Source organism: Candidatus Poriferisodalis sp. (assembly GCF_965204195.1).
Taxonomy (GTDB): Bacteria; Actinomycetota; Acidimicrobiia; order Acidimicrobiales; family Poriferisodalaceae; genus Poriferisodalis.
The window spans coordinates 1,263,514-1,321,184 of the sequence record NZ_OZ241975.1 but is presented as its reverse complement, the minus strand read 5'-3'; the positions used below and the strand labels follow the sequence as shown (position 1 = coordinate 1,321,184).

Sequence of the window (57,671 nt, the reverse complement as noted above, 5' to 3'; positions counted from 1 at the left end):
TCATCGCACTGCCCGTGGCGGCGGAATGGGCCGCCGCCTTCGAAGAACGGTTCGGCGTGCGGATCATGCAGGGCTACGGGATGACCGAAGTCAACATGGTCTCCTACACCAGCTTCGACGACCCGGTCATGTCGGGCTGCGCTGGGCGGCCGCTGGCCGACTTCTTCGACGTCATCGTGGCCGACCCCGAGACCGACCGACCCGTCACGTCGACTGAAACCGGCGAGATCTTGGTGCGTCCCAAGGTGCCGTACTGCTTCAACGTGGGCTATCACCGCATGCCCGAACGCACCGTGGCGGCGTGGCGGAACCTGTGGTTCCACACCGGCGATGCGGGAAGGTTCGACGAGACCGGACGGCTGCACTTTATGGACCGGCTGAACGACCGCATCCGCCGACGCGGCGAGAACATCTCCAGCTACGAGGTGGAGACGGTGATCAACGGACACGACGGCGTGATCGAGTGCGCGGTCGTCGGCTTGCGCGTCGAGGGTGCCGGTGGAGAAGATGAAGTGCTTGCCGTAGTCGCCATGAGCGGACCGGCACCCGATCCGGTCCGTTTTCTGGATTGGTGCGTGCCCCGCATGCCCCGCCACAGCGTGCCGCGCTACCTGCACTTCGTGCGCGAGCTCGACAAGACCGCCTCGGGCAAGATCCGCAAGCAGGCCATCCGCGACGCCGGCGTCACCGCGGACCTGTGGGACCGCGAGTCAGTCGGGTACACAGTGGCCCGCGGCTGAGCGGGCACCAACAGCCACAGTGGCCCGCGGCTGAGCGGGCACCAACAGCCACAGTGGCCCGCGGCTGAGCGGGCGTGTCAGGTTCGTCTACAGGTCGGGGCGGAGCAGGACCCGGCCAGTGGTCTTGCGCTGGTGCAACGCCTGCAGGCCGTCGATCAGGCCTTCGAGCGGCAGCTCCTGGCTGACGAGCGGGTCGAGCCTGCCGTCGGCCACCTGCGGCCAGATCTCGGCGTAGCACTCGTCGAGCACCTCGTCTTTGCGTCCCCGGTAGCCGCCCATGTGCACGCCGACCACCGAATAGTTCTTGACCAGCAAGTGGTTCGCCGGGGCCTGCGGGATCGTGCCGCTGGCGAAACCGACCACCAGCAGGCGGCCTTCCCATGCCACCAGCCGCCGGGCAACATCGAAGTACTTGCCGCCGACGGGGTCGTAGATGATGTCGCAACCCCGGCCGCCGGTGGCATCCATCACCGACTGGTACAGGTCGTCGTTGTCGTAGTCGATGACGATGTCGGCGCCGAGCTGACGGCAGGTCTCCACCTTGGCGGGCCCGCCAGCGGCAGCGAGCACAGTGCAGCCCGCAACCTTGGCCATCTGCACCGCAGCCGAGCCGACGCCGCCCGCCGCAGCCAGCACCAGCACCGTCTCGCCGGCCTGCATCTGCCCCCGCCGATACAGCGAGAACCACGCCGTGCCGTAAATCACGTTGGCGGCACACGCATCTGGGATCGACACATCGTCGGGCACGTGCCGTGCCGTGGCACCCCTGATGAGCGCTTCGCTGGCATAGCCGCCCCAGCTGCCGACACCCGAGCCGATGACCCGGTCACCGACCGTCAAGTCGCAGTCGGGGCCGACCGCGGTCACGGTGCCGGACGCTCCCATCCCGGGCGTGAAGGGCGGATCCCACCGCTCCTGGTAGGTGCCCTGGCAGTGCAGGATGTCCGCGAAGTTGAGATCGGTGGCCTCCACGGTGATGCGTGCCTGGCCCGGACCGGGTTCGGGCGAGTCGTACTCGCCCAGCTGCAACACATCCCACGGGTAACCCAGCTCGTTCAGTCGCCACGCTCTCATCAGTTCCCCTTGAAGTCGCTCGTATCGCAGATCGGGCAGGCTCGATGCAGCCGATCCGATCCGGCAGAACCGTACCAACGGCCCGCCACGCGTTCAGGGGCTCAGCGCCCCCGACACACGAGCCGTCGCACGCGTACGCTCGGGAGAGCGCAAGGAGGCACCGTGGCGCTCACGACGCAGGACCGCAGCACCTCACCGCCGCCGGAGCGGCAACCGGGCGAGAACGCGGACAGCAGTTCCGACGTCATTCCGGTCTTGGACTTGGCGCCGCTCAATGAGCCGGTACCCGATCCAGCGGCTCAAGCTGCCCTCGCCGCCGAGCTGCGCGACGCCCTCACCGAAGTTGGCTTCTTCTTCATCGTGAACCACGGTGTGCCAGCCGAGACCATCGAGCACATGTTCGACGAGGCCCGCCGCCTGCATGCGCTCCCCCAGCCGGTGAAGGACTCGATCCCGATGGGCAAGCTGGCAGGCGGCTACCTCGGCATGGGCGGTGGAACGTCGTACGCCTCCGACATTGCCGGGCCCGTGCGCAAGCCGAACCAGAACGAGGCGTTCTTCTGCCACCGGCACGGCTACCACACCGAGAACCAGTTCCCGCCGCTCGAGGACTTCGCACAGAGCTGCGAGAGCTACATCGACCAGCTGATCGCTCTGGGCTCACGGATGCTGCCGATCCTGGCGCTGTCGCTCGACCTGTCCCCCGACTACTTCGACCCGCACTTCGACAAACCCAGCGTGACCCTGCGCATGTCGCACTACCCGCCGATGGACTACGACGACAACGAGTGGGGCCTCGCACCGCACACAGACAGCTCGGTGTTCACGTTCCTGCCGGCCAACGACGTGCCGGGGCTGGAGATCCGCCCGGCCGGCTACGACTGGATCAAGCCGCCGCAGATGGCGGGCTCCTATCTCGTCAACAGCGGAGACATGCTGAAGCGCTGGACGAACAACGTGTATCTGTCAACGGCGCACCGGGCACGCAACCTCTCGGCCGGCGACCGCTACGCCGTGCCGTTCTTCTACGGAGCCCGCGACGACGCACTAGTCGACCCCGTGCCCACCACGGTCAGCGACGATCGCCCGGCTCGCCACGAGCCGATCACCTACGGCGACTACCAGCGCTGGTTCCTGAATCGGAACTACGAGAACGTCACCGGCGAGAAGGTCGGCACGTTCGAGAGCTGAGCCCGCGGCTCGGGGGCAGTCCCACCCGACCGTCGGCTATTCGAGCACTCCGGCCACCGCCAGCTCGGCGATCTGATCCGAGTCGTAGCCGAGCAGTCGCTCCAGCACCTCGAAGGTGTGCTCGCCGTAGGTCGGCCCGCCGTGGTGGATGCCATCGGAACTGCGTGACATGGCAAACCGAGCGCCTTCCACCCACATGGTGCCGTTCGTGGCATGGGTGACATTGCGGAAGTGATTGCGATGCACGAGTTGACCGTCGATCGGCATCGTCACCGAGGTCGGGATCGCATGAGCAGGTATGCCCGCACTCTGCAAGAGCGCGTCGGTTTCGCTGCCTTCCCGGCACGATGTCCACGCCGTGATCGCTGCGTCGATGTCGTCGGCTCGCTCCCGCCGCTCAGCCAGACCCAGCTCGCCGAACTCGCCCAGCGACTCCCCGACAATCCAGCACAGTGCCTTCCATTGGTCGTCGTTCTCGCAGGCGATAGCGATCCAGCGGTTCTCGCCCGCGCTCGCGTAGACGCCGTGGGGCGACATCTGCGGATGGGCGTTGCCCAGCTTGGCGGGCATCTGGCCGTTGAGCGTGTAGTCGAGCACCGCTGGCGCCAGGAACGACATGGACGCCTCGGCCTGGGAGAGGTCGATGTACTGGCCCTCGCCGGTTCGGTCTCGATGGTCCAGCGCCGCCAGGATCGCCGTGCTCAAGAATCGTGGGGACACGTAGTCGGTGTAGGCGCCAAAGACGCCGGCGGGGTCACGGTCGGGCCAGCCGGTCATCTCATAGAAGCCCGACATCGATGCCCCCATGGTGCCGAAGCCTGCGAGCGACGACAGCGGCCCGAACTGCCCGAAGAGGCAGCTCGACGCCATGATGATGTCGGGATTCACCTCGCACAGGTCGTCGTATGACAGGCCCCACTCGCGCATCGCCCTCGGCGAGAACGACTCGCAGACCACGTCTGCCCAGCGCACCAGGTCGAGCACCAATTCCCGGCAGGCCGGCTGGTCCAACTTCGCCATGTCGATGGTGATGCCGAGCTTTCCTGCGTTCATGTTCTGATAGAGACCGCCGTTGTCAGGGCCGCCTTCATCGTTGAGGAACGGTTGGATGGTGCGGGCCGCCTCGACCTTGTTCGACGATTCGACACGCACCACGGTGGCGCCCCAGTCGGCCAGCACCCTCGTGGCCGCCGGCCCGGCCATCACCCACATGAAGTCGAGGATCTTGACGTCGGCGAGCGGCTGGGCGGGGTCGCGGTGACCGGCGGGCACCGCTGCGGTCAGGCGCTTCGACACATCCTCGGCAACCAGCGCAGGGGTGCGCGGCGCTGCGGCGGAGTCGGCCAGCACCGCATCGGTGTGCTCGCCCACTGTCGGCGGCGGCCCCGCGAGTTCGACCGGCGTGCGGCTCATGAGCGCGAACGGACCCGGGAAGCGCACGGCCTGCTGGTCGCCGACATCGATGTCGCGCCAGAAACCCCGCTCGGCGTAGTGCGGCGCCTCCACCACGTCTTGCACCGTGGTGATGGGCACCATCAGCAGCCGCTGCTCGAGTGCTGCCTCGAGCAGTTCCGCTTTGGTGCGCCCTGCGGTGAAATCGGCGGCGACCTGCTGGATGCGGTCGTACTCGCCGAAGCCGATGCGACCCGTCATCACGCCTTCGACGAAGTTGATCCAGTCGATCTCGAGGTCGGCGTCGGAGCAGCCGCCCTGGGCGTGCATCCATTCGAACAGCCGCTGGCCGAACGGGCCGATGGACTCGCCGAACAGGATCGTGGTGGAGACGTACCCGTCCGCGGCCGGGGAGCGCAGGCGGACCGTGAACGGGCCCAGTTTGACGCCGCCGCTGAAGCGTGTGGCCTCGGGCGAGTTGTACAGATGGCACAGCGACATCGACTGCAGCGCCTGGCCGGCGGCCTGCTGGGCGCTCACGTCGACGTGCTGGCCCCGGCCCGAGCGGCTGCGCTCGCGCAATGCGATCATCGTGGCGGCCGCTGCTTCGGCAGATGCGTGCAGGAAGCACTGGTCGAGCGGGATGCGCAGCGGCGGCCGGTCTTCGTCGCCGATGATGTTGGACAGCATCGAGGCCGCCGAGACCACGAGGTCGGTCGCGGCCCAGTGCGCCTTGGGTCCGCTCTGGCCGAACGGCGTGATCGACGTGTAGACGAGAGCAGGATTCGCCGCAGCCAAGTCGTCGGCGCCCAAACCTCGAGCGGCCATCGCACCGGGCACGTCGGACTCGATCACCACGTCAGCGCCGGCTGCGAGCTCGAGAAGCCGGTCACGGCCCTCATCGGTGTCAAGGTCCAGCACGATGCTGCGCTTGCCCCGGTTGTACGACCAGAACCACAGGGAAGCCTCGGGGTCGTCCTCGCGGCCTGCCACGAAGGGGCCGACCGTGCGCGCCGCCGACCCGTCCGGCGGCTCCACCAAGATCACATCGGCACCGAGGTCGGCCAGCACTGCCCCGGCCAATTGACCTCGATGATCCGACAGGTCCAGTACTCGACAGCCCAGCACGACGACGCCCTTCCGTTGGTTGCGCGCAGAACCTAGTTCGGCTGCGGGACGCCTCTGATCAGCGCCCCAGCACCGGCTGTGCCTCCACCACTCGCAACGACACAGGCGTCGGCACGATGACTGGCCCAGCGATCCCGCTCAGTCCGGTGTTTGAGGTCCAGCGCACCGTCCAGACCGTCTGCACCGTGCCGCGGAAACGACCCGTGAGCCCTGCAGTGGAGGCACGCTGGAAGACGTGACTGCACAGCGAGCGAGTCCCGGGCACGAGCCAGGGCAGGCCAGGACCCGGGCACGACACCAGCGGTGAACCGTCACCGGGGACCAGCTGCAAGGTCACCGGCGTAGCGACGAGGGTGACCACGACCTTCCCGGCGGCGACGACGCGCACGATGGGCCGCCAGCTCGCAGCCGACACCCAGAACCACGTATCGATGCCGACCAATGTGCGCACCCTCTGCGCCGGCGGCGCGAACAGCGGCACCGGGCGCGGGAACGACAGCGACGACAGGCCCAAGTTGGCGGCCTTGCCGACGCGCTCGGCCTTGTGGGCAGGATCCCGGCTGTCCACCTCGATGCGCAGGTCTCCCAGCACGGGATCGCGTGCTGGTGGCCGCTCAGGTAGCGCCGCACTGCCGCCCCGCAGTGACAGGGCGGGCCCCGCCGACGCCGCTGACGCCATCGGAAGGCTCAGCAGGCCCAGGCTCGCGCTCAGCACAATGAATTTCGTGATATTTCGCATCTGCCTACCGTCGTGCCGCTGCACGCCGCAGACAAGCGATTTTCGGCATGCTGGCGCAGGCAGGCAGCAGGCGGATGCGGCGAACTAGGTTGCCTGCACCGTTCAACACGAACGTGGCCAGGACGATCCCGGCCACCACCGACTTGTCAGTGCAGGAGGTCCGGCACATGGCCGCGGATGATTTCGCCTACGCCACGACTCTGGAGACTGCGGCCGCCATCGCCGCTGGGGATGTCTCCTCCAGGGAACTGCTCGAAGCGGCGCTCGCACGGGTGGACCGTCTCGACGGTCCCATCAACGCCGTAGTGGCACTCGATGCCGAGCGCGCACGGACCGCTGCCGATGCGGCAGACGCAGCAGTGGCCCGCGGAGACGAGCTGGGGCCGCTGCACGGCGTTCCCGTCACCATCAAGGACTCGTTCCAGACCGAGGGGCTGGTCACCACCTCCGGCGCCCCGGCGCTCGCCGACTTCGTGCCTGAGCGCGACGCCGATCCCGTGGCTCGCTACAAGGCTGCGGGGGCGGTGGTGTTCGCCAAGACCAACCTGCCGCTGTTCGCGGGCGACGCGCAGTCGTACAACGAGGTGTACGGCACCACCGCCAACCCGTACAACGTGGAGCACACCCCCGGCGGATCGTCGGGCGGATCGGGGGCGGCGCTGGCTGCCGGCTACACCCCGCTCGAACTGGGCTCTGACATCGGCGGTTCCATCCGCATCCCGTCGCACTGGTCGGGAGTCACCGGACACAAGCCCAGCTACGGCGTCGTGTCGGCACTGGGCCAGATCCCCGGCATGCCGGGCACGCTCAGCCAGGCCGACATCGCCGTTGCCGGACCGATGGCACGTGACGTCGACGATCTGGAAATGGCGCTCGACATTCTGGCCGGGCCTGACGCGTGGAACTCCAAGGCGTATTCGCTCGACCTGCCGCCGGCCCGCCACAGCGACATCTCCGACTTCCGGGTGGCGGTGTGGCTCGACGAGGAGCTGTGCCCGATCGACACCGAGTACCGGGAGCTGCTGCTGGGCGCGGCCAGCGCGCTGGAACAGGCGGGCGCCCGGGTCGACACCGAGGCTCGGCCGTCGTTCACGTTCGAGAAAGCCGTCGACACGTTCCTCCACCTGCTCTCCGCGGCCGAGGCCGGCACATGGACGCTCGCCCAGCTCGAGGAGATCGCGTCGTCGAGCGACGAGCCTCAGGGCGATCTGGGCATCTGGTATGCCGCGATGCGCCACCGGGAATGGCTGAGCTGGCACGAGCGCCGGCTGCAGCAGCGCAGGCGCTGGGAGGAGTTCTTCACCGACTGGGATGTGGTGCTGCTGCCGGTGACGCCGACCGCTGCAGTCCGCCACGACCACAGCCGCCCGGCCACCAACCGCCGCATCACGGTGAACGGCGAGAGCCGGCCGTACTTCGACATCATCAAGTGGATGGGGCTCACCGGCGTGTCATGGCTGCCCGCCACCGTGGTGCCCGTCGGCACAGTGCCCGCGGCCGGGGGCGATCTGCCCGTCGGGGTGCAGATCGCAGGACCATTCCTGGAGGACCGCACGACGCTGGCTGTAGGCCGCTTCCTGAACGAGGCGCTCGGCGGATTCCAGCGACCGTCGGGCTTCTAGGCCACGCTGCGCTCGTCCTCCAGCCAAGAGCCGAAACAGCTTGCGAACCCTTCGCAGCGCGCCATGACCGCGGACGAAGAACGTCTTCACGCAGTCGTCCACGATGGCGACGGCCCGCTGGCGCTGCTGGTGCACGGTGCGCTGGGCAGTCGCTCGTACTGGGACGACAACCTCGGCGCGCTGCAGGCGGTCTGCCGCCCAGTGGTGATCGAGCTGTGGGGACACGGCAGATCGCCCAGCCCTGCCGATCCTGAGCGGTACCGGCCGCACAGCTACGTGGCCGAATTCGAGCGGCTGCGAGTCGAACTCGGCGCTGAGCGGATCTGGATGATCGGGCAGTCGCTGGGGGCGGCGCTGGCCTTGCACTACGTGCTGGCGCACTCCGCTCACGTCGTCGGCGTAGTGCTCACCAACTCTTCTTCGGCCTTCAGCGAGCCCGCCGTGTGGAGGGAGCGAACCGAGACGATGGTCGAGGAGCGGGCGCTCGAGGTCGAGACGCATGGCATCGAAGTGCTGCGCGACAGCTGGATCAATCCGGGACGATCGACGCGCATCTCGCCGGCGGTGCGCGCCAAGCTGGCCGGCGAATTCTCCGAGCACGATGCGACGGGACTCGTCAACTCGTTCCGCTTCACCAATGCGGGCGTCCCGCTCGGGGAGCGCTTGGCCGATGTTGCCGTTCCCGTGCTGCTCACCAATGGCACAGAGGAGGGCCGCTTCCAGCAGCTCCTGCCGCGAGCGCACCGGATTCCCGGCCTCGAGATCGCCGAACTGCCGGCCTCGCACGCGGTCAACGCCCAAGACCCCGCAGGATGGAACGCCGCTGCCACCAGATTCATCCGGCAACACGCCGACACACTGCCCACCCGCTAGAGGAGGCACCCATGGGGACAGGACCGCTCGAAGGCATCACCGTCGTGGACGTCTCCAGCGCGGTCGCAGGCGCCTGGGTGTCGTCGCACCTCGCCGAGATGGGCGCCGACGTGGTGCTGATCGAGAAAGTGGGCGCCTCCGATGTCATGCGCCTGACCGGTGCGATCGTGGGTGATCAATCAGGCTGCTGGGTCCAGATGCACCGCAACAAGCGAGGCATGGATCTGGATATCCGCGACGAGCGCGGGCGAGAGATCCTGCTGCAGCTCGTCAAGGGTGCCGATGTGTTCGTCCAGAACTTCCGACCGGGGGTGGCCGAGCGCCTGCGCATCGGCTACGACGATCTCAGCGCCGTCAACCCCGATCTCGTGTACCTGTCGGTGTCGGGTTTCGGCCCCGACGGGCCCTATGCGCACCAACCGGTGTACGACCCGATCATCCAGTCGCTGTCGGGCATGACCGAGGCGCAGGGCGGCGACTTCGTCAAGTCGGCCACGGCCGACAAGACCACGGCAATGACAGGCGCCAACGCTGTGCTCGGAGCCTTGCTGGCGCGGGCGAACGGCGCCGGCGGCCAGCACGTCGAGGTCAACCTGCTCGATTCCACGCTGTCGTGGATGTGGCTCGACTACTTCTGGAACGAGTCGGTGCCCGACGCAACGCCCACACCGTCCTACAGCGAGTGGTACAGCCCCTGGGAGACCACTGACGGCGCGGTGGGCGCCATCTGGCCGTCAGACGACCAATACCGCCGCGTGTGCCTCGCGCTCGATGTGCCGCACCTGGCCGACGATCCTCGCTTCGCCACTCGCGAGGCCCGGATACGCAACTCCAATGAGCACCAGCAGGAATTCGCCGAGCTGCTCGGCGAGTTCACCACGGCCGAAGCGCTGAAGCTGCTCGAGAGCGCCGACGTTCCGTGTGCGCCCGTGCTGGACATCACCGAAGTGTTCGATGACCCCCAGGTGAAGCACAACGAGACGGTGCTGACCCACCGTCACCCCGTGGCGGGCCAGGTCCGCACTACCCGCTTTCCGGCCCGGTTCAGCAAGACGCCCACCGAGCTCGAGCGCCTGGCTCCGACCAAGGGCGAGCACACCGACGAGGTGCTGGCCGAGCTAGGCCGCTCCCCCGCCGAGATCGCCCAACTCCGCAACGACGGCATCGTCGCCTGAGCGGCTTCGACTGCCGGTCGCACCTGCGTGCCGGGCAGGCCGGTTGGCCCTAGAGGCGGGCGAGGGCCTCCTGGACCGCTGTGGCCACGAGGCGGCCGTCCTGCCAGAAGCGAGCCTCAGCAGTGCCGCGGTTGCCGCCTGCCATCAGCGGACGCTGCTCGCAGTAGATCCACTCGTCGGCGCGGGCCGGGGCGTGGAACCACATGGCGTGATCGAGGCTGGCCACCTGCACTTCGCTGTCCAGCCAGGTGACGCCGTAGGGCACGATGACGTTGTCGGCGAGACAGTCGTCGCTCATGTACGCGATGACCGCTTCGTGGATGGCCGGATCGTCGGGCAGCCGCCGAGGTGTGCGGAACCAGTAGTCGATGCCGCCGCGTGGCGAGGGCCCGGTCGGCGCCCATGGCGCGTGGGCCAGCCGGTATTCCACGGGGCGGGTCATGTACGACCACTGCTCGCCGAAGATCGGGCCCACCTCGGCGATGCACTCCTGGTAGGTCGGCAGCGACTCGGGCGGCGGCGCGTCGTCGGGCAACGGGCACTCGATGTCGACCTTGCCCGTCTCGGGAACGTGGAAGGTCGCCATCAGCTCGAAGATGAGCCGGTCGAACTGGTGGGCCTGCGCTCGACGGCTGCAGAACGCCCGGCCGTCGCGAACTCGGTCGACCGTGTACTCGACATCGGCCATGCCGTCGCCGCCCCGCAGGAACACCGCATGCACCGAGTTCATCAGCCGGCCCTCATCCACGGTTCGTTGTGCTGCGACCACTGCCTGCGCCAGCACATGGCCGCCGTACAGCCCGAACTCGTCGAAGCCGGACCCCTTGCCCCGGAACGTGTCGGCCCCGTCGCCGTTGCGCTGCAGGTCCAACTGGTCCAGCAGTTCATCCAGGGCCGCGTTGACGGCGGCCGTTGTGTCTGTCCCGGGGGTGTTCGTCACGGCCTAGTTCTCTAGCAGACCACGCGCCCGGCGAGCCCGACATGCGATAGCCGTGCCGGTCTTGTCGCCGAGCGCCGAGCCCGCAGGCGCACTAGCGGTCTCAAGCGCCTACTCGTATCCGGGGGGTGATACGAAGCCGCCCAGCGTTCGTTCGATGAGCGACGCGTAGCGGATGCCGCGCCGGTCGCCCAGGTGCGGCGCGACGATCTGGATGCCCACCGGGAGGTTCAATCCATCCGCGGTGAGCCCGACGGGGGCAACCGTGCCGGGGAGGTACACGCTGCAGCTCCACCCAGCCCAGAAGAGCTGGTCGACGCCGAGCTCTTGGTGGCCGTCGATGTCGATGGTGCGAGAGGGACGGGTACCGGTGTGGTCGTGCACGAATGCGGCCGATGCGGCGATCGGGCACAGCAGCAGGTCATAGTCGTCGAAGAATCTCGCCCAAGCAGCCCGGTAGCCCTCGCGCTTGTTGTGGTGCATGAACCACTCGCGGTGGCTCATCGTCATCGCGTAGTCGACCAGCGACTGGTAGTCGCCCTCGCCGTCGTTGTATCGGTGGGCGCGGGACTGCGCGTCGTTCCACATCGCCTCGTCGGCCAGCGCGCCGGTAGCGGCGCGCAGCAGCATCAGGTAGTTCTCGTGAAACTCATGCTGGTCGATGTCGGGAGTGGCTTCGCTGACATCGGCGCCAGCGGCTGCCAGCGCATCCACGGCCCGCTGCAGCGTGTCGATCATGGCCGTCGAGTTGCGGATCACCGGCGTGTCGAGCATCACGCCCACCCGGAAAGCCCCCAGCGTGTCGCGGTGCTCGGGCTCCAGCACCACGCGGTAGCCGTTCGCGTCGAGGCCAGCCGGCCCGGCGAGTACATCCAGCGCCACATCCAGATCGGCGGCGCTGCGCGCCAGCGGTCCGCAGACGGCAATGTCGCTGCCGGCCAGCGCACCGGGTACCGCGTGACCCCCGTCGGGCACCAATCCGAAGGTCGGCTTGTGGCCGAACACACCGCAGTAGTGCGCCGGGTTCCGGATGGAGGCGCCGATGTCGGAGCCCAGTTCCAGCGATGCCATGCCGGTCGCGAGCGCCACGGCCGAGCCTCCCGACGAGCCGCCGGGCACGCGGGTCAGGTCCCACGGGTTGTTGGTGCAGCCGTAGATGTCGTTGAAGCTCTGCCAGTCGCCCAGCATGAGCGGCACGTTGGTCTTGCCCCAGATCACCGCGCCGGCATCCAAGTAGCGAGTCACCGTGACGGCATCGATGTCGGCCACATTGTCGGCCCATGCCGGATTGCCCCACGTGGACGGCGTGCCGGCCCAGTCGAAGGCCTCCTTGATGGTCATCGGCACGCCGTGCAGGGGTCCCCAGCACTCCCCAGCCGCGAGCGCCTCGTCGGCCTCGGCCGCCCGCTGGCGCGCCTCGTCGATTTTCGTCACGATCACGGCGTTCACCGCCGGGTTGAATCGCTCGTAACGATCCAACGCGCCCTCGAGCGCCTCGACGGCGCTCACCTTTCCCTGCCGGATCAGCGATGCCAGCTCAACCGCCGGCAGAAGGTTCGGATCTGTGCTGTTCGCGCCTGTCATCGCGCTGAGGCTATGAGGCTGAGCCCAATGGCGGATCAGTTGCTGCGAGGCGAGGTTCAGGAGGCGAGCTTGTCCAGCTTGCTGGCGATCCCCTCAAGGAGTGCGCTATGGCCGCTCAGCGTTTCGCTGACGCCACGTTGAGACTCCTCCATCCGTCCTTGGGATTCCTCCAGCCGCTCCAGTCGCTCATTCGTCTCGCCCTGCGACCGCTCAAGCTCCTTCTGCGACTCCTCGATGCGCTGCAGCGATTTGCGCTGAACCGCAAAGGTCTCGTCGAGCATCTCGCCCACCGAGGGCATTCCTTCCGGCATCTGCTCGTCGCTCATGCTTCCAGCGTAACCACAACCGGTGCGACCACTACAAGTGATTTTCTGCCGCGGCGGCGGGTTCAGCCGGGCAGCGCTGCGGTGGCCGCCGCCAGCAGGTGTGCGATGTCGTCGTCGGTCATGGCCAGGCTGAGGCTGCCGAAGCCCCCTCCGGAGAGATAGACGCCAGCCGCTTGGATCGCGTGCTCGAAGCGTTCCAGCTCGGCTGCCTCGTCGCTGCTGAGATGCGCGTCGCGGTAGTTGCGGATGTGCCTGGTGTGCGGATGCACCTTGAACAGACTCCCCCGGCCGGTCACCTGCCAATCCACGCCTGCTGCATCAATGGCAGACCGCAGGCCGCTGCGCACCGCGTCGCCCAGCTCATCCAGGCGGGCGAAGGCGTCGTGGTCGAGTTGGTTCATCGTGGCAAGGCCGGCGGCCATGGTGACGGGATTGGCCGTGAAGGTTCCGCCCGAGGGCACCTTGGCACGGGCGCTCCCCGACCGGGCAAACGTCGACATCGGCCCCTTGCGCCCCGCCACCCCGCCGACAGGGAAGCCGCCGCCGATGATCTTGGCCACGGCAGTGATGTCGGGGTCGATGTCCAGCAGCGTCTGCGCTCCGCTGTAGCCCAACCGGAACGAGATCACCTCGTCGAGCACCAGCAGCGCGCCGACCTCGCGGGTGGCGTCGCGAATCGCCGCTATGAACTCGGGCTCGATGGCCGGCAGCCCGACCTGGCTCGGCATCACGTCGAGCAGCACCGCGGCCAAGCGGTCGCCCTGGCGCCGGATCGCCGCCCGAGCCCCGTCGGCATCGTTGAAATGGATGACGCTGACCTCTTCGGTCACCGAATCGGGCGTGCCGACCGAGTACGGCACCGTCACCGGTGCGTCTGCGTCGCCCCAGTTGGTGGGGTTCGACGCCAGCGACGCTTCGGCGTGGTCGTAGGTGCCGTGGTACGCGCCCTCCACCTTGATGACATTCGGCCGTCCGGTGAATGCACGGGCTGCCTTGAGCGCCCCCATGACCGCCTCGGTTCCCGAGTTGCAGAAGCGGATCAGCTCGAAGCTCTCCACCCGATCGCACAGCAGCGCCGCGAGCTCGATCTCTACGTTGCTGGCCATCGCGAACGCAGTGCCGCGGGCCATCTGCGCGCTCACCGCCTCCGTCACCGCCGGATTCGCGTGCCCGACGATGATCGACGTGAAGTTGTTGTTGCAGTCCAGGTAGCGATTGCCGTCGACATCGGTGACCCAGGCACCCTGACCGTGATCCACGTAGATCGGGTTCGGTCGCCGCAACAGCGTCGCCCGCGACACGCCGTCGGGAATCCACTGGTGCGCCTTCTCATACAGCGCAGCCGACTGCGATTCCGAGCGTTGGCCACCCGCGTGTGACCCGATCCGTTCCGTCATCGGCTCAGTGTCGCAGAGCCGCCGCAACGGCGGACGGAATGCTGCGGCGGCCAGATGGCTAGATGGCGCCGGCGCGGCGGTAGGCGTCAAGCACAAGCCCGTGGAAGTGGTGCACGCCGTGCTCGGAGAGCCCGGAGCCGTCTGGATCGCACACGATGCGGCCCTGGGTGAACGCTGGCGTGCGCATCCCGTTCTGGACGCTCTCCACGATGCCGATGTCCTCGGGTTGGAGGATCTCGTCGATGTAGCGCATCGACTCGATGTCGCCCGGGTCCAGCTCCGCCGATTCGAAGTAGAAGTCGATCGTCTCGTGAGTCGTCTCGGGCCCGGTGGGCACCATCTGCATGATGCTGAAGTTGCCTCGACCCGGGTAGCGCATCAGGCAGGTGTTGGGCCACAGCCACCACACGGCGAGATCCTTCACGCTGGAGCCTTCGACGTCGTAGGCCGAGTTGTCCGAGTGGCCCGCGCGTGCCATGTGGCTGGAGTAGATGCCGTGGGTGGTGACGCGGTAGGTGTCCATCTCCACCAGCGTCACGAAATCGGGGTGGGCGATGTGGCAGTGGTAGCACTCCAGGAAATTGTCGACGACGTTCTTCCAGTTGGAGGCGATCTCGTAGCTGAAGCGCCGGACGTGGGTCAGCTCGGCCACGTCGGGCGCCCAGCGGGCGATCTCGGCGCCGAAGTCCCCGGATTGGACTGCCAGCGACTCGGCGTCGGGGTCGAGGTTGACGTAGACGAAGCCACCGAACTCCTCCGCCCGGACCGCCTGCAGGCAGACCTGCGACGGGTCGAACCCCGGCACCCGGTCTGTCTCGCGCGCCCGGTGCAGCTGACCGGACAGGTCATAGGCCCAGCCGTGGTAGGGGCACACGATGCTGCCGGTGTTGCCGGCCCCGGCAAGCACGTGATGCGCCCGGTGCTGGCAGACGTTGTAGAACGCCCGCAGCTCGCCGTCGTTGCCTCGCACCAGCGCGATCGGCATGCCGGCGACCTCCAGCGCGACGTAGTCGCCGGGATTGCGCAGCGACTCGACGTGGCACACCCACTGCCAACTGCGAGCGAACACCTCACGCTGCTCGATGTCGTGCCAACGCTGGGAGATGTACGCATCGGCATGCAATGACAGCGAGTTGGCAGGGTCGGCGTCGAAGCCCGCAGCGATATTGGCAGGAGCTTCGTGGTCAAGCGGCGTCGTCGGCATTGCCCCGCATTATCCCCCCGGCAGCGAGGCCGCAGCGGCCATCAGGAAGTGCTCAATGTCGTCGTCGGTGGTGGCCAGATTCAGCGAGCCCAGGCTGTCGCCGATGAAGTACACGCCGTTGGCCTGCATGCGCAGGCCGAACTGCTCGACGATCGCCTTCTCGTCGCTGGATTGGTAGGAGTCGCGGTAGTTGCGGATGTGGCGCTGGTGGGGGTGTACCCGGAACAGGCTGCCCCAGCCCGTCACCTGCCACTCCAGCCCGGCGCGGTCGAAGAGTTCCCGCAGGCCCGAGCGCACCGCTTCACCGATGTGGTCGAGTCGGGCGAACGCGTTGTGGTCGAGGCGAGTCATCGTCTCGAGGCCGGCGGCCATCGTGATGGGATTGGCCGAGAACGTGCCGCCCGAGGGCACCTTGGCCCGGTCGCCGTCGATCCGCACAAAGGTCTCCATCGGACCGGTGCGCCCAGCGATCGCTCCCACCGGGAATCCCCCGCCGATGATCTTGCCCAGCGTGGTCAGGTCGGGGTCGATGTCTGCCAGCGTCTGCATCCCGCCGTGGCCCAGCCGGAACGTGATCACCTCGTCGAGCACCAGCAAGGCCCCGACCTTGCGGGTGGTCTCGCGCACGGCGGCGATGAACTCGGGTTCGAGGTCGGGCATCCCGACCCGGTTCGGCATCGGGTCGAGCAGCACAGCGGCGAGCTGATCCCCGGCGTGCTCGATTGCCGCACGGGCACCCTCGGCGTCGTTGTAGGCGATGATGCCCACCTCGTGGGCAACCGAGGCGGGCGTGCCGAACGCGTACGGCACCGTCTGGGGCGACGCAGCATCCCCCCAGTTGCTGGGATCTGCCCCGAGGCTGGCTTCGGCGTGGTCGTAGGTGCCGTGATAGGCGCCTTCCACCTTGATCACGTTGGGGCGCCCCGTAAACCCGCGTGCTGCCTTCAGCGCAGCCATCACGGCCTCGGTGCCGGAATTGCAGAAGCGGATCAGCTCGAAGCTTTCGACACGATCGCAGAGCAACTCCGCCAGATCGATCTCGACATCGTTGGCGAGCGAGAAGGCCGAACCCCGCGCCATCCGCTCCGCAACGGCTGCCGAGATGCCCGGGTCCGCATGGCCGATGATGATCGAGGCGAAGTTGTTGTTGCAGTCGAGGTAGCGGTTGCCGTCCACGTCGGTCACCCACGCACCGGCGGCGTGGTCGACATAGATGGGATGGGGGCGCCGCAGCAGCATCGACCGCGACGAGCCGTCGGGAATCGAGCGCTGGGCTCGCTCATAGAGCGCCGCCGACTGCGGTGCGCTCCAGTCCTGCTCCCCCATCTGACCTCCCAGGTCAGGCCGGGATCGTCCCGGCATCGGCTCAGTCTCGCGAACCGCGCGTGCGCTTTCAGCGCTGCGGCACCCCCACGGCGAGAGCAATCGCGGCTGGTTGGACCCCAATCGACGACTGCACAAGCTGTGCGCTGGGCAATGCTGCGAGACTGGGGGGATGAGCGAGTCCACAACCACGCCTGGCCCCAACGGCACTACCGGTGGGGCCGACCGCTCGCAGCGACGGCCGGTGGCGCCATGGCGCATCGGTGTGGACGTCGGGGGCACCTTTACCGACTTGGTGCTGGCCGACGACCACGGCGACACCTGGGTGGCGAAAGTGCCCTCGGTGCCGGCCGACCCGAGCCGTGGCGTGCATGCCGCGCTGGCACGCGTCGCAGTCGATGCGGGCCTGCCACTCGATGAGGTGCTGGCCGACTGCTCGCTGTTCGTGCACGGTTCCACCGTGGCCACCAACACGATGCTGGAGGGAACCGGTGCCACCGTCGGCCTGATCGGCACCGACGGATTCCGTGACACGCTCGAGATCCGCCGCGGGCTGCGCGAGGACCAGTGGAATCACCGCGCTCCCTACGCCCCCGTGCTGGTGCCTCGCTACCTGCGGACCACGGTGCCGGGCCGCATCGACGCCGACGGCACCGAGCACGCTCCGCTCGACCTGGGCGGCCTCGGCGAGATCCTCGACCAATTCGACAGCCACGGCGTGGAGGCCGTGGCAGTCGCCTTCATGAACTCCTTCGTCAACGACGCACACGAGCAAGCCGCAACCGAAGCGGTGCGCGAGCAGTGGGACGGCGACTGGGTGACCGCATCGGCAGCCGTGTCGCCGCTGATGGGCGAGTACGAGCGGACCTCCACGGCCGTCGTCAATGCGGCGCTCTCGCCGAAGATCGTGTCGTACCTGCAATCGCTGAACGACGATCTGGCGGCCGCCGGTCTGCGCCACTCGATCCTGCTGGTGCAGTCCAACGGCGGTGCTGCCTCGGTTGACCATCTGTCCGAGCGTCCGGTGAACCTGCTGCTGAGCGGACCCGCCGCCGCCGTGGGTGCGTTGAACCTGTACCGCGAGGCGGTTGACACCGCACTGGACAGCTCTGCGGCCCGCACGGCGGCGCAACCCGGCAATCTCGTCTCGATGGAGATCGGCGGGACGTCGTGCGACGTGCTGCTGATGTCGGGCGGCGAGGTGGACACCCGCGACGAGATCATGATCGCCGGCTACCACGTCTCCACTCCGGCCATCGACATCCACACCATCGGCGCGGGCGGCGGAACGATCGCCGGTGTCGACGAGGCCGGTCTGCTCTATGTGGGACCCCAGGGCGCCGGTGCTGTTCCCGGTCCCGCCTGCTACGGCAACGGCGGCGAGCTCCCCACCGTCACCGACGCCCAGCTCGTGCTGGGCCGACTGCGTCCCGGCAAATCGGCCGGCGGCACCTTGGACCTCGACATCGACGCCGCCCGCGAGGCGATCGAGGTCCACGTGGCCGAGCCGCTCGGGATGACCATCGAGGAGGCCGCCGCCGGGATCGTGGAAGTCGTCGAGCAGCATCTGCTCAGCGCCACCGAGCACATCTCGATCGAACGGGGCCACTCGCCGCGGCGGTTCACCATGGTTGCCGCGGGAGGCGCCGGCCCGATGCACGGCGCCTCGGTTGCTGCGGGTCTCGGCTGCGAGCGCGTCTATGTGCCCCGCGACGCCGGTGCGCTGTGCGCGATCGGGATGCTCCACGCCGACGTGCGCCAGGACTTCACCCGCTTCCTGATGGGCTCGCTCGACGAGCTGGACACCGCAGAGATCGAGGCTGGGCTGGCCGAGCTGCAAGCGGACGCACTCGACGTCATGGGTGCCGAAGGCTTTGATGAATCCGCGGTGGCGCTGGACTGCGAGCTGGAGCTTCACCACCCCGGCCAGCTGTGGTCGATCCGGGTCCCGGCGTTCGCCGGCAGCGCCGCGACCGTCGACGTCGCTGCCGTGCGCTCAGCGTTCGAAGCCGAGTACCAGCGCCTGTACGGCCACGTGCAGACCGACGGCACGATCATGATCGCCTCGTTGCGCTTGATCGCTCGCGCATCGACGGGCGATGTCGTCCCCACCGCTGCGCCGCTCGCAGTCGCCGACCCTGAGCCATTCGAGACAAGGTCCGTGTGGCACGGAACGTCCGGCTGGTGCCCCACGCCGGTGTACGACGGCGAGACGCTGCGCTCGGGCCACCAGATCGTCGGGCCGGCACTGGTCGAGGAGCTGACCACCACGATCGTCGCCCGCCCCGGCGACCGCCTCTGGGTGGACGCCAGCGGCGACTTGTTCATCGATCTCGCACCCAGCGAGGCCGAGGCGGCAGAGGTCGGGGCGACCGGTCGAGCCACGACGACGCGTGCGGGCGGCGAGCTCGACCCGGTCGTACTGGCCGTGATGCAGAACCGTCTGGACCAGATCAGCCGCCACATGGGCTGGGTGATGACTCGTACCGCCCGCAGCACGATCTTCAGCCAGAGCCACGACTTCTCGTGTTTCGTGACGACACCCGACGGGACGCTGGTGGCCAACGCCGACGGCATCCCGATCCACACGGGCGGCGGCGGATTTGCCGTGCGGGCGCTGCTGGCCAAGTACGGCGGCCGCATCGAGCCTGAGGACGTGTACCTGCTGTCGGACCCCTACGTCGCCGGCGGCAACCATCTGCCCGACTGGGTCATCGCCCGGCCGATCTTCGCCGAATCAGTCGAATCAGTCGACAGCGCCGACACACCGCCGCTCATCGGCTTCTGCTGCAACCGGGCGCACCAGTCCGACATCGGCGGCGGCCTGGCCGGCACCTATAACCCCGAAGCCACCGAGATCTGGCAGGAGGGCATCCGCCTGCCGGTGCTCAAGCTGGTCGAAGCCGGCACGGTGCGGGAAGATCTCTGGGAGCTGCTGCTCATCAACTGCCGCACCCCCGAGCTGCTCGACGGCGACCTGTTGGCCATGATCGGCTCGACCCGGATAGGTGCCGAGCGGGTCATCGGGCTCGCAACCGAGCTGGGCATCGACGCCTACCAGGCCTATCTCGACGGCGTGCTTGAGCACGGCGAGCGCCGCATGCGCGCCGCCATCGCCGCCCTGCCCGACGGCACCTACTACGGCGAGGACCGCACCGACAACGACTGCTTCGGACCGGCCGACATCGCCGTGCGCGTCCGCATGACCATCACCGGCGATGAGATGGAACTGGATTTCACCGGCACCGATCCACAGATCGAGGGCTTCAAGAACAGCTCGGTCGCCAACACGTACTCGTCGGTGTTCCTGGCGCTGTCGTCGTTCTTCGACACGTCCATCCCTCGCAACGAGGGCACCTACCGGCCGGTCACGGTCAATGCCCCCGAGGGCAGCATCGTGAATGCCCGGCCGCCGGCGCCGATGACCATGAACACGGTGTACGTGGCACACGAGATCGTGATCGCCACCTGGCAGGCGCTCGCCCAGGCCGACCCGGGCAGGGCGTGTGCGGCGTGGTCAAAGACGATGCACGGGCATGTGGCCGGTCGCAACGACGACGGCACCACGTGGGTGATGTACCAGTGGCACGCCATGGGCACACCAGGCGCCACCGCGGAACGCGACGGCTTCGTGCAGATGGGGCACCTGATCAGCCTCGGCGGCCTCGACATGCCCAACCTGGAGTTCCACGAGCAGATGTATCCAGTGCGCTACGTGCGTCACGAGCAGCGCTGTGACAACGCTGGGCCGGGTCGCCGCCGTGGCGGCACCGGGGTGCGCTACGAGGCCGACATCCTCCGGCCCGCCATCTGGTCGTTCCGGGCTGAGGGCCTCGACACGCCGTCCGGACACGGTGTGCGCGGCGGCGGCACCGGCGGAGTCGGCTTGGAATGGATCGCTCCCGTCGACGTTGAACAAGACGGGCCGACGTTCGTGCCGCCCAAGTACGGCGTGAAGCGGATGGGTCCCGCACGCATGATCGCCGACACTCCCGGCGGGGGCGGCTGGGGCGACGCATTCGAGCGAGAGCCCGACGTGGTGCTGCGCGACGTGATGGACGACGTCGTCAGCGTCGAGGGCGCCCGCCGTGACTACGGCGTGGTGATCGGCGACGATGGCCGATCGGTCGATGTCGAAGCCACCGTTCGACTGCGTGCAGCCGGTCGCACCGCTGCACCGACTGGCTGAGCCCCCACATCCACCCCCAAGAAAGTCCTGATTCCCGAACAGGGAGACGTTCGCAATGACGCTTGTGCTTGTTCACGGCAACCCCGAGACAACTGCCATCTGGGATCCGATGCGCGCCGCCGTCGAGCGCCATGGCGTCGGCCCGTCCGATGTGGTGGCACTGTCGCCGCCGGGTTTCGGCGTACCCGCGCCCGACGGCTTCGGCGCCACCATGAACGAGTACCGGGACTGGCTTGCCGACGAGCTGGAGCAACTGCTCGCGGCAGGCGCCGAGCACATAGACCTGCTGGGGCACGACTGGGGCGGCGGACACGTCATGCGCATCGCCATGGAGCGCCCGGACCTGATCCGCTCGTGGTGCACCGACGTCATCGGCCTGTTCGATCCCGACTACGTCTGGCATGACGCGGCACAGCTGTGGCAGACCCCGGAGGGGGACGCCTCCATCGAGCGCATGATCAGCCGTCCTGACGCCGAACGAGTCGCCTTCTATGCAGGTCTCGGCATGGGACCCGAGGTTGCCGAAGCCGTGGTGCCCCACATCAACGCCGACATGGGCCGGTGCATCCTGGCGCTCTACCGCGATGCTGCCCAGCCCGCCATGGCAGCCCTCGGCTTCAACATCGCTGCGGCCGGCCGACGGCCCGGCCTGTGCATCCTGGCGGCAGGCGATCACTTCACCGGCGGCGGTGTCATGCACCGCCGCATCGCCACCCGCGCCGGCGCCAGGGTCACCGAGCTGCTGGATGTGGGCCACTGGTGGATGTGTGAGAACCCGGGCCTCGCAGCGCACACCGTGGCGAGCTGGCTGGCATCGCTCGACAGAGCCGCCACCGCTCGGGCCGGCGACTGAACAGCCCGCCCGGCAGCCCTTCTCGCGGCGCACAGCGCCGGCTGGGCGTTGGGCTACTGTCGCGGCTGACGCCCGGTCGTGCGCGGCCGGGCACGCCGTTCTGAATGCAATCCGGCGCCCGCAGGGGTGCCAGCCACAAGGGGGCAAGCGATGGCCGCATCGGGTTCGATCTTGGGAAATCCTGTTCAGCGCAAGGAAGATCCTGGGCTGCTGACCGGGGCGAATCACTACGTCGACGACCTTGACGTCGACGCGGCGCGAGTCGCCTTCGTGCGCTCACCGGAGGCTCACGCCGAGATCGTCTCGATCGACACCTCCGAGGCGGCGTCCATGCCGGGCGTCGTGGCGGTGTACACGTCGGAGAATCTGCCGATGGATGCGTTCCAAGGCTTCCCGATGATGCCGCCCGACTTCAACCGCCCGCCGCTGGCGGCGGGCCGGGTGCGCTTCGTCGGCGACATGGTGGCGGCAGTGGTCGCAGAGACCCAAGCGCAGGCGAATGACGCCGCCGAGGCTGTCTACGTCGACTACAGCCCCCTGCCGGTCGTCTCGGACTTCGAGCGGGCGGCCGATCCCGACTCGCCCGTCGTATGGGACGGGCAGGCATCCAACGTGTGCTTCCCGTTCGCTATCCCGGGCCCGGATGAGGAGACCGGCGAGCGGCCGGGAGTGGACGCCCTCGCCGGTGCTGACCACGTCGTGTCGGAGCGCATCGTCACCCAGCGCTTGGCGGGCGCTCCGATGGAGCCCAACGGGTGCGTGGCCGTGCCGGGTGGCGACGGCAGCATGACCCTGCACCTGTCGGTGCAGAACGCCCACTCCCAGCATGAGGCGCTCGCACCCGCGCTCGGCCTCGAACCGGATCAGCTGCGGGTGACCGCGCCGTGGGTTGGCGGCGGCTTCGGCCCGAAGGCCGCGGTGTACCCCGAGTACATCGTCGTCGGCAAAGCTGCCCAAGCACTGGGCCGCCCGACCCGGTGGACCGAGAACCGCACCGAGAACATGCTGTCGATGGTGCAGGGCCGCGCCATGGTGATGAACGTGGAGATGGGCGTACGCAACGACGGCAGCATCGTTGGCCTGAAGGCGCACGTGATTGCCGACGCCGGGGCTTACCCGATCATCGGTGCAATCCTGCCGATGCTCACGGGAATGCTCAGCCAGGCCGTGTACGACATTCCCGTGATCGACTTCGTCTCGCAGACGGTCATCACCAACACCACGCCGATCGGTGCGTACCGCGGCGCCGGGCGTCCAGAGGCGACCCAGATGGTGGAGCGCATCCTGGACAAGGCCGCTGCCGCGATCGGCATGGACGCGGCCGAGATCCGACGCAAGAACTACCTGCAGCCCGATGCCTTCCCGACCGCCCTGCAGACGGGCGTCAGCTACGACTCCGGCGAGTACGAGCAGGCCCTCGACGCCGTGCTCGAAGCCTCCGGCTATGCCGATCTGCGAGCCGAGCAGCAGGCCCGGCGCGACGCCGGCGACTCGAAGCTGCTGGGCATAGGCGTGTCGTCGTACGTGGAGATCACCGCTCCGGTGGGCCTGCACGTGGAGTACGGCAGCACCGAAGTGCACGAAGACGGCACAGCCACGATCCGGGTGGGCACCTCCAGCCACGGTCAGGGCCACGACACGGCATTCAGCCAGATCGTCGAGGGAGTGCTGGGCATTCCCATGGATCAGGTCACCCACCTCGATGCCGACACCGCCGAGGTGCCTTCGGGTGCGGGCACGCTGGGCTCGCGCTCGCTGCAGACGGCTGGTTCGGCCGTGTACCTGTCGAGCCAAGCTGTGCTGGAGAAGGGCAAGCAGCTCGCCGCTCACCTGCTCGAGGCGTCTGCCGACGACATCGTGGTGGCCGAAGGCGGCCTTGCCGTTGCCGGCGTGCCGACCAGCTCGGTGAGCTGGGCCGACATCGCGAGGCTGGCCAACGACGACGGCGCCCGCCCGTCAGGTCTCGAGGCAGGCCTGATGGCCGAGGAGAACTTCGACGGCACCGATTCCACGTTCCCGTTCGGCTCCCATGTGGCCGTGGTCGAGGTCGACCGCGACACCGGCGAGGTCGAGTTGGTGCGCCACGTGGCGGTCGACGACTGCGGAACTATCATGAATCCGCTCATCGTGAACGGCCAGCAACACGGCGGCATTGCCCAAGGCATCGCGCAGGCGCTGTACGAACACGTCGAGTACGACGGCGACGGCCAGCCCCGCAATCCGAGTCTCGGCGACTACCTGGTGCCTTCGGCCGCCGAGCTGCCGAGCTTCGAGGTGTCCAACACCGAAACTGCCAGCCCCCGCAACCCGCTGGGTGCCAAGGGCATCGGCGAATCGGGCACGATCGGCTCCACGCCGGCGGTGCACAATGCGGTGTGCGATGCGGTCGCCCACCTGGGCATCGACCACATCGACATGCCCTGCAGCCCCCAGAACGTCTGGCGGGCACTCCAGAGCGCCTGAGCCTGCACAGCGCACGATTGCTCTCGTAGGAGGGCGTGCGCTTACCCGGACGAAGCGCCGGGCAATGACGTAGCCTCTGGGCTCGCACACGCAGCGTGACCGATCCTGCAGACAGGTTCGGCGCGTCCTCAGAGGGGACACCACATGAGTACAGATGCAGCGACCGACCCAGTCATCGTCGCAACCACCCGCAGCCCGATCGGCCGTGCCTTCAAGGGCTCGCTGACCGAGATGCGGCCCGACGACATGACGGCGCAGATTGTCACCAAGCTGCTCGACAAGGTGCCCGAGCTGCCCCACGGCGAGATCGAGGATCTCATGCTGGGCTGCGGGCAGCCGGGCGGCGAGGCCGGCTTCAACATCGCACGCGCCTCGGCCATCCTGGCCGGCCTCGACGACGTGCCCGGCACCACGGTCAACCGCTACTGCTCGTCCTCGTTGCAGACCATCCGCATGGCCGCACACGCCATCCGTGCCGGCGAGGGCGACGCCTTCATCGCCGCCGGCGTCGAGTGCGTCAGCCGCTACGACAAGGGCAACTCCGACAGCCTGCCCGGCACCACCAACCCGCAGTTCCGTGCGCCCGGCGAGCGCACCAAGGTGCGGTCCGAAGGCGGCCACGGCGACTGGGCTCCCGCACCCGGCCTGCCCGACCTGTACATCGCGATGGGCCAGACGGCCGAGAACGTCGCCGAGCACAAGGGCGTCAGCCGCCAGGCCATGGACGAGTACGGCGTGATGAGCCAGAACAAGGCCGAGGCTGCCATCGGTCGTGGTTTCTTCGAGATGGACATCACCCCGCTGGAACTGCCTGACGGCAGCGTGGTCAGCTCTGACGACGGGCCCCGCGCCGGTGTCACCTACGAAGCTGTCTCGCAGCTGAAGCCCGCGTTCCGCCCCGACGGCCGGGTGACCGCCGGCAATGCATGCCCGCTGAACGACGGCGCTGCTGCGGTCATGGTGATGAGCCGCAAGCGTGCCGATGAGCTGGGCATCACGCCGCTGGCGCGCATCATTTCGTCGGCAGTATCTGCGCTGAACCCCGAAATCATGGGCCTCGGCCCGATCGAGGCGTGCAAGAAGGCGCTGGCACGTGCGGGCATGACCATGAGCGACATCGACATGGTCGAGATCAACGAGGCCTTCGCTGCCCAGGTGATCCCGTCGGCAGACGAGCTGGGCATCGACATCGTCGACCAGCTGAACCTCAACGGCGGCGCCATCGCATTGGGCCACCCGTTCGGCATGACCGGTGCCCGCATCATGACGACGCTGCTGAACGGCCTTGCCGACCGTGACAAGACCTTCGGGCTCGAGTCGATGTGCGTCGGCGGCGGTCAGGGCATGGCCATGATCGTGGAGCGCCTCAACTAGATCGCCGATAACTGCCGCGCTTCGGGGCGGCGCGTCGGCAACACTGGCCGGGTGAACACGTCCTCGCCGACGGCACCCGGGTCCATCCAGATCGTCCCGTCTGTCCTGCCTGCCGACTTCGCGCACCTCGGAGACGAGTGCGCTGCCTTGGAGGAGGCAGGCGTCGACCGGATCCAGTGGGACGTCATGGACGGCGTGTTCGTGCCGAACCTGACATTCGGCCCCGACGTCATCGCTGCCTGCCGCCCGCACGCGGGCGTGATGTTCGAAGCACACCTCATGGTCGCCGACCCCGACCCGATGCTCGGCGCCTACGTCGACGCCGGGTGCGAGATGCTGATCGTGCACGCCGAATCGGTCACGCACCTGCATCGGACGCTCAGCCGGGTTGCCGAGCTGGGCGCGCAACCGGCGGTGGCCATCAATCCCTCGACACCGATCGACGCTGTGGCACACGTGCTCGACCTGGTCGACATGGTGCTCGTCATGACCGTCAACCCGGGGTTCGGCGGTCAGGCCTACATCGCCACGATGGAGCCCAAGATCGCTGCCCTGCGCCAGCTCATCTCCGGGAGCGGTGCGGCTGGGGCGTCGGGCGCGGGCATCGACATCGAGGTGGACGGCGGCATCTCGGCCGAGACCATCGGCGGTGCTGCTGCAGCGGGCGCCAACGTTCTCGTATCGGGCAGCGCGCTGTACCGCTATGACGAGGGGCTCGCGCACGGCGTCGCGGACCTGCGTTGCCGTGCGGAGGCTGCGTTCCGAGCGTGATGACCGTGACAGCTCGCCGGCGCTGGCTCCTCATCGCCGCCGCCGTCGTAGCGGTCGCTCTTGCCTTGCGACTCACGCTGTGGCGCGACAGCGGGGAACCCTCCGTCGAGGAGTTCTGCGCTGAGTTCGCCCACCTGCTGGTCGTGGATCAGCTCAGCCTGACGGTCAACCCGAACGATGACACGAGCACCCGTGAGGCAATGGATCGCACAGCCCGCCAGTTCGCAGATGCTGCGGCAGCGGCACCGGCGGATATCCGCCCCGACATGGTTCTGCTGGCCGACTTGACTGCGGCGCTCTCCGAAGCCGTCGCCGAGACAGCTTCACGCGAGACGTTCGACCGCGCCGCCGCGGTGATTGCGGCACAGGATCCGTTCCTCGAGACGCAGGATGCCGCCACCCAGCGGGTTGTCGACTACGTCACCCGCCATTGCACTGCTGCGCCTGGCTAGACCAGGCGCACGAGCACTGCTGCGCCCGGCTAGATCATCTCGCCGCGCTTGACGATCACGTGATCGCACAAGCCGTAGGCCTTCGCCTCCTCTGCGGTGAACCAACGATCCCGCTCGGAATCGAGCAGGATTTGCTCCACGTCCTGACCGCTGTGCAGCGCCGTGCGCTCGGCCATCAGGCGCTTGACGTAGGCCATCTGCTCGGCCTGGATGGCAATGTCCGATGCTTGACCCCGCACGCCGCCCGACGGCTGGTGCATCATCACCCGGGCGTGGGGCAGGCAATAGCGCTTGCCCGGCGCCCCGGCGGTGAGCAGGAACTGCCCCATCGAGGCCCCCAGCCCCAAGCACACGGTTGCCACGTCGCAGGCCACGAACTGCATGGTGTCGTAGATGGCCATGCCGGCCGTGACGGAACCGCCTGGGCTGTTGATGTACAGCGAGATTTCGCGACCCCGATCCTGACCTTCCAGATACAGCATCTGCGCGCAGACAACGTTGGCGAGCTGATCGTCCACCTCGTCGCCCAGGAACACGATGCGGTCGTCGAGCAGCCGGTTCGAGATCTGGGTCCAGCCGGATACGCCGCTGGCATCGAACGCGCGCTCCGACGCCGGCGTCGGCTGCTGGATGGAGGGAAGATCGCTCATGCGTCGCAGGCTACCGACGAGTCCGCCCCGGCCTATCGGGAGACTGAGGGCGTCAGCCATCTCGCGACGTCGTGCCCCGTGGTGCTTGAAGCGCTCACAGCTTCGCCAAGAGCGCGCGCAGGGCGCGACCGCGGTGGCTGATCCGGTTCTTGGCTTCGGCTGACATCTCGGCGAATGTCAGCGGCGCCGCTTCGCGCGGAACAAAGACGGGGTCGTAGCCAAACCCGCCATCGCCACGCGGTGCCATCGCGATCGCACCCTCGACCACACCTTCAGCCAGCACGTGAGGTCGCTCAACAGACGGGTGCTCATGCGCACCCAGCTGGGGTGCCGCTCCTTCGTACACCAGCGCGACCACCGTGCGGAAACGAGCCGTCCGCTGAGACGGGGGCACATCGACGAGCGCCGCCATGAGCTTGGCCAAGTTTGCCGCTGAGTCGGCTTCGGGCCCGGCATAGCGGGCGCTGTACACGCCGGGCGCGCCGCCCAAGGCATCCACTTCCAGCCCGGTGTCATCGGCAATGGACGGCTCACCAGCCGCTGCGCACACGAACCTCGCCTTGATCAGCGCATTGTCTGCCAGCGTCTCGCCGTCTTCAGCCACATCGCCGAGTTCTGGAGGCCGCGGCACGATCTCGACAGCGGGCATCGCTTCGGCCAGCACCGCAGCGATCTCGACAGCCTTGTGCGGATTGGCCGAGGCCATCACCAGCCGCACTGCGTCAGGGCCTTCCCATCACAGTCACCCTGGCGTGCCCGACGTCACGTTGGCGGCGTGGCCAGTGCAGCTCGCTGCAGATCGACGATCTCGCTGACGCCAGAGCGGGCCAGTGCCAGCATTGCGCCGAGCTGGGCGTCGTCGAACGGATCGCCCTCGGCGGTGCCCTGCACCTCAACGAAGCGACCCTGTCCCGTCATCACGACGTTCATGTCCACCTCTGCGCGCGAGTCCTCCTCGTAGGGCAGATCCAGACGGGCCTCGCCGTCGACAATCCCCACCGAGATGGCTGCGCACTCGTCGATGAGGGGATGCCGGCTGATGGCCCCGCTGCTGACCAGACGGGTGCATGCGTCGTGCAACGCCACATAGCCACCGCAGATCGAAGCGGTGCGGGTGCCCCCGTCGGCCTGCAGCACGTCGCAGTCGACCGTGACCTCGCGCTCGCCCAACGCCGCCATGTCGCACACGGCTCGCAGCGCCCGCCCGACCAGACGCTCGATCTCGAGCGTGCGGCCCTTCTGCTTGCCTCGCTTCGACTCCCGGCCGACACGCTCCCCACTCGAGCCGGGCAGCATCGCATACTCGGCAGTCACCCAGCCGGTCCCGCGGCCGCGCATCCAGCGCGGCACGTCGTCGTCGATCGACACGGTGCACAGCACCCTGGTGCGCCCGAACGACACGAGCACCGAGCCAGGTGTCTGGTCGGTGAAGTCTCGTTCGAACGTGACGGGCCGCAGGTCGCCCGGCGTCCGGCCGTCGGCGCGCGTCACGACCGGGTCTCGGCAGGCACGAAAAGCACAGCGTTCACGCCCAGAACGTTGCGCCGGTGCGTGCGACTGCCACGTCGCCGTTGAATACCTCGCCCGCCTCGGTCAGATGATCCTGCGGATCCGAACCGGGCGGCACATGGGTCACCACGAGCTGGCGTGCACCGACGTCGTTGGCGTCGGCTGCCAGCCAAGCTGCGCTGACATGCGGGATCTCGGGATTGTCGGTTGCGTGCAGCAGCGTGCCCTCACCCACCACGAGATCCGGCGACGGCCGCCCGACGTCACGGCTGAGCGCAGACAGTGCCCAGCCCCGACCGGTGTCGGACGTATAGACGATCGACTTGCCGTCGCACTCGAAGCGCATCGCCAGCGTCTCCACCGGGTGATCGGTGCGGGAGAACAGCACGTCGATGTCGCCGACGCGCGCCTCCGACGAGTCCTTCACCATCTCCCAGCCGAAGAGATCCGAGCTGTCGCCGTACACCTCGGTGACCTCACGCACGCCCTCGGTGGCGAGCACCCGCATGCTCTCGATGCCCATGTACCACTTGGCTGCGTTGTAGATCACCGGCAGCTCCGCGCAGTGATCCGGGTGGTGATGGCTCACCAGCAGCGCATCCACCGTCTCCAGCGGCACATGGGATTGCAGGTTGGCGAAGGTGCCGGGCCCGCAGTCCACCCACAGGTTCGTGGCTTCGCTGCGCACGAGGTACCCGCTGCACGACTCGCCAGCGGCGGCGTAGCTGCCCGAACAACCCAACACCGTCACCGAGAGCTTGCTCACGGAGGCCGATACTACGCAGGTAGGCGAGGCTTCTCGCATCGTGCCCAGCCCAACAGAACTTCAGCCGATCGGGCAGCGCGTTCCTGCTTCGAGCAACCGGAGAACGCCGGCTTCGTCGAAAACGCCGACGAGCCGCCCGCCGCTGGTTGCGAGCGATACCGAGGCCGACTCGCTGGCGGTTGCGGGGTGGAAAGTGGCCGCCGGGTATGCTTCGGCGACCTCGGCACGGCCGGCGCCGACGCCGATCCCCTCGGCCGTTTGCAGCATGTACGGGTCGGGTCCGAACGCTCCCAAGCGCCAGGTCATGAAGTGCTCATCGCCCGCGTCGCGGTGCTGGTAGCCATCTTCTGCATTCCCGAACAGGGCCAGCAGGCCTGGCCATTCCACGGCTCGCAGCCGGCTGCCGGGGCAGTCCCCGTAGATCGAGAACGTGTCGGTCCAGCCGCTGTCGGCAACCGGCTGGCCGAGCGCGACGGTGAGCGCGTCCAGGGCGGCTTGCGCGTCGGTGCCGAACGGCACGAGTCCGAGGCCGTCGCTGGCGAGCACGACGCCTTCGGGACGGGGCACTGCAGCCCCGCCGAGCCGCTCAGGCGCTGTTGTCGCAGCAGCAGCGTCGAAGGCCGTACCCGCATCGCTTCCCGCCGGAGCTGTCACCAGCACTGCAGCAGGACGCTCAGATGATGTTTGCGAGGGCAGCAGCGTTGTTGCGGTGATGTCGAGGGACAGGGCGCTGGTGGACGGCGGCGTGGGGGCAACCCGCAGCGGCGGACCCGTGCAGGCGCCCGCGGCCACCGCCAGCATCGCGGCCACCACCGCCGCCCGGCGTCGGGATCTGGCGCCCCTCATGCCGGCAACGGTACGACAGCGACTCGGGCGATCAACCGCCGAACTGCCTGCAGAGACGGTCAGAAGTAGATGACGTTCTCGGCCTGGACTGCGGCAGCATCGAGGTCGTCGGTCCAGGCGCCGACCGACAGGTATTTCCAGCCGTGGTCGCTCACGATGAACACGATGATGCCTTCCTCGATGCGGGCAGCCGCCTTGCGTGCACCGGCCAGCGCCGCGCCGCCCGAGATGCCCGAGAACACGCCTTCGGCCGCCAGCATCCGCGTCGCCTCGATCGACTCCCGCGGGCGCACGATCATCTTGCGGTCCAGCAGATCGACGCCGCCCCACTGCTCGAAGATGGGCGGCACGTACCCGTCGTCGAGGCTGCGCAGGCCCTCCACCTGCTCGCCCGCCGGAGGTTCGACCGCCCACACCTGCACGTCAGGCGAGCGCTCCTTGAGGTACCGGCCGACGCCCAGCAGCGTGCCGCTGGTGCCCAGCCCCGCCACGAAGTGCGTGATGCCGGGAACGTCGGCGACGATCTCAGGACCGGTGGTGCGGTAGTGCACCTCGGGATTGGCCTCGTTCCCGTACTGGTAGAGCATCGTCCAGTCGGGGTTGGCCTCGGCCAGCTCCACTGCGAGCCGCACAGCCCCGTTGGAGCCCTGTTCGGCCGGGCTGGCGATGATCTCGGCGCCGAAGATCTCGAGCATCTGCCGCCGTTCGGCGGTGACGTTGCCCGGCAGCACGATCTTGACCCGGTAGCCGCGGCGCTGCCCGAGCATGGCCAGCGCGATGCCGGTGTTGCCCGACGAGGGCTCGACGATCACCGATCCGGGCGCGAGGCGGCCTTCGGCCTCAGCGCTGTCCAGCATCGCCAGCGCAACCCGGTCTTTGACCGAGCCGGTCGGGTTGTGCCCTTCCAGCTTGGCGTACAGCTCGACCGTCGGGTTGGGGCTGAGTCGGCTGACGTCGAGGGTGGGCGTGGCGCCGATCAGCTCGTCGACAGAGCGATAGACGGCCACGTGCCGGCTCAGCCGTAAGTGCCGGTGCGGGGCCGGACCGGCTCAGCCACCGGCGACGGCAGGCAGGATCGACAGCTCGTCGCCGTCGGACAGCGCAGTGTCCATCTGGGACAGGTAGCGCACATCCTCGTCGTTGACATAGACGTTCACGAAGCGGTGCAGGCTGCCGTCTTCTGCGAGCAGGTTGGGGGCGATGCCGGGAAACTCGCCGACCAGCCACGACATGGCCTCAGCCACGGTGCTGGCCTCGGCGTCAACCCGTGACTGCCCGTTGGCGTGGGGACGCAGGACGGTCGGCAGGCGGACGGTGACAGCCATCGGAGCTCCCGGTTCGGCGGCTAGCCAATTGTCGGCCAGGAACTTGCAAGCCGCCTCGGCGATTCCTGACCTATTGACTCAGGATTCTACGGGCCGCGCCAGCCGTACCCTCGGGTTGATGGAGCAGAGGCTGAGCCGATAGGCGAAGCCGTGGCCCGAGCGGCCCGTGAGCGAAGCGAACAAGAGCGGGAGGTAACAGGTGACGCAACGAGGAGGCTCACCTTCGCTCGCGTCGTCGAGCGACCGGACCGTCGTGGCGTCAAATCGCCGTGCGCGCCGCAACTACGAGGTGCTCGACACCTTCGAGTGCGGCATGGTCCTGCGCGGCACGGAGGTGAAGTCGCTGCGTGCGGGGGGCGCCCAGATGGGCGACGCCTATGCCCGGGTGCGCGACGACGAGATGTGGTTGATGGGCCTGCACATCGCCCCGTGGACCCATGCATCGCCCACCTTGGGCCACGAGGTGGAGCGCCCCCGCAAGCTGCTCATGCATCGTGCCGAGATCAACCGGCTGCGGGCCCGAACTGAGCAGGACCGTCTGCAGCTCATCCCGCTTGAGATCTACTTCCGTGACGGGCGAGCCAAGCTGGAGCTCGCCCTTGCCCGGGGCCGCCGGCTGTACGACAAGCGGCAGGCGATTCGCAAGCGAGAAACGGACCGCGAGGCCCGCCGGGCGCTGCGCGACCGATCTGTCTAGCTGCTGAGTTCTCAGGCGAGGGCAGCGGCGGCGATTCGGGCCACTTCGGCGGGCTGGTCGAAGTCGGCTTGGTGGCCGGCGTCGTCCAGCAGGTGCGTGCCGGCAACGTTCGGCAGTGCTTCGGCCCAACGCTCCAGGTATGACGCCGGGATGATTCGGTCCTTGGCGCCGTGCACCAGCGTCACCGGGTTCAGCACCCGGTGCAGTCGGTCGGCCAGTCCCCATTCGGGCAGCGGCCAGATCAGCTGTGCCGCGGCCGTGCGTGTGAGGTAGCGGTGCACGCCGTGCTCCACCACCATGTCAGCCGGCAGGTCGGCTGGGTCGTCGAAGAATGCCGCTGATGCCGCAGTGTCTTCGGTGAGCATCGCCCGCTGCACGCTCAATGTGGTGCCGAACGGGTCGGCCACCGGATCGCTGTCGTCCCAGAGGCCGAACGGCGCCACGAGCACCATCGAACCGAACGCCTCGGGCCGTACAGCCGCCAGCTCGAGCGCCAGCATCGCGCCCACGCTGGAAGCCACCAGCGGCGCACCGGCGAGCCCGGCCAGGTCGACGACCTCGCTGGTCGCGACCACCCAGTCGTGCAGGGTTCGCAGCCCTTCGGGTTCGCTGGAGCCGGTGAAACCCGGCAGGCTCGGCGCCACCACGCGATAGCCCGTTGCGGCCAACTCCTCGAGTACTGCGTGCACGCCGGGATTGCCGAGCATCCCGTGCAGGTAGCCCACGGTCGGGCCCTCGCCCAGCTCAACGATGCCGATATGTCCGTCTCGGTACGGCAGCGTGCCCGGTGCGAAATGGCCGGCCAGCGGTGCGCCTGCGTTCACTGGGCGCGGCTCCCGACGGGCGCGAGCTGGTGGTCGGTCTTGGGCCACCAGTGGTCCTCGTAGTCGGCCTCGAACAGGCCCGCAACCTCTGGCATCACCTTGGTCGCGTACATCTCGGTGTTCATCTTCACCAGTTCGGGATCCATGTTGCCGAAGTGGCTGAACACCATCAGGTGGCCAACATTCATGGTGGTGGCCAGCTCGTGCACCTGCTCGGTGACCTGGGTGGGGTCGCCCAAGATGATGTAGCCCTTCTCCACCATGTCCTCGAAGCTCAGCTTCTTCGAGCCGTATGAGGGCTTGGCGCTGCCGGCCTTAGCAGCATCGGCGGCGTTGGCCTCGCGTCGGGCGGTGGCTTCCCGCGCGGCTCGTTCCACCATGCCTTCCACCCCGGCACGCACCGTGTTGGGCGTCTTGTAACCCGGCGGGTCGGCGTAACCGGCGTACACGTGCAGGCAGGTGTTGAAGAAGTACTCAGCCGGTTCGCGGTACAGATCCCACGCCTCGGCCTCGGTGTCAGCCACGGCGACGAATTGGGCGAAGCCGCCCTGGAACGGGTTGGTCTCCTTGCCGAGCTCCTGCACCTTCTTCCAGAAGCCCTGCATGGTGCGTAGGCCGGCCTTGTACCCGAAGTAGCTGAGGTAGCAGTACACGAGGTCTTCCGCGGCGCACCAGTCCCAGGTGTCCACCGAGCCGCCGCCGGGGATCCAGATCGGTGGGTGGGGCTGCTGCACCGGCCGGGGCCACACGTTGACGTAGCGCAGCTTGTTGTAGTTGCCGTTGAAGCTGAACACCTCGTCCGACGTCCATGCCTGGCGGATGAGATCGACGCCTTCGTGGTAGCGCTCGCGCAGCGTGGCGGGGTTCTGGCCGTAGGCGTAGATGGTGTCCATCGGCGAGCCCACCGGGAAGCCGGCGATCATGCGCCCGCCAGTGATCCCGTCGAGCATGGCGATCTCCTCGGCCACTCGCAGCGGCGGGTTGTACAGCGCCACCGAGTCGCCCAGCACGACGATGTTGGTGTCGGGGCAGTTGCGTGACAGCGCCGCGGCGATGATGTTCGGGCTGGGCATCAGCCCGTAGCCGTTGGAGTGGTGCTCGTTGATGCCCACGGCGTCGAACCCGCACTGTGCCGCGAACTCGAGCTGGTCGAGGTACGCGTTGTATGTCTGGTGGCCGACGGTGGGGTCATACAGCTTGGGGTCGATGTCGACCCAGACCGAGCGGTGCTGCTCGGGGAAGTCCGGCGGGAGCTCCGGGTAGGGCATCAGATGGAAGAAGATCGACTTCACGGCGTGCTCCTTGCGGCTCGCCAGAAAATCTACTCCGCGTTCGACTCTGCGTTGTGATCGAGCGTCCGCCCGCTGCGGGGCGGCTCAATCCCAGTCGTGGCCCACGATGGACACGTCGTCGGGATTGACGAAGCCCGGCAGGTTCCAGCCGTCGAGGTCGTACTCGGCCATGCATTGCTCGGCGAAACCCTCGAGCATGTCGGTGAGAGAAGGCTGACCGGGAGCGGCGATGTCGGCTGCCTGCACATTCTCGTAGCGGATCTGCTCGTTGTTGCCGGCGTAGTTGCGCTCGTACAGCTCGTGGCGGCCGCCGAACTCGCTGCCCATGGCATCCCACAGCAGCTTCATGATCTTCATCCGCTCCAACGCCGGCATGCCGTCAGATCCCCGCACGTAGCGCTCCAGGTAGGGTCGGATCTCGTCCGACTTGAAGTCGGCCGCATTCGAGTTCACGTAGATCAGGCCCGAGGCCACCACCTGCTCGACGATGTCCTTGATGCGGGGATAGAAGTACGGCGAGAACGTGCGGTAGGCCATGCCGTAGCTCCGTGACGGCTGCACGGCGCCGTTCTCCCACGGGTCGGGAGTGCGGCACATGGCGTCGCTGAGGCCCCACATCAGGTTGCGGATGGCAATCACCTCGCCCAGGTTGGCCTGCACGCCCCGGAAGTCCCGCGTGCCCGTCGCACGCAGCGCCTTCGACAGCAAGCCAGCGATGAAGTCCAGCTTCACGCACAGGCGGGCCAGCCCGTGGAAGGTGAAACGCGGGAGAAAGCCGACCGAGTTGAGGAACCGGTTGGCCTTCGCCACGTCGCCGTAGAGGAACACGTTCTCCCACGGGATCAGCACCTCATCGAACACCAGGATCGAATCGTTCTCATCCAGCCGGCTCGACAGCGGATAGTCGAACACGCTGCCGGTGGCCGCCGCCTGCAGCTCGTAGGAGTTGCGGCAGATCAGCTTCACGCCGTCCGAGTTCATCGGCGTGGTGCAGACGATCGCGAACGCAGGGTCCTGAATGGGTATCGGGCCGTACTGGGCGATGAAGTTGTAGTGGGTCAGCGCCGAGCCGGTGGCAACCACCTTGGCGCCCGACACGACGAGGCCGTTGTCGGTCTCGCGCTCGACATGCATGCACACGTCGCGCGCATGGTCCGGGCCCAGATGACGGTCAACCGGCGGATGCACGATGGCGTGGTTCCAGTACGACACTTCCTCCTGGCTGCGCTGGTACCAGTAGACGGCGTTGTCGCGGTAGTCGCCGTAGAACTCCGGCATCGCACCGAGCGTCGCCAGGAACGAGGCCTTGTAGTCGGGGCTGCGGCCCATCCATCCGTAGGTCAGCCGCTGCCAGCCGACGATGGCGTCGCGTGCGCCGATCAGATCGTCCACACTGCGCGGCACCCGGAAGAACTTGTGGGTCCTGCCGCCCGAGCCGGTGTCGGTCTCGCACGTCAGCACGTCTTGCTGGGCGGGGTCGCCGAGCGCGTCGTACAGCCGGGCGATCGACCGGACGCTGTTGCGGAACGCCGGGTGAGTGGTGACGTCACGCACCTTCTCGCCATGGAAGTACACCGTGCGACCGTCTCGCAGACTCTCGATGTACTCGTCGCCGGTCATCGGCGACCATGTCTCAACCGACTCGCTCATCTCGTGTGCCCCCGTGCGCCTGCCCTCATCGGCCAGGCGGCTCAGGCTGGTGAGAAGTCGGTCTCGTAGTCGGTGTCGTCAACCAGCAGGTCTTCGGGAGGCAGCCGCTTGGCGTAGTTGAGAGCCCCGTTGATGTCGTGCTTCCAGATTTCCTCAGGCAGCTCGTACAGCACTTCCACGCCGTAGCCGTTGGGATCGTTGACGTAGACGCTGTGGGTCATGCCGTGATCGACACGGACGTTCATCGGCACTCCCCGCTCCTCGAGGAATTGCACCTGTTCCAGCCACGACTCCCGATCCGGATAGGTGATCGCGATGTGGTTCACTGCGCAGGCGCCCTCGACCATGCTCCATTTCTCGGGCGGCGCCGGCAGCTCCGGGCGCTCCACGAGTGCGATGTCGTGGTGATTCACGTCGTCGATGACGCCGCTGTAGAAGCGCATGTTCATGACCGGCGGCTTGCCGTCGCGCGGCTCAAGCTCGCCGACTTGCTTGAAGCCCAGCAAGTCGCACCAGAAGTGATGCGACTCCTCCATGTCACGCACGTTCAGCACCAGGTGATTCAAGCCCCGCGGCGTGACTGCGCTCGTGCGCTTCTTGATCGCTTCGCTCATGGACTGACCGCCTTGTCGGATGTGTTGCCGGTGCCTCCAGCCGACCGCTGCTTCCTTCGCAGGAGCCTAGCCCCACCTGCATTTCGGGCTGATATAGGCCGCGCAGATTGGCGAGCCTTCCGGCTGTCGCGCCTGTTGTATCCCGCTCTTGTTCGCTTCGCTCACCGGCCGCTCGGGCCACGGCTTCGCCTGTCGGCTCAGCCTCTGGGGCGTCAACGTCAGCCCTGGCGCTCGGCCAGCCACTCCTCGAACTCGGCACGACGATCCTTGGCGATGGGGAACGTGCCGATCGAGCTCTCACCGGCAGCGACCCGCTCGATGGCCCACTCCTCTTCGAGCTCCTGGGCATAGGAGTCGTCGGCGACCTCCGCGGCAAGCAGCGCCGGGATGACCACGGCCCCTTCGCCGTCGCCCACGATGATGTCGCCTGGGAACACCGTGACGCCGGCGCATGCGATGGGCACCTGGTGTTCGAGCGGTGTATGCACCCGACCGAGGGTCGCCGCGTGGGATGACTGGTGATACACGGCCAGGCCGACATCGGCCACGGCTGGCGTGTCGCGCAGCGCACCGTCGGTGACGAAGCCGGTAGCACCGAGGTGCTTGATGCGCATGGTGAAGATGTCGCCGATGGTGCCGGCGTGCGGCTCTCCCCGGGCCTCCACGATGAGCACCTCTTCGGGCTCGATGGACTCCACGGCGCGGCGCTGCGCGTTCGGCCCCTGCAGCCGGCGCTCGAAGTCTTCACGCTTGGGCACGAAGCGCAGCGTGTGGGCATAGCCGAGCATGCGCTGGCCCTCGTTGAGCGGTCGCAGGCCGTTGAGGAAGCTGTTCCGCATCCCCCGCCGCTGCATCTGGCCCGCAAGCGTCGCCGTGGACACCGCGTTGAACTTCATACGCATGTCGTCGGTGAGCGCCACTGGGCGGTGTTCTGCGTCGGCCATGGAGTCCCCTTTTGCTGAGCCCGATCGCGCTGGGCTGTTCCAGCGTTGCGACGGGCCTCGCCAATGTAGCCAAGTCCCGTTTTCCGACAGCCGGTCTCACCTGCATGCTCCCGTCGCTGCTCGCTGGTGCTTCGCTCGGCGTACCGGCGACAAGACTGGCAAAGCGGTGGCTGCCGTCGCCCGAGCGTCGGCGGTGCCGAGGTCCACCGCTCGAACCGGAAGGAAGCGTTGTGGCGCCTTCGAAGACCATCGATCCCATCGAGCTGTCGAGCCGGCTCATCGACACCGGCGTAGCCGACGAGCAAGTCGTGCGGGTCAACAGCGCCCTGAGCGAGATCGACGACAACGTCGCGGTGATCGAGGCGTTCAGCAACATGGTGGCCTTCGGCACCGACGACGGCCTGGTGTGCTTCGATGCCAGCGGCCCGTTCAGCGGCGCAGCGGTGATGGACTCGCTGCGCGGCTGGTCCGCCGATCGGGTCAACACGCTGCTCTACACACACGGCCATATCGACCATGTGGGCGGCAGCGGTGCACTGGCCGCCGATGCGGTCGAACGCGGCCAGCCGCTACCCGATGTGGTCGGGCATGACAACGTGGTCCCGCGCTTCGAGCGTTACAACGCCACCAACGGCTACAACCTCATCATCAACCGGCGCCAGTTCGGAATCGGGCTGCGGCAGCGCGGGGTGGGCATCGCCTTCGACGACGACCACTTCCTGCCGTCCGACGCGCTCTGGCCGAACCGCACCTTCAGCACGCAAGACTCGCTGTCGGTCGGCGGGCTCGACTTCGAACTGCACCACGACAAGGGCGAGACCGACGACCACACGTGGGCGTGGGTGCCCTCGCACCGCGCCATCTGCCCCGGCGACCTGGTGGCGTGGGTGTTCCCGAACGCCGGCAACCCCCAGAAAGTGCAGCGTTACCCGTTGGAGTGGGCCCGGGCGCTGCGTCAGATGGATTCCCTCGAACCCGAGCTGCTGATCCCGGCGCACGGGCCGCCGGTGCGGGGCCGCGAGCGCATCGGCACCGTGCTGCTGTCGCTGGTTGAAGCGTTGGAGGCGCTGGTGAGCCAGACGATCGAGCTCATGAACTCGGGGGCGTCGCTCGACGAGATCCTCCAGACCGTCTCGTTGCCAGCCGAGTGGCTGTCGCGCCCGTGGATGCGGCCGGTCTATGACGAACCCGAATTCGTCATCCGCAACATCTGGCGCCAATACGGGGGATGGTGGGATCTGGACCCGTCGAATCTCAAGCCCTCCCCCAGGGCCGAGCTGGCCGACGAGCTGGTGCGAATGGGTGGCGGGGCTGCGGCGTTCGCGACACGGGCGCAGGAACTGGTTGAGGCGGGCGACCTCAAGCTGGCCTGCCACCTGATCGAGCTGGCCGTGGCGGCTGACCCGGCATCGACGAGCCTCCATGGCGTGCGAGCGGAGATCTACGAAGCCCGGCGGACTGCTGAGCAAGGGCTCATGTCGATCGGCATCTTCAGCGCCGCTGCCGCCGAATCACGCGAGATCGCCGAACACAGAGAAGGCGATTAACTCGATTCGCTCCCAGGCCACTCAAGCCGCGGCTTCGCCCTGTGCTCCCCGCTCTTGTTCGCTCCGCTCACCGGCCGCTCGGACCCGGGGCTCTGCCTCTGGGTCTTGGCCCCGGGCAACTGCACTGGCCGTGCTCGCTGGGCGTAGTGTTCGCCGCAGCAATCCTCTGGGTCGGCTCGGCGTGCCCGCGGCCGTGACTTGCAGACGGGAACGGCGGGCTGGAGCACGCACATGGCCGACATGGGATCGGGGTCGGCGCCGGGAGCGCCGTACGGGGGGCGCGGCGCACCCGCGCTGTCCGAGCGTGCGCTCGGCGTGCCCGCCGCTGCCGTGGCGATGGTGGGATGGGCCGCCTCGGGCGTGATCGCCAAGGGCATCTCCGAACTGGGGCCGCTGGCCGTCGTGTTCTGGCGGATGTGGCTCTACACCGGGCTGGTCGCGCTGTTCCTGTGGGCCAACCGCACACCGCTCCGCCTGTCGTCCATCAAGATCTCGTTCTGGGGCGGGTTCTCGCTGGCGTTCGACATCATGCTGTTCTTCGTCGCTTTGCGGATGACCACGGTGGCCAACGCCACGGTGGTTGCCTCGCTGCAGCCGCTGCTGATGCTGTTCTTGGCGCCCAGGATCTTCGGCGAACAGCCGGGCCGGCGCCATTGGGGACTGGCGCTGGTGGCGATCAGCGGCATCGCGATCGTGGTGTTGGGCTCATCGGGCCTGACCGAGTGGAGCGTGTTCGGCGACCTGCTGGCATTCGGCGCGCTGTTCGCCTGGACGGGCTATTTCGTGTTCTCCAAGCTCAGCACGCAGAAGATCGCAGCAGCCCAGTACACCGGCGGCAGCGCGCTGGTGTGCTCGCTGGTGGCCACGCCGTTCGCGCTCGCCTCGGGACAGGTCTTCGACTGGCCATCGGCGGGGGCGTGGCTGTGGCTGGGCATCATGGCCATCGGCCCCGGCGTCGCCAGCCACATGCTGATGAACTGGTCGCTGGTGCGCATCCCGTCGTGGCTGGGCTCCACGATGACGCTTGCCATCCCCGTCACCAGCACGCTGATGGCCTGGGTGTTCCTAGGTGATCAGGTGTCGCTGTGGCAGTTCGTCGGGATGGCGGTGGTCATGTTCGCGCTCGCCGCCGTAGTGCTCGACCAGTCCCGCACCAAGCTCTAGCCGTCGCAGCGTTGGCCGGCGCCAGTGCCGAGGGTCAGGCGGACGCGTGCACTGGCGGGCGCCGGTGGGCCCACGGGGCGGCTTGCTCCATCTGGGCCGCCACCCGCAGCAGCACGTCCTCACGGCCGGGAGCCGCCACGAGCTGCACACCGATGGGCAGGCCTTCGGGCGACATGCCGTCGGGCGTGCCCAGCGGTACCGAGATGGCGGGCTGGCCGCTGACGTTGAACTGCGGCAGGTAGGGCGTGACCTTGGCCAGTCGCTTCGTCAGCGTGCGCTCGTCACCCTCGACGAGGTAGCCGACCGGGGGCGGGACGACGCCGAGCGTGGGCGTCAGCAGCAGGTCGAAGCCGTCGCCCTGGCCGGGCTCGGTGCTCCACCACCGCACGATCTGCCGCGTGAATTGATGCAAGCGCTCCCGGCTGGCCAGCAAGTCCGGTCCGCTGATCTTCGTGCCGCGCTGGTAGTTGATCCACGCGACCGGCTCGACATCGTCTTCGGTCCAGGGTCGGCCGAGCGCCGCCTCGTAGGACCGCAGGGTCGCGGTCGCGCTCGCCCGCATGATCCGGACGTAGTCGTACATGTAGTCGTTGGTGGCCATCGGCTCGGGCAGCGCTTGTTCGACCCGGTGTCCAAGGCTGTCGAGCAAACCGGCTGCGGCTTCGGCGGCCTGGGTGCACAGCGGGTCAGTTGCTTCGAAGGGGATGGTGGAGCTCACGCCTATGCGCAGCGTGCCGGGGTGCTGGCTGACTTCGGCGACATAGCCGGCTGCAGGCGCGGGATGGGCCGGCACGTACGGGTCGCCGGGCTCGGCGCCGGCGAGCACATCGAGCGCCAGCGCCGCATCGCGCACGGTGAGCGCGACGGCGCCGTCAGTGGTGCCGCCTCCCCAGCCTTCGCCTGCCGGTGCGCTCGAGATCCGTCCGCGGGAGGGCTTGAGGCCGACAAGCCCGTTGGCACTGGCCGGGATGCGGATCGACCCGCCGCCATCGCTTGCGTGGGCGATGCGCACGATGCCCGCCGCGACCGCTGCCGCCGCACCGCCGCTCGAGCCGAGCACGGTGTGGTCGGTGTTCCATGGGTTGCGGCACGGCCCGTACAACGCCGTCTCCGCTGCGGCGGGGCACTGGCCGCCGCCGAGCTCGGGACTGTGGGTGTGTCCGATGCTGACGGCACCCGCCTCGGCCAGCCGGCGAGCAACCGCACCGGTTTCGAGGTAGCGGTAGTCGAGTTCAGCGAGCCGGCGGTTGCCTTGGTAGCCCGGCTCGCCCTCGGCCGGGCAGAACAGGTCCTTCAGCGCAGTCGGCACACCAGCCAGCAGCCCAGTCGACGCTTCGCTGGCGTCAAGCTCGGCTGCCCGCTCTCGCGCTGTGTCGTACGTTCGCTCGACGATCGCATTGATCGTCGGGTTCACCTGCTCGCAACGGGCGATGGCCTCGTCGACCATCGTCGTGGCGTCGGTCTCGCCCGCTCGCACCTGCTCTGCCAGCGCTGTTGCGTCGCTCATCATCACCCCTGTCGTCGTCGTCCACCGCAGGCGCTGCCGACCTGCAAGCCCGCCGTCAGCGATGCAGTCTCGCGCAGCGGTTGATCACCGACCCTGCCAGTTGGGCTGGCGCTTTTCGGCGAATGCCCGGGGGCCTTCCTTGACGTCCTCGCTGGCCATCAGGCGAGCCACTGCCGGATAAGGGTGGTGGAACGCCTCGCCGAGCGGCATGTCGAGCCCACGCATCGCCGCCTGCTTGGTGGCCTGGATGGACAGGGGCGCGCAGCGCATGATGTCGTCGATCAGCCGGTCAGTGGCTGCGTCGAGTTGGTCGTAGGGCACCACGTCGTTGACGATGCCCAGCTCCAGCGCACGCTGCGCGCTCATGGTGCGGGCGGTCAGCAGGTACTCCATGGCCAGCTTCATCGGGATCTGGCGCGGCAGCCGGTGCACTCCCCCACCGCCTGCGTACAGGCCGCGCAGCGGCTCGGTCAGGCCGAACTGGGCGTGATCGGCCGCCACGACAAGATCGCAGGCCATGGCTACCTCGAACCCCCCGCCGAGCGCCACGCCGTTCACCTGGGCGATCAGCGGCTTGGGATAGTCGAAACGCTCGATCAGCCGGGTCACCTGGCCCATCAGCTCACGATCCGCGGCCTGAGTGGCCTCGTCGGACTGACGGATCATCGAAAGGTGCTTCAGGTCGCGTCCGGCACAGAACGCCTGCCGGCCCACCCCGGTGATGGCCATCAGCCACACGTCGTCATCGGCGGCGGCGTGGTCCAAGATGTCGGACCACTCCTTGTGGGCCGGGGTGTTGATGGCGTTGCGCACCTCCGGCCGGTTGATGGTGATGCGGGCCACACGCGGCCGGATCTCCTCGTAGACGAAGTACTGCGGTTCGAAGTCGAGTGCCTGCATGGCCGGGGATCGTATGCCGGTCGCCGGCTGCAGGCAGAGGCGATCGTCACAAGCGCAACTGCCCCGAACGCACTACACAAAGGTCACCAATTCCGCTACGGCTGGCGAAAGGCCAACGGCAAGGAGGCAGCAATGTTCGAAGACCACGTCTCGATCGATACGGGCGAGGGTGAGATGAGCACGTTCGTGGTGCATCCCGAGCCGAGCGAGCGGCGTCCGGGGCCGTTCCCGACCGTGCTGTTCTTGATGGACGCGCCCGGCAAGCGGGAAGAACTGCACGACATGGCCCGTCGCATCGCGACCGTCGGCTACTACGTGCTGCTGCCGAACCTCTACTACCGCGAAGTCCCCGGCTTCATCGTGCAGCGCGACGACCCCGCCAGCCGCCAGTTCATGTTCGAACTGATGACCAACCTGTCCAATGCGATGGTGTCGCGTGATGCCGCAGCCCTGATGCGGTACGCCGACGCCGACCCGGTTGCCAGCATCGAACGGGTCGGCACGACCGGCTACTGCATGACCGGCCCGATGGCGATCTGGCTGGCCGCGGACTACCCCGACACCATCACCGCCGCAGCCTCGATCCACGGCGTTCGGCTGGCTGTCGACGCCAGCGACTCACCGCACCTGCGGGCGCCAGACATCCGCGGCGAGGTGCTGGTGATGTCGGCCGAGCACGATGACTACGTGGACCGGGCCCACTACGACCGGCTCTGCAAGGCCTTCGCCGATGCCGGCACCGACGCACAGACCTACTGGGTGGACGGCACCCACCACGGCTTCGTGTTCCCGCAGCGGCCGGTGTACGACAAGCCGGCCGCCGAGCGCCACTGGGAGCTGCTGCTCGACATGTTCGCCCGCCGCCTGCACTGAGCCACAAGATCGCCGGACCGCCCCGGCATGGGGGGCGGCGCAATGCCACACTGTCGCCCCATGGAAACACGTGATCTTGTTCAAACGGTGTGTCCGCCCATCGCCACGATGGGCTCGATGTTCTACTTCGACCCGGGGACCCTGGCCCGCGGCAAAGAAGCCGGCCTCGACGGCTTCCGCCTCTACATGCTGGGCCGTGGCGGCGTCCTCGGCGATGTCGAGGCGACGGTCGTGCACAGCGCGTTCGGCTACTTCAACCCGGACCTTGTCGCGAAGATCTGGAATTCGGCCAAGGAAGTCATGGCGCCGCGAGACGGAGGCCGCCTCTACATGGAGTGCGCGGGTGCGTTCGGCTCGTCCAAGCTCGGCGGAGTCTCAGGTCTCGACGCATTCAATGCCGCCGCGGACAAGGTCATCGACGCCGGACTCTCCGATCCGGCCGCCCAAGCCCTCTTCGCAGCAGTTGCGTGCGAGCCCCGCAGCGACGAGCCCGCTGCGCGTGCGTTCCAGAACGTGGCCGTGCTGCGCGAGCTGCGCGGCAGCATGCACCTCGTTGCCATCGCCGCTTCGGGCCTGTCGACCGAGATGGCGCACCGGGTGCGCCGGCCCGACGACGTCGAGATGTTCGGCTGGACGAGTGACGCGCAGGTCACCGACGAGCATCGGGCGAAATGGGAAACCGCCGAAGCGCTGACCGACGAGCTGATCGAGTCGATCTACGGGGTGCTCGACAGCGCGGAGGCTCAGGCACTCGCCGACGGTGTCGCCGCCATCGAAGCCGCGCTCGCCGAATAGCGCCGCTGGTCAGTCGAACACCAAGATGGACCGACCTGCGATCCTGCCGTTCTCGAGGTCGTCGACTGCCTGGCCGATGCCGTCAATCGGGTAGCTCTGCGTCACCAGTGCATTGAGGTCGAGATCTCCGTCCGCGTGCCACTGCAGGAAGCGAGGGAAGTCGACGGCCGGCTCGCAGCTGCCGCCCAGGCTGGAGATGTAGGCGCGCTCTCCGATGAACATGTGCATGGTGTCGAGTTCGAGCTTGCGCTGGGGCACGCCGACGAGCACCGCTGTTCCGCCGCGGCTCTGACCGAACTCGCCAGCGCGGGTGGCCTCGTGAATCTGGGCCATCGTGCTCTGATGTCCGATGCAATCGAAGGCGAAGTCGACACCGCGAAGCGGCTGACGCCGGATGTCGAATCGGTGCTCGTCGGTTGTGAGCGCCCTGATCTCTTCGACAGGGTCGCCGTGAGAGGCGTTGACGCCATGGGTGGCTCCGAAGCGCTTCGCGAAATCCAGCTTCTCCTCAGAGAGGTCCACGGCGATGATCGGATCGGCCCCGACGAAGTTCGCCGCCGCAACTGCGGATAGGCCGACTCCGCCGACACCGAAGACGGCCACGCTGTCCCCGGCCTTCACTCCGGCGGTGTGGAGCACCGCGCCGGCGCCGGTGATGACCGCGCAGCCGATGATGGAGGTGGCCTCCATGTCGATGCCCTCGGGCACCTTCACCACGAACATCTCATCCGCGATGGTGTGAGTGGCCCAGGTGAACACGTTGATGGAGGTTGCCGTGCGGCCATCGCCAAGATCGAGCTGCAGCGGACCGCCCCGGCGGCGTGCGCTCGCCTGGTCCTTCGGCACCCACGTGACCATCACCGTGTCGCTCGGCGCAAGGCCGGTCACGTCGTCGCCCACGGCGATTACCTCGCCAGTGGACTCGTGGCCCAACACCTGCGGCGCCGCCCGCGGGTTGTGAATGGTGTGCAGCTGGCTGTGGCAGACACCCGACGCGTACTGCTTCACCACCACCTCATGACCGCACGGATCGGGCAGCGTCACGTCCATCACTTCTGGCCCGGCACCGGCCTCCTGCGGGATGACAACAACTCTGGCGTCGACGGGCATCGCACTCCCCCTCCTTGCGCTGCCCCGCTGTCTAGCTGGAATAGGCAGACCGCGTCACAGCACTCGCCGTGCGAGGGTGAGGGCGTAGTCACCGTCGGCATCAGTCCACATCCGCTGCACGACGAGGCCTGCGGCGCCGAGTTCTGAGCGCACACGCTCGGGTCGGAACTTGGCGCTGATCTCGGTGCGCATCCGCTCGCCCGCCGCGAAGTCGACCGTCATCTCCAGGGCCGGGATGTGCACGGTCTGCGTGCGCAGTGAGCGCAGCCGCATCTCGATCCACTCGTTGTCCGCGTCGAACACTGCCTCATGGGCGAACGCATCGAGGTCGAAGTCGGCGCCGAGCCTGCGATTGAGCACCGATAGCACATTGAGGTTGAACCGCGCCGTGACGCCGGCCGCATCGTCGTAGGCGGCCACCAACCGGTCGACATCCTTGACGAGATCGGTGCCCAGCAGGAACGTGTCGCCTGCCCGCATCGCGCTGGCGACGGCATCCAGAAACGCCGGCCGGCGCGCCGGCGAGAAATTGCCGATCGTGCCGCCGAGCAGCACCACCATCGCCGGGGCACGGGGCGGTGCATCGGGCCAGACGTCGGCCTCGTCGAGCGGCAGGTGCCCGAGGTGGTGCTCGAAGTCGCCGACGACGCCGTGTACGGCCAGACCGGGATACGCCCCGGCCACTTGCCCAGCAGCGGTGCGCAGCGTCGCTTCGCTGTTGTCGAATGGCACGTAGCGGCGAAGCTGGCCGACGGCTGCGAACGCATCGAGCAGGATGCGCGTCTTGGTGGAGGTGCCAGATCCCAACTCGGCGATGCAGTCAGCCCCAGCAGCCGCCGCGATGGCATCGGCTTCCCGTTCGAGAATCTCCCGCTCGCGGCGGGTGGGGTAGTACTCGTCGAGACGGGTGATCTCGTCGAACAGCTCGCTGCCGCGGTCGTCATAGAACCACTTCGGGGGCAGCTCCTTGGGGCTCGAGGAGAGGCCCACCGAGACATCGGCGCGCAGTTCGCGATCCGACCAGCCGGCGTCGAGCCAGTTGTCGATCACGGGATCGGCGGCGGGAGGCGCCGCCCCTTCGGAGAGCATCATCAGGCGTCGACCGCCAGGCGCAAGCCGGAGAAGTGCCAGCGGGTATGTGGATGAAAGAAGTTGCGATAGGTGGGCCGGATGTGACCTTCAGGGGTCGCGCAGCAGCCGCCTCGCAGCACCATCTGATTGATCATGAATTTGCCGTTGTACTCGCCCACGGCGCCGGGAGCGACACGGAAACCCGGGTACGCGCTGTAGGGGCTCGACGTCCATTCCCACACGTCGCCGTACATCTGCAGCAGCGACGCAGGCCCCGAGGCGCCTGCTTGCGGCACCGCCAGCGCCGGAGCGGGGTGCAGTCTGGCGCCGTTCCCGATGTTGCCGACCTGAGGCAGGCCGGTCACCGCGTGCTCCCACTCGAACTCGGTCGGTAGCCGGGCACCGGCCCAACGAGCGAACGCGTCCGCTTCGTAGTACGACAAATGACACACCGGCTCGTTGGGCGCAACCGCCTTGAGGCCCCCGAGTGTGAACACCTGCCAGCCGTTGTCGGCGAGATGCCAGTACGCCGGCGAATCCCAGCCGTGAGCAATGCGTTGGCCCCAGCCGTCAGACAGCCACAGTGTCGGCGTGTCGTAGCCGCCGTCGTCCATGAACTCCAGCCACTGAGCGCAGCTCACCGGGCGGTCGGCCAGCCGGAACGGCTCGGTCAGCACCCGGTGACGGGGCCACTCATTGTCGAACGCGAAGCCGCATCCGTCGTGACCGACCTCGACCTCGCCGCCGTCGAAGCTCACCCAGCGGGTGTCGGCGGCACAGGCCGCGTCGGCGCCGGCCGCTGCAGTGTTGCAGGGCTGTCGGTACGCCGGCCACAGTGCCGGGTTGCACGACAGCACGTGCTTGATGTCCATGAGGATCAGCTCTTGATGCTGCTGTTCGTGATGCAGGCCGAGCGTCACCAGGTCCGCGATCTCGAGGGCGATGCCGCCGCAGAGCAGCCGTTCCATCGCCATGTCGACATGGCGGCGGTATGCCGTGATCTCAGCGCACGACGGGCGCGACAGGTTGCCGCGCTCCGGGCGCGGGTGTCGCTTCCCGATGGTCTCGTAGTACGAGTTGAACAGGAATCCGAAGGCCGGGTCGTGCTCGACGTAGCCGTCGAGGTGCGGTTTGCACAGGAACGTCTCGAAGAACCAGGTGACGTGCGCCCGGTGCCATTTGGTGGGGCTGACATCGGGCATCGTCTGGATGCACTGGTCTTCATCACTCAGCGGTGCGGTGAGTGCATCGGTGTGCGCTCGGACCGAGCGGTAGCTCCCGAGCAGGTCAGACAACGAGTCGCTGGTCATGGATGTGGCCATAGGGCCCGCCGGAGGGTAGTGGGCCTGTATGAAGCCAATGCAAGCATCAGATGGACGAACGCTCATGTTTCTGGCGATCATGGGCCGGAATCCGCATGGCCCTGGCACAGATCAGGCGCTCAATCGACGCGAACTGGGCGCTCTGCGGTAAACACGCGGGGCGGAAATGGCGCGCCGTGACTGCCGCGACGGGTTCGCGGCCGTTTGTGCCGGCGCCCAGCAGGGTCGGGAACAGGGAGACAGCATCGATGGGCCTCAAGAAGCTGCTGATTGCGAACCGCGGCGAGATTGCCGTGCGGGTGGCGCGGGCGGCCAGCGAGCTCGGCATCGGCACGGTTGCGATCGCCGGAGACGACGACGCTGCCTCGCTGCACACACGGGTCGCAGACGAGTCGGTCACGCTCGACGGCCGGGGTGTCGCGCCCTACCTCGACGTCGACCAGGTGATCAGTGCCGCTGCGGGGGCCGGCTGCGACGCGATCCATCCCGGCTACGGGTTCCTCGCCGAGAACCCGGCCCTGGCGCTTGCGTGCAAGGCCGCCGACATCACCTTCGTGGGGCCCAGCGCGCTCCAGCTTGAGCTCTTCGGCGACAAGCTCGCCGCTCGGGCGCTCGCGCAGCAGCACGACGTTCCGCTGCTGCCCGCCACCTCCGAGCCGACATCGGTCGAGGCCGCACAGGCGTTCTTCGCCGAGCACGGGCCGATGATGATCAAGGCTCTGGCCGGCGGCGGCGGGCGCGGCATGCGCGTTGTGCGCTCAGCCGACGAGCTCGAGGCGGCCTATGAGCGCTGCACCAGCGAGGCTGCCGCCGCGTTCGGCAACGGCGATCTCTACGTGGAGCAGCTGATCGAGCGTGCCCGCCACATCGAGGTGCAGATCGTGGGCGATGGCGAGTCGGTCGCCCATCTGGGCGAGCGGGAATGCACGCTGCAGCGACAGAACCAGAAGATCGTCGAGATCGCACCCTCGCCCACGCTCACGACCGATACCCGCCAAGCGGTCTGCGACGCCGCCACCGAGATGGCCAGAGCGGTCGGCTACCGCAGCCTGGGCACCTGGGAGTTCCTCATCGACGCCGACGACCCGAGCACGATCGCCTTCTGCGAGGTCAACGCTCGCATCCAGGTCGAGCACACGGTCACAGAGGAAGTCACCGGCGTCGATCTTGTGGCCGCGCAGTTGCGGATCGCCGGCGGCGCCCGCTTGGCCGATGTGGGGTTGGTGCAGCCAGACGTGCCATCGCCGCGCGGGTACGCCATCCAATGCCGCGTCAACACCGAGACGATGCAGCCAGACGGCACCTCGCGCCCAAGCGGCGGTGTGCTCGCCGCCTTCGAGCCTCCCACCGGTCCAGGGATACGCACCGACACCTACGGCTACGTCGGATACGGCACCAACCCCAGCTTCGACTCGCTGCTCGCCAAGGTGATCGCCTACAGCCCCAGCCGCGAGTACGCCGATGCGGTCCGTCGGGCACGCCGGGCCCTGGGCGAATTCCGCATCGACGGCGTGGCGACGAACCTGGGATTCCTGGCCGCGCTGCTCGATCGGCCCGAGGTGACCAGCAACGAGCTCACCACCAGCTTCGTGGCCGATCACGCCGAGGCGCTGTGCACCGCTGCTGCGCAGGCGGCATCGGTCTGGGCGCCGGCCGAGCCTGCAGCCACCGCTGGTGCCGGTGCCGGTGGACGTGCTGGTGCCACGGTCGGAGACGATCCGCTTGCGGTGCTGCACCACGGCGACATTGATGACGCCCCTGCCGACCGGGCCGCATCTGACGCTGTTCGGGCTCAAGCCATGGCATCGGGAACGGCCTCACTCCACGGCGTGCCGGTAGCGACCGTGACCGGCCCCGACGGCAGCATCGCCGTTGCGGCTCCGCTGCAGGGCACGATCGTCTCACTCGCTGTCGCCGAAGGCGATCCCGTCGCCGAGGGCCAGCAGGTCGCGGTGATGGAAGCGATGAAGATGGAGCACGTCGTGACCTCCACGGTCACGGGCATCGTGCGGATGCTGGGCGTGGCGCCCGGTGACACGGTGTACGAGGGGCACTCGTTGCTGTTCGTCGAGGAGGCCGAGGTTTCCGTGGAGCTCGCCGAAGCAGCCTCCTCGGTCGATCTCGACTACATCCGGCCCGATCTGGCCGAAGTGTTCGACCGTCGCGGCTTCGGCCTCGACGAGAACCGGCCCGACGCTGTTGCCAAGCGTCACGGTCGGGGCCACCGCACGGCGCGCGAGAACATGGCCGACCTCGTCGATGCGGGCACGTTCGTGGAGTACAGCCCGCTGATGGTGGCTGCGCAGCGCCGCCGCCGCTCGATGGAGGACCTGATCGCCAACACCCAGGGCGACGGCATGGTGGCGGGCGTGGCCAGCGTCAACGGCGACCTCTTCGGCCCCGAGCAGTCTCAGGCCATGGTGATGTCCTACGACTACATGGTGCTGGCGGGCACCCAGGGCGGGAACAACCACCGCAAGAAAGACCGCATGTTCGAGATCGCCGAGCACAACCGCCTGCCGGTGGTGCTGCTGGCCGAGGGTGGCGGCGGGCGGCCGGGCGATACCGACGGCATCGGCGGCTCGGGGCTGGACTGCTGGGCCTTCACCTTCTTCGCCCAGCTCAGCGGCTTGGTGCCGCTCGTGGGCGTCACCAACGGTCGCTGCTTTGCGGGCAACGCGGTGCTGCTGGGCTGCTGCGACGTGATCATCGCGACCGAGGGCTCGAACATCGGCGTCGGCGGCCCCGCCATGATCGAAGGTGGCGGCTTGGGCGTGTTCCGTCCCGAGGAAGTCGGCCCGGTCGACGTGCAGTGGCCCAACGGCGTGATCGATGTGCTGGTGGAAGACGAGGCCGAGGCGATCGTGGCCGCCAAGCAGTACCTGTCGTACTTCCAGGGCGCTGTCGACGAGTGGGAGTGCCACGACCAGCGCGAACTGCGGCACCTGGTGCCCGAGAATCGCCTGCGGGCCTACGACGTGCGCGACATCATCGACAAGCTCTGCGATGTGGATTCGGTGATGGAGCTGCGACGCGGCTGGGGGCCGGGTTGCGTCACGGCGCTGGCACGCATCGAAGGACGCCCGATCGGCGTGGTGGCCAACAACAACCACCATCTCGGCGGTGCGGTCGATGCCGACACCGGCGACAAGGCCGCCCGCTTCATCCAGCTCTGCGATGCGCACGACATCCCGCTGCTGTTCCTGTGCGACACGCCGGGGATCATGGTGGGACCCCAAGCGGAGTACGAGGCCACGGTGCGCCATGCGGCCCGCATGTTCGTGACGGCAGCCAACGTGACGGTGCCGTTCATGACCATCGTGCTGCGCAAGGGCTACGGGCTGGGAGCCCAAGCCATGGCCGGCGGCAGCTTCAAGGCGCCGACGTTCACCGTGTCGTGGCCGACCGGCGAGTTCGGCGGCATGGGCCTCGAGGGCTTCGTGAAGCTGGGATACCGCCGCGAGCTCGAGGCCATCGACGACCCGGAGGAGCGCATAGCGGAGTACGAGAAGCGCGTCGCCCGCCTGTACGAGCAGGGCAAGGCCGTCAACACGGCCACGTTCTTCGAGATCGATGACGTGATCGATCCCGCCGAGAGCCGCGACTGGATCCGCATGGCGCTGCTGGCAGCTCCCAAGCAGCCCCCGCGCACCGGCAAGAAGCGCCCCATGGTCGACACCTGGTAACGCCGGGCGCCCCTAGATACTCGGTTCGGCCGAGTACAAAATGCTCGGAAAAACCGAGTATTCGATACTCGGATTTTCCGAGTATCGAAGTTGCCCAGATCCATTCGGTCAGGCGAGGAGTTCGGCGACGGCGAGTTCGGCTATGCGGTCGCTGTCGTAGCCGAGCACCTCGGTGAGGATGTCGAAGGTGTGCTCGCCGAGCGTCGGGCCGCCGTAGGTCACCTGCGCCGGTGTGCGAGACAGCGCGAAGCGGGAGGCGTCCACGATGGTGGTGCCCTGCTTGGCGTGGGGCACCTCGACCTGCTGGCCCCGGTGGATCACTTGCGCATCGGCGGTGTACTCCGGCGAGTTCTGCACGATGTGCGCGGCCACGCCGACGTCCTGCAGGCGATGCATCAGCGCCACGCCGTCCTGTCCTCGGGCCCACCCGGCGATGATCTCGTCGAGCTCGTCGTGGCGCTCATGGCGTTCCGCCAGGGTCAGATCGCCCAAATCGCCCCGACCCATCAGCGCGGCCAGCGACTGCCATTGGGCGTCGTCGACGCACGAGATTGCAATCCAGCTGTCGTCGGGGACCACGGCGGCGAACTGACCACTCGCCGCCGTCTGGTACACGCCCTGGGGTGCGATGTGCCGGTCGCGGTTGCCCACCCGGTGCGCCACCCGGCCGTTCACCGTGCGGTCGAGCACCGCCGGCGCCAGCAAGTGCAGCGCCGACTCGGCCTGGGACATGTCGATGTACTGACCCTCACCGGTACGGCGCCGGTGCTCCAGCGCTCCCATCACTGCGGCCACCAGCCAGCGGGGCGAGGTGTAGTCGGTGTAGGCGCCGAACGGCCCGCACGGCGCCCGATCCGGCCAGCCCACTGGGTAGAAGAAGCCCGAGATCGCTGCGGCCATCGTTCCGAAGCCGGCCAGCATCGCCAGCGGCCCGGTCTGGCCCATCAGGCAGCTCGACGCCATGATCACGTCGGGCCGGCGCTCGCGCACCTGCTCCCAGCCCATCCCGAAGCCGGCCATGCCCTTCGGCGAGAACGACTCCACGATCACGTCGGCCCAGTCGATGAGATCCCAGATGACGTCCAACGCAGCCGGCTTGGACATGTCCAGGCAGATGCCCCGCTTGCCGGCGTTCATGTTGTTGTAGAGCGCCGAGTACTCCGGGTCGCCGATGTCGTCACGGAACGGTTGCAGCGAACGGGCCACTTCCAAGCGAGTTTCGGACTCCACCCGGATGATGTCGGCGCCGTAGTCGGCCAGCACCCGCGCCGCTGCAGGCCCGGCCATCGCCCACATGAAGTCGAGCACCTTGACGTTCTCCAGCGGCCGTGCGGTCGAAGCCGTCTGGGCGCTGACGTCAGCGCCGGTGGCCTCGATGCGAGGCCGCGACCGTGCCGGGGCCGCTTCGGGTGCGCTCAGCTCGGCCAGTACCTCGTCGGTGTGCTGGCCCAGCTTCGGCGGCGGACCGAGCGGTTGCATCGGCGTAGCACTGAAGCGCGCATAGCGGCCCGGGTAGCGCACCTCGGACGGGCCGCCGTCGCCGTCATCCAGATCCTGGGCGATGGTCTCCCAGTATTCACGGGCGGCCAGCTGGTGCGAGTTCACCACCTCGTCGGCCGTCCACACCGGGGTGATCAGCACCCGCCGGCTCATGGCCGCATCCAGCAACTCGGCCTTGGTCTTGGTGGCGAAGAAGTCGTGCAGGACCTGCTTCAGCCGCTCGTACTCCGAGATCGGCTCGCGGCCGTCGAGCAGCATCATGGCGTACTCGGTCCAGTTCTTGTCGCGGGTGGCTTCGTCGCAGAAGCCCTCCTCGCACACCCAGTCCATGAGGCTCTGCGTGAAGGCACGGAAGCCCGGCCCGAACAGGAACGTCACCGACGCATGCCCATCCTTGCACGGCCACATCAGCTGCACATGCAGACCCTCCACCAGCACCCCGCCGGCGTGGCGGGTCGGCGGCGTCGCGCCCAGCGGTGTGGAGAGCGCGTACGACTGGCATGCCTGGTTCATGCTCTGCTGGGCCGACATGTCCACGTGCTGGCCGAGACCCGAAACCGTCTGGCGCTCCCACAGGGCGATCAGCGCAGCGCCCGCAGCCTCGGAGGCCGCATTGTGGAACGCCTGCGGGAACAGACCCCCGGTGCGCACCGGTGCCCGGTCGGAATCGCCGGTCATCGCCATGTTCACCGCTGAGGCCTGCAACGTCAGATCCGAGACAGCCCAGTCGGCCTTGGGTCCGTCGGAGCCGAACGGCGAGATCGACACGTACACCAGCTCGGGATTGATCTCCGACAGAGTGCCGTAGCCCAGCCCCACAGCATCCATCTGGCCCGGGCCAGCCGATTCGATCAGGATGTCGGCGGCCGCGGCCAGTTCCCGCAGCGTGGCTGCACCATCGTCGGTCGCCAGGTCCAGCACCACGCTGCGCTTGCCCCGGTTGTACGCCCAGTGATGCAGCGAACGCTCGGGACCCTCAACATCGCCGGCAAAGGGGGCCAGGCGCCGGGCAGACGAACCCTCTGGCGGTTCCACCGCGATCACATCGGCACCCATCTGGGCGAGGATCGCCCCGCACAGGTGACCCCGCTCGTCGGTCAGGTCCAGCACCCGGAACGGGCTCAGCATCGAGGCGGTCTCAGAATCACTCGGGGCGTCAGGCATTCGCACATTTCAGCACGGACGCGCAGCGCTGTTCGGGCTTCGGCGCCGGGCCTTCTCGCAGCGACCCCGGCGCTACTCGAGCAGTTCTGCCACCGCCAGTTCTGCGATGCGGTCGCCGTCGTAGGCGAGCGTCTCGGTGAGCACCTCGAAGGTGTGCTCGCCGAGCGTCGGTCCGCCGCGATCCACCTGAGCTGGAGTGCGCGACATCACGAAGCGCGTGTTCTCGACCGTCGTGGTGCCTTGCTTGCCGTGCGGCACCTCGACCAGCGCGTTGCGGTGCAGCAGCTGCGGATCCACCGTGAACTCCGGCGAGTTCTGCACGATGTGGGCGGCCACGCCCGCAGCCTGCAGCTCGGCCATCAGCTCGTTGCCATCGCGGCCCCGGGTCCACGCCGAGATGACGCCGTCCAGCTCGTCGTGCCGTGCGTGGCGTTCGGCGGCGCTCAGCGACGCGAGGTCGTCGCGGCCCATGGCGCCGGCCAGCGCGGCCCACTGGCCGTCGTCGAGGCAGGTGATCGCGATCCAGTTGTCGTCGTGGTCCTCGCCGGCCGAGCTGCCCGCAGCGGTCTGGTATGCGCCCTGGGGCGCGAACACCATGTCCCGGTTGGCCGCCGATTCCCAGATGCGGCCGTTGGTGGTCCGCTCCAGCAGGGCCGGTGCCATTAGGTGCAACGCAGCCTCGGACTGGGACAGGTCCACGTACTGGCCACGGCCGGTCTGGCGCTTGTGCTCCAGCGCCCCCATCACCGCGGCCACCAGCCAGCGGGGCGAAGTGTAGTCGGTGTAGGCAGTGAACGGGCCGCAGGGTGCCCGGTCAGGCCATCCCACCGGGTAGAAGAACCCGGAGATCGCCGCAGCCATCGTGCCGAAGCCCGCCAGCATCGCCAGCGGCCCGGTCTGGCCCATCAGGCAGCTCGACGCCATCACCACGTCCGGTCGGCGCTGCTGCACTTGGGACCAGCCCATACCCCATCCGGTCATGGCCTTGGGGGAGAACGACTCCAGGATCACATCGGCCCAGTCGATGAGGTCCCAGATGACATCCAGCGCTTCGGGCTTGGACATGTCGAGCGCGAGACCACGCTTGCCAGCGTTCAAGTTGCTGAACAAACCCGAGCCGTCCGGGTCGCCGACGTCGTCGTGGAACGGCTGGATGGAGCGCACGGCGTCGAGCTTGTTGGCCGACTCGACCCGGATGATCTCGGCGCCGTAGTCGGCGAGCACCCGCGACGCCGCCGGCCCGGCCATCGCCCACATGAAATCGAGCACCTTCACGCCCTCGAGCGGCGGCGACGTGTGCGCCACCGGCGCAATCGACGCCGGCACCGCAGGCAGACGCTCCGACGCATCCAGCTCGGCCAGCACCTCGCCGGTGTGCTCACCCAGCGTGGGCGGGCGCCGCAGGTTGACCAGTGGGGTTTCGGTGAACTTCGCAAACGGGCCGGGATAGCGCACCGCAGCGGGATCGAACGAGCCTGCGCCGGCATCGGACACAACATCGCTGTGATCAACGTCCTCCCAGTACTCGCGGACCGCCAGCTGCTCGGCGTCGACCACCTCGCCGGTCGTCGACACCGGGGTGATGAGCAGCCGGCGACTCATCGCCGCATCGAGCAACTCAGACTTGGTCTTGGTGGCGAAGAACTCGGTCAGGATCTGCTTGAGCCGCTCGTACTCGGAGACCGGCTCGCGGCCGTCGAGCAGCATCATGGCGTACTCGGTCCAGTTCTTGTCTCTCGTTGCCTCATCGCAGAAGCCCTCGTCGTGCACCCAGTCCATGAGGTTCTGTGTGAACGCACGGAAGCCCGGCCCGAACAGGAACGTCACCGAGGCGTGCCCGTCGGCACAGGCCCACATGAGCTGGATGTCGATGCCCTGCAGGCTGGCACCGCCCGCGATGCGCTGGGTCACGGTGGCGTTCAGCGACGTGTTGAGCGTCGACGACATGGATGCCTGGCTCATCGACTGCTGGGCGGACATGTCGATGTGCTGGCCGAGCCCCGAGCGGGTCTGGCGTTCCCACAATGCGATGAGCGCAGCGCCGGCCCCCTCGGAGGCGGCGTTGTGCATGGCTTGGGGCAGCGTGCCGCCAGCGCGCAGCGGCGCACGGTCCTTGTCGCCGGTGACGGCCATGTTCACCGCAGAGGCCTGCAGAACCAGATCCGACGCCACCCAGTTGGCCTTCGGCCCGTCGCTGCCGAACGGCGTGATCGAGACGTGGATAAGCGCAGGGTTGAGCTCGGCCAGGACATCACGGCCGAGCCCCAGCGCTTCGGCCCCGCCCGGCTCGAAGCACTCGAACACGACATCGGCCCCAGCGATGAGCGCCTTGGCCTGCGCGACGCCTTCGGCCGTGCCCAGGTCAAGCACCACGCTGCGCTTGCCGCGGTTGTAGGACCAGTGGTGCAGCGAGCGCTCCGGTCCGTCGACATCGCCTGCGAAGGGGGCCAACCTTCGTGCCGACGAGCCTTCGGGAGGCTCGATCGCGATCACATCAGCGCCCATCTGGGCCCAGATCGCCCCGGCCAGGTGGCCGCGCTCGTCGGTCAGGTCAATGACGCGGTAGTCGGCCAGGACGCCCCGGGCATCAGAATTCGTTTCCCCACTCATGAGCACATTTCAGCACGCAGACCGACGGTGACTTGCCGAGGTGCGGACGCGGTGTGCGACGCACTCCCCACGAGCGGCTCAGGCCCGCGCAACCGCGCCGCTCAGTCGCCCAGTTCCGGCATCTCCCCGGTGCCCGGCCGGGACCGGCCCGACAGGTCCGCGTACATCAACGCATAGGCAATCGCCGACAGCGCACCGAGGATGGGTCCCGCAATCGCATTGGAGATGAAATCTCCGTAGGGACTCGGCAGCGCGAGCAAGCCAAACCACAGAATCAACCCCACCGCGATGTTCGCCGAGACAATCAGCGCCGACCGGCCCCACGTAGCCGCCTTGTTCCCGGCGATCAGTCGCCACCATTTCCTCCAAGACGGGAAACCCGGCTCCAGATACGCCATGACGTAATGCATCTGGACCAGCGGCGCGAAGTACACGACGGTGCCCACGATCCCCAAGAAGAAAGCGGCGATACCCAGATACGGGTGCATGAGGGACAAC

At 68.0% G+C, this 57,671-nt stretch carries 46 protein-coding genes (2 of these 46 only partly in view); 17 read left to right on the top strand and 29 right to left on the bottom strand.

Annotated elements, in window-relative coordinates; translation table 11 throughout:
• On the top strand, positions 1-740 hold the end of the coding sequence (locus ACOGI8_RS05840) for an AMP-binding protein (RefSeq protein ID WP_419855947.1). It extends 946 nt beyond the left edge of the window; 740 of the gene's 1,686 nt are visible here — the last part of the coding sequence; its start codon lies beyond the left edge, outside the window; it ends in the stop codon at positions 738-740.
• An 87-nt stretch (positions 741-827) separates the two neighbouring features.
• Here ACOGI8_RS05840 and ACOGI8_RS05835 read toward each other — a convergent pair whose 3' ends face one another.
• Positions 828-1,814 (bottom strand): NADPH:quinone oxidoreductase family protein, encoded by a 987-nt coding sequence (locus ACOGI8_RS05835; protein ID WP_419855946.1) that lies wholly within the window; start codon positions 1,812-1,814, stop codon positions 828-830.
• A gap of 162 nt (positions 1,815-1,976) precedes the next feature.
• On the opposite strand from ACOGI8_RS05835, the gene ACOGI8_RS05830 reads away from it, so the two are divergent.
• Entirely contained in the window at positions 1,977-3,005 is a 1,029-nt protein-coding gene (locus ACOGI8_RS05830) for an isopenicillin N synthase family dioxygenase (RefSeq protein WP_419855945.1), read from the top strand.
• Between the two features lie 36 nt (positions 3,006-3,041).
• On the opposite strand, the gene ACOGI8_RS05825 is transcribed toward ACOGI8_RS05830, so the two are convergent.
• Entirely contained in the window at positions 3,042-5,525 is a 2,484-nt protein-coding gene (locus ACOGI8_RS05825; protein WP_419855944.1) for a CaiB/BaiF CoA transferase family protein, read from the bottom strand.
• Positions 5,526-5,583: 58 nt separating this feature from the next.
• On the bottom strand, positions 5,584-6,264 hold the full coding sequence (locus tag ACOGI8_RS05820; RefSeq protein WP_419855943.1) for a hypothetical protein: 681 nt from the start codon (positions 6,262-6,264) through the stop codon (positions 5,584-5,586).
• 167 nt (positions 6,265-6,431) lie between these two features.
• Here ACOGI8_RS05820 and ACOGI8_RS05815 point away from each other — a divergent pair, with 167 nt between their 5' ends.
• The 3 genes from ACOGI8_RS05815 to ACOGI8_RS05805 all read left to right on the top strand — a co-directional run bounded on the left by ACOGI8_RS05815 (position 6,432) and on the right by ACOGI8_RS05805 (position 9,934).
• Positions 6,432-7,886, top strand: coding sequence for an amidase (locus tag ACOGI8_RS05815; RefSeq protein ID WP_419855942.1), 1,455 nt, complete (start codon positions 6,432-6,434; stop codon positions 7,884-7,886).
• Between the two features lie 63 nt (positions 7,887-7,949).
• Positions 7,950-8,759, top strand: a complete 810-nt coding sequence (locus tag ACOGI8_RS05810; protein ID WP_419855941.1) for an alpha/beta fold hydrolase — start codon at positions 7,950-7,952, stop codon at positions 8,757-8,759.
• An 11-nt stretch (positions 8,760-8,770) separates the two neighbouring features.
• Positions 8,771-9,934 (top strand): CaiB/BaiF CoA transferase family protein, encoded by a 1,164-nt coding sequence (locus ACOGI8_RS05805; RefSeq protein WP_419855940.1) that lies wholly within the window; start codon positions 8,771-8,773, stop codon positions 9,932-9,934.
• A gap of 49 nt (positions 9,935-9,983) precedes the next feature.
• On the opposite strand, the gene ACOGI8_RS05800 is transcribed toward ACOGI8_RS05805, so the two are convergent.
• The 6 genes from ACOGI8_RS05800 to ACOGI8_RS05775 all read right to left on the bottom strand — a co-directional run bounded on the left by ACOGI8_RS05800 (position 9,984) and on the right by ACOGI8_RS05775 (position 16,744).
• A complete protein-coding gene (locus ACOGI8_RS05800) occupies positions 9,984-10,874 on the bottom strand; it encodes an acyl-CoA thioesterase (RefSeq protein ID WP_419855939.1) in 891 nt (296 codons plus the stop codon).
• 108 nt (positions 10,875-10,982) lie between these two features.
• Positions 10,983-12,455 carry an amidase gene (locus ACOGI8_RS05795; RefSeq protein ID WP_419855938.1) on the bottom strand — a complete coding sequence of 491 codons (1,473 nt, stop codon included), beginning with the start codon at positions 12,453-12,455 and terminating at the stop codon, positions 10,983-10,985.
• 56 nt (positions 12,456-12,511) lie between these two features.
• Complete coding sequence (locus ACOGI8_RS05790) at positions 12,512-12,781, bottom strand: hypothetical protein (protein WP_419855937.1); 270 nt, start codon at positions 12,779-12,781, stop codon at positions 12,512-12,514.
• 62 nt (positions 12,782-12,843) lie between these two features.
• On the bottom strand, positions 12,844-14,178 hold the full coding sequence (locus ACOGI8_RS05785; protein WP_419855936.1) for an aspartate aminotransferase family protein: 1,335 nt from the start codon (positions 14,176-14,178) through the stop codon (positions 12,844-12,846).
• Positions 14,179-14,236: 58 nt separating this feature from the next.
• Complete coding sequence (locus tag ACOGI8_RS05780) at positions 14,237-15,382, bottom strand: aromatic ring-hydroxylating oxygenase subunit alpha (protein WP_419855935.1); 1,146 nt, start codon at positions 15,380-15,382, stop codon at positions 14,237-14,239.
• 9 nt (positions 15,383-15,391) lie between these two features.
• Positions 15,392-16,744 carry an aspartate aminotransferase family protein gene (locus ACOGI8_RS05775; protein WP_419855934.1) on the bottom strand — a complete coding sequence of 451 codons (1,353 nt, stop codon included), beginning with the start codon at positions 16,742-16,744 and terminating at the stop codon, positions 15,392-15,394.
• A 133-nt stretch (positions 16,745-16,877) separates the two neighbouring features.
• On the opposite strand from ACOGI8_RS05775, the gene ACOGI8_RS05770 reads away from it, so the two are divergent.
• The 6 genes from ACOGI8_RS05770 (at position 16,878) to ACOGI8_RS05745 (ending at position 26,807) form a co-directional block, all read left to right on the top strand.
• Positions 16,878-20,894, top strand: a complete 4,017-nt coding sequence (locus ACOGI8_RS05770) for a hydantoinase B/oxoprolinase family protein (protein ID WP_419855933.1) — start codon at positions 16,878-16,880, stop codon at positions 20,892-20,894.
• A 55-nt stretch (positions 20,895-20,949) separates the two neighbouring features.
• Positions 20,950-21,747, top strand: a complete 798-nt coding sequence (locus ACOGI8_RS05765) for an alpha/beta fold hydrolase (RefSeq protein WP_419855932.1) — start codon at positions 20,950-20,952, stop codon at positions 21,745-21,747.
• A gap of 150 nt (positions 21,748-21,897) precedes the next feature.
• Positions 21,898-24,210, top strand: coding sequence for a xanthine dehydrogenase family protein molybdopterin-binding subunit (locus ACOGI8_RS05760; RefSeq protein WP_419855931.1), 2,313 nt, complete (start codon positions 21,898-21,900; stop codon positions 24,208-24,210).
• Positions 24,211-24,354: 144 nt separating this feature from the next.
• Positions 24,355-25,584 carry an acetyl-CoA C-acetyltransferase gene (locus ACOGI8_RS05755; RefSeq protein ID WP_419855930.1) on the top strand — a complete coding sequence of 410 codons (1,230 nt, stop codon included), beginning with the start codon at positions 24,355-24,357 and terminating at the stop codon, positions 25,582-25,584.
• A 51-nt stretch (positions 25,585-25,635) separates the two neighbouring features.
• Positions 25,636-26,355, top strand: coding sequence for a ribulose-phosphate 3-epimerase (gene rpe / locus ACOGI8_RS05750; protein ID WP_419855929.1), 720 nt, complete (start codon positions 25,636-25,638; stop codon positions 26,353-26,355).
• Positions 26,355-26,807 carry a hypothetical protein gene (locus ACOGI8_RS05745; protein ID WP_419855928.1) on the top strand — a complete coding sequence of 151 codons (453 nt, stop codon included), beginning with the start codon at positions 26,355-26,357 and terminating at the stop codon, positions 26,805-26,807. The genes rpe and ACOGI8_RS05745 overlap by 1 nt, the downstream gene beginning before the upstream one ends.
• Positions 26,808-26,836: 29 nt before the next feature.
• Here ACOGI8_RS05745 and ACOGI8_RS05740 read toward each other — a convergent pair whose 3' ends face one another.
• From ACOGI8_RS05740 to ACOGI8_RS05710, 7 genes are all read right to left on the bottom strand, one after another.
• Positions 26,837-27,457: an ATP-dependent Clp protease proteolytic subunit gene (locus ACOGI8_RS05740; RefSeq protein ID WP_419855927.1), complete on the bottom strand. Its 621-nt coding sequence runs from the start codon at positions 27,455-27,457 to the stop codon at positions 26,837-26,839.
• Between the two features lie 94 nt (positions 27,458-27,551).
• A complete protein-coding gene (gene rdgB, locus ACOGI8_RS05735) occupies positions 27,552-28,163 on the bottom strand; it encodes an RdgB/HAM1 family non-canonical purine NTP pyrophosphatase (RefSeq protein ID WP_419856369.1) in 612 nt (203 codons plus the stop codon).
• 56 nt (positions 28,164-28,219) lie between these two features.
• Positions 28,220-28,948: a ribonuclease PH gene (gene rph, locus ACOGI8_RS05730; protein WP_419855926.1), complete on the bottom strand. Its 729-nt coding sequence runs from the start codon at positions 28,946-28,948 to the stop codon at positions 28,220-28,222.
• Positions 28,949-28,982: 34 nt separating this feature from the next.
• A complete protein-coding gene (locus ACOGI8_RS05725) occupies positions 28,983-29,732 on the bottom strand; it encodes an MBL fold metallo-hydrolase (RefSeq protein WP_323673377.1) in 750 nt (249 codons plus the stop codon).
• Positions 29,733-29,792: 60 nt separating this feature from the next.
• On the bottom strand, positions 29,793-30,578 hold the full coding sequence (locus tag ACOGI8_RS05720) for a hypothetical protein (RefSeq protein ID WP_419855925.1): 786 nt from the start codon (positions 30,576-30,578) through the stop codon (positions 29,793-29,795).
• Between the two features lie 59 nt (positions 30,579-30,637).
• Positions 30,638-31,585 carry a PLP-dependent cysteine synthase family protein gene (locus tag ACOGI8_RS05715; protein ID WP_419855924.1) on the bottom strand — a complete coding sequence of 316 codons (948 nt, stop codon included), beginning with the start codon at positions 31,583-31,585 and terminating at the stop codon, positions 30,638-30,640.
• Between the two features lie 42 nt (positions 31,586-31,627).
• Positions 31,628-31,903, bottom strand: coding sequence for a ubiquitin-like small modifier protein 1 (locus ACOGI8_RS05710; protein WP_323673380.1), 276 nt, complete (start codon positions 31,901-31,903; stop codon positions 31,628-31,630).
• Positions 31,904-32,102: 199 nt separating this feature from the next.
• Here ACOGI8_RS05710 and smpB point away from each other — a divergent pair, with 199 nt between their 5' ends.
• Entirely contained in the window at positions 32,103-32,600 is a 498-nt protein-coding gene (smpB, locus tag ACOGI8_RS05705; protein WP_419855923.1) for an SsrA-binding protein SmpB, read from the top strand.
• 11 nt (positions 32,601-32,611) lie between these two features.
• Here smpB and ACOGI8_RS05700 read toward each other — a convergent pair whose 3' ends face one another.
• From ACOGI8_RS05700 to ACOGI8_RS05680, 5 genes are all read right to left on the bottom strand, one after another.
• A complete protein-coding gene (locus tag ACOGI8_RS05700) occupies positions 32,612-33,424 on the bottom strand; it encodes an alpha/beta fold hydrolase (RefSeq protein ID WP_419855922.1) in 813 nt (270 codons plus the stop codon).
• Positions 33,421-34,716 carry an LLM class flavin-dependent oxidoreductase gene (locus ACOGI8_RS05695; RefSeq protein ID WP_419855921.1) on the bottom strand — a complete coding sequence of 432 codons (1,296 nt, stop codon included), beginning with the start codon at positions 34,714-34,716 and terminating at the stop codon, positions 33,421-33,423. The genes ACOGI8_RS05700 and ACOGI8_RS05695 overlap by 4 nt, the downstream gene beginning before the upstream one ends.
• An 84-nt stretch (positions 34,717-34,800) precedes the next feature.
• Positions 34,801-36,366, bottom strand: a complete 1,566-nt coding sequence (locus ACOGI8_RS05690) for a 4-hydroxyphenylacetate 3-hydroxylase family protein (protein ID WP_419855920.1) — start codon at positions 36,364-36,366, stop codon at positions 34,801-34,803.
• Between the two features lie 41 nt (positions 36,367-36,407).
• Positions 36,408-36,980, bottom strand: a complete 573-nt coding sequence (locus ACOGI8_RS05685) for a VOC family protein (protein ID WP_419855919.1) — start codon at positions 36,978-36,980, stop codon at positions 36,408-36,410.
• 218 nt (positions 36,981-37,198) lie between these two features.
• Positions 37,199-37,924, bottom strand: coding sequence for a hypothetical protein (locus ACOGI8_RS05680; RefSeq protein ID WP_419855918.1), 726 nt, complete (start codon positions 37,922-37,924; stop codon positions 37,199-37,201).
• An 11-nt stretch (positions 37,925-37,935) separates the two neighbouring features.
• On the opposite strand from ACOGI8_RS05680, the gene ACOGI8_RS05675 reads away from it, so the two are divergent.
• The gene (locus tag ACOGI8_RS05675) at positions 37,936-39,471 is read left to right on the top strand and encodes an alkyl sulfatase dimerization domain-containing protein (protein ID WP_419855917.1); all 1,536 of its coding nucleotides are present in this window, start codon (positions 37,936-37,938) and stop codon (positions 39,469-39,471) included.
• 231 nt (positions 39,472-39,702) lie between these two features.
• Positions 39,703-40,635: a DMT family transporter gene (locus tag ACOGI8_RS05670; RefSeq protein WP_419855916.1), complete on the top strand. Its 933-nt coding sequence runs from the start codon at positions 39,703-39,705 to the stop codon at positions 40,633-40,635.
• 34 nt (positions 40,636-40,669) lie between these two features.
• On the opposite strand, the gene ACOGI8_RS05665 is transcribed toward ACOGI8_RS05670, so the two are convergent.
• Entirely contained in the window at positions 40,670-42,142 is a 1,473-nt protein-coding gene (locus ACOGI8_RS05665) for an amidase (protein ID WP_419855915.1), read from the bottom strand.
• 84 nt (positions 42,143-42,226) lie between these two features.
• A complete protein-coding gene (locus ACOGI8_RS05660; RefSeq protein ID WP_419855914.1) occupies positions 42,227-43,042 on the bottom strand; it encodes an enoyl-CoA hydratase-related protein in 816 nt (271 codons plus the stop codon).
• Between the two features lie 132 nt (positions 43,043-43,174).
• Here ACOGI8_RS05660 and ACOGI8_RS05655 point away from each other — a divergent pair, with 132 nt between their 5' ends.
• Both ACOGI8_RS05655 and ACOGI8_RS05650 read left to right on the top strand, forming a co-directional pair.
• On the top strand, positions 43,175-43,915 hold the full coding sequence (locus ACOGI8_RS05655) for a dienelactone hydrolase family protein (protein ID WP_419855913.1): 741 nt from the start codon (positions 43,175-43,177) through the stop codon (positions 43,913-43,915).
• 60 nt (positions 43,916-43,975) lie between these two features.
• Positions 43,976-44,710, top strand: a complete 735-nt coding sequence (locus ACOGI8_RS05650) for an SCO6745 family protein (protein WP_419855912.1) — start codon at positions 43,976-43,978, stop codon at positions 44,708-44,710.
• A 9-nt stretch (positions 44,711-44,719) separates the two neighbouring features.
• On the opposite strand, the gene ACOGI8_RS05645 is transcribed toward ACOGI8_RS05650, so the two are convergent.
• The 3 genes from ACOGI8_RS05645 to egtB are packed head-to-tail and all read right to left on the bottom strand — an operon-like array spanning position 44,720 to position 48,213.
• Positions 44,720-45,820 (bottom strand): zinc-binding dehydrogenase, encoded by a 1,101-nt coding sequence (locus ACOGI8_RS05645; protein ID WP_419855911.1) that lies wholly within the window; start codon positions 45,818-45,820, stop codon positions 44,720-44,722.
• A 54-nt stretch (positions 45,821-45,874) separates the two neighbouring features.
• Positions 45,875-46,912: an L-histidine N(alpha)-methyltransferase gene (gene egtD, locus ACOGI8_RS05640; protein ID WP_419855910.1), complete on the bottom strand. Its 1,038-nt coding sequence runs from the start codon at positions 46,910-46,912 to the stop codon at positions 45,875-45,877.
• Complete coding sequence (egtB, locus tag ACOGI8_RS05635; RefSeq protein WP_419855909.1) at positions 46,912-48,213, bottom strand: ergothioneine biosynthesis protein EgtB; 1,302 nt, start codon at positions 48,211-48,213, stop codon at positions 46,912-46,914. The genes egtD and egtB overlap by 1 nt, the downstream gene beginning before the upstream one ends.
• 248 nt (positions 48,214-48,461) lie before the next feature.
• Here egtB and ACOGI8_RS05630 point away from each other — a divergent pair, with 248 nt between their 5' ends.
• Positions 48,462-51,899, top strand: coding sequence for a carboxyl transferase domain-containing protein (locus ACOGI8_RS05630; RefSeq protein ID WP_419855908.1), 3,438 nt, complete (start codon positions 48,462-48,464; stop codon positions 51,897-51,899).
• A 108-nt stretch (positions 51,900-52,007) separates the two neighbouring features.
• On the opposite strand, the gene ACOGI8_RS05625 is transcribed toward ACOGI8_RS05630, so the two are convergent.
• The 3 genes from ACOGI8_RS05625 to ACOGI8_RS05615 form a co-directional block, all read right to left on the bottom strand.
• On the bottom strand, positions 52,008-54,563 hold the full coding sequence (locus ACOGI8_RS05625; protein ID WP_419855907.1) for a CaiB/BaiF CoA transferase family protein: 2,556 nt from the start codon (positions 54,561-54,563) through the stop codon (positions 52,008-52,010).
• A gap of 72 nt (positions 54,564-54,635) precedes the next feature.
• Positions 54,636-57,173 (bottom strand): CaiB/BaiF CoA transferase family protein, encoded by a 2,538-nt coding sequence (locus tag ACOGI8_RS05620; RefSeq protein WP_419855906.1) that lies wholly within the window; start codon positions 57,171-57,173, stop codon positions 54,636-54,638.
• Positions 57,174-57,274: 101 nt separating this feature from the next.
• On the bottom strand, positions 57,275-57,671 hold the 3' portion of the coding sequence (locus ACOGI8_RS05615) for a hypothetical protein (RefSeq protein WP_419855905.1). The gene runs 521 nt beyond the window's last position; the window shows 397 of its 918 coding nt (coding positions 522-918); its start codon lies off the right edge, out of view; the stop codon is at positions 57,275-57,277.

Bases quoted from the DNA above. Each gene is read 5' to 3' on its own strand.
- ACOGI8_RS05835 (WP_419855946.1), bottom strand. From the start codon at position 1,814: ATGAGAGCGTGGCGACTGAACGAGCTGGGTTACCCGTGGGATGTGTTG.
- ACOGI8_RS05820 (WP_419855943.1), bottom strand. From the start codon at position 6,264: ATGCGAAATATCACGAAATTCATTGTGCTGAGCGCGAGCCTGGGCCTG.
- ACOGI8_RS05815 (WP_419855942.1), top strand. From the start codon at position 6,432: ATGGCCGCGGATGATTTCGCCTACGCCACGACTCTGGAGACTGCGGCC.
- ACOGI8_RS05810 (WP_419855941.1), top strand. From the start codon at position 7,950: ATGACCGCGGACGAAGAACGTCTTCACGCAGTCGTCCACGATGGCGAC.
- ACOGI8_RS05805 (WP_419855940.1), top strand. From the start codon at position 8,771: ATGGGGACAGGACCGCTCGAAGGCATCACCGTCGTGGACGTCTCCAGC.
- ACOGI8_RS05795 (WP_419855938.1), bottom strand. From the start codon at position 12,455: ATGACAGGCGCGAACAGCACAGATCCGAACCTTCTGCCGGCGGTTGAG.
- ACOGI8_RS05790 (WP_419855937.1), bottom strand. From the start codon at position 12,781: ATGAGCGACGAGCAGATGCCGGAAGGAATGCCCTCGGTGGGCGAGATG.
- ACOGI8_RS05785 (WP_419855936.1), bottom strand. From the start codon at position 14,178: ATGACGGAACGGATCGGGTCACACGCGGGTGGCCAACGCTCGGAATCG.
- ACOGI8_RS05780 (WP_419855935.1), bottom strand. From the start codon at position 15,382: ATGCCGACGACGCCGCTTGACCACGAAGCTCCTGCCAATATCGCTGCG.
- ACOGI8_RS05775 (WP_419855934.1), bottom strand. From the start codon at position 16,744: ATGCCGGGACGATCCCGGCCTGACCTGGGAGGTCAGATGGGGGAGCAG.
- ACOGI8_RS05770 (WP_419855933.1), top strand. From the start codon at position 16,878: ATGAGCGAGTCCACAACCACGCCTGGCCCCAACGGCACTACCGGTGGG.
- ACOGI8_RS05765 (WP_419855932.1), top strand. From the start codon at position 20,950: ATGACGCTTGTGCTTGTTCACGGCAACCCCGAGACAACTGCCATCTGG.
- ACOGI8_RS05760 (WP_419855931.1), top strand. From the start codon at position 21,898: ATGGCCGCATCGGGTTCGATCTTGGGAAATCCTGTTCAGCGCAAGGAA.
- ACOGI8_RS05755 (WP_419855930.1), top strand. From the start codon at position 24,355: ATGAGTACAGATGCAGCGACCGACCCAGTCATCGTCGCAACCACCCGC.
- ACOGI8_RS05745 (WP_419855928.1), top strand. From the start codon at position 26,355: ATGACCGTGACAGCTCGCCGGCGCTGGCTCCTCATCGCCGCCGCCGTC.
- ACOGI8_RS05740 (WP_419855927.1), bottom strand. From the start codon at position 27,457: ATGAGCGATCTTCCCTCCATCCAGCAGCCGACGCCGGCGTCGGAGCGC.
- rdgB (WP_419856369.1), bottom strand. From the start codon at position 28,163: ATGGCCTCGGCCAATCCGCACAAGGCTGTCGAGATCGCTGCGGTGCTG.
- ACOGI8_RS05720 (WP_419855925.1), bottom strand. From the start codon at position 30,578: ATGAGGGGCGCCAGATCCCGACGCCGGGCGGCGGTGGTGGCCGCGATG.
- ACOGI8_RS05710 (WP_323673380.1), bottom strand. From the start codon at position 31,903: ATGGCTGTCACCGTCCGCCTGCCGACCGTCCTGCGTCCCCACGCCAAC.
- ACOGI8_RS05690 (WP_419855920.1), bottom strand. From the start codon at position 36,366: ATGAGCGAGTCGGTTGAGACATGGTCGCCGATGACCGGCGACGAGTAC.
- ACOGI8_RS05685 (WP_419855919.1), bottom strand. From the start codon at position 36,980: ATGAGCGAAGCGATCAAGAAGCGCACGAGCGCAGTCACGCCGCGGGGC.
- ACOGI8_RS05680 (WP_419855918.1), bottom strand. From the start codon at position 37,924: ATGGCCGACGCAGAACACCGCCCAGTGGCGCTCACCGACGACATGCGT.
- ACOGI8_RS05670 (WP_419855916.1), top strand. From the start codon at position 39,703: ATGGCCGACATGGGATCGGGGTCGGCGCCGGGAGCGCCGTACGGGGGG.
- ACOGI8_RS05665 (WP_419855915.1), bottom strand. From the start codon at position 42,142: ATGAGCGACGCAACAGCGCTGGCAGAGCAGGTGCGAGCGGGCGAGACC.
- ACOGI8_RS05660 (WP_419855914.1), bottom strand. From the start codon at position 43,042: ATGCAGGCACTCGACTTCGAACCGCAGTACTTCGTCTACGAGGAGATC.
- ACOGI8_RS05655 (WP_419855913.1), top strand. From the start codon at position 43,175: ATGTTCGAAGACCACGTCTCGATCGATACGGGCGAGGGTGAGATGAGC.
- ACOGI8_RS05650 (WP_419855912.1), top strand. From the start codon at position 43,976: ATGGAAACACGTGATCTTGTTCAAACGGTGTGTCCGCCCATCGCCACG.
- ACOGI8_RS05645 (WP_419855911.1), bottom strand. From the start codon at position 45,820: ATGCCCGTCGACGCCAGAGTTGTTGTCATCCCGCAGGAGGCCGGTGCC.
- egtD (WP_419855910.1), bottom strand. From the start codon at position 46,912: ATGATGCTCTCCGAAGGGGCGGCGCCTCCCGCCGCCGATCCCGTGATC.
- egtB (WP_419855909.1), bottom strand. From the start codon at position 48,213: ATGGCCACATCCATGACCAGCGACTCGTTGTCTGACCTGCTCGGGAGC.
- ACOGI8_RS05630 (WP_419855908.1), top strand. From the start codon at position 48,462: ATGGGCCTCAAGAAGCTGCTGATTGCGAACCGCGGCGAGATTGCCGTG.
- ACOGI8_RS05625 (WP_419855907.1), bottom strand. From the start codon at position 54,563: ATGCCTGACGCCCCGAGTGATTCTGAGACCGCCTCGATGCTGAGCCCG.
- ACOGI8_RS05620 (WP_419855906.1), bottom strand. From the start codon at position 57,173: ATGAGTGGGGAAACGAATTCTGATGCCCGGGGCGTCCTGGCCGACTAC.